The following is a 53,391-nucleotide window of genomic DNA, read 5'->3' on the forward strand; positions in this document are numbered from 1 at the left end:
CGATTGGGCGGAGATGAGTTCGGGCGCGACCCAAGTTTCCGGTTTGGGGGCGGTCCGCTATTCCGTGGGATACAGCAACATCGGTTATGACCACTTTCGTTCGGAGATCGTGGTTGAGTGGCGTGACGGCGGCAAGCGGACGCAGACGATCTACGAAGGCATCTATGACAATCCCCCTGCGAAGGTCTGGGGTGCTAACGACCATCTCTGCGTTTCGATGGAGGCTTGCGCGCGATCGACGGACGCCTGCACAGTGGAGGTCATTGCCTATCGATATGACGTCGGCGCCAAGTCTTTTGCCGAGCTTGCGGACGGCGGCGAGTTTTGCCGCCGATGAGATGCGGAGCCTTGGTCGGAGTAAGCGGTCAACGCTCGATCGATCACCGGCTCCCGCATCGCTTGGTCCGGCGCTCTCCGTGCGTCTCGAGATCGTGACGCCGGTGCAGTCCGGGCAATGGTTCACGATCCGCGATCCCGGCGGCAACGTGCTGATGATCTGCCGCTGCTGATCGGAAAAGCCGCAGCGCGGCGGCATCAGATGTCGAAGGACGGTCCCATGCGCACCGGAACCTCGCGGCATTTCTGCAGGGCGTTGAGCAGGTTCTCGGCGAGATAGTCGATCAGCGCCCGGGTCGCCGGCAACATGCCCTGGCGGGACGGGAAGACGAGGTGCACGACGACGTCGTTCGACGTCCATTCCGGCAGCACCGGCGCAAGGACGCCGGCGCGGAAAGCGCGCTCGCAGATATGGTCAGGCAAGAGGGCGACCCCCATCCCTTCGATCGCGGCGCGTTCGAGAATCAGGAAATCGCTGCAGCCGACGATCGGACGATGGGTGATTTCCGTCGTGTTGCCATCGATCGAAACCAGCCGCCATACATCGGTCGGGTGCTGTTCGTTCATCGACAGCGTCGCCTGCTGGCTGAGGTTCTCGATCGTGATCTCGCCGGCGCGGGCGAGGAAGGTGGGGCTGGCTGCAAGCCGCTCGCGAACCTCGCCGAACTTGCGGATGATGAGTTGGTTGTCCGTATCGAGCTGCCCGCGGGCGCGCAGCGCCACGTCGACCCGCTCTTCTATCAGATCGATGCGACGGTTGGTGGCGGTGATCAGCAGCCGGACGCCGGGGTAGCGGCGGTGAAACGCCGGCAGGATGTCGGCAAGCATAGGGGTGAAACCGAGCGGGCAGGCGAGCCGCACCGTGCCCGAGGGCTCCGCGCGCACGGCGGCGATCTCGGCTTCGGCGGCAGCCACCCCGTCGAGAAGGCTCTGGCAATGCTCATAGAAGACCCGGCCGATATCGGTGACACGCAGCTTGCGGGTCGAGCGCTCCAGCAACCGCACACCGAGCTGCTCCTCGAGGCGGGCCACATGTTTGCTGAGCTTGGATTTGGGTATATTGAGGTCCCGTGCCGCAGCACTGAAGCCGTTGTTTCGCACGACGGCGGCAAAAAGCCCGAGGTCGTTCAGATCCTGCATTGTCCTGTCTCCGAGGTGCGGATGATGGGTATGATTGTTTCCGTCTGGAAACAGTATGTCAAATATCCGCTGGCTTATCGGGCCATTGTTTTCCCCTCATATGTGGATCACCGCAACGTAAACACAAAGGTGTTCCCATGAACGTTCTTCATATCGACTCCGGTATCCTTGGCGACCACTCGGTTTCCCGCCGTCTGACGGCTGCCCTTGCCGCGCAGGTCAAGGCTGACCGCCCGGATGAGCAGGTGACCTATCGCGACCTCGCTGCCAGCTCGCTGCCCCATCTGACCGGCGCCCAGATCATGGCCCCGGCCGACCTCGAAGGCGTCGACGCGGGTCTCGCTGCCGACGTCAAGCTTGGCCGCGACATGCTGGAAGAATTCCTCGCCGCCGACACCGTCATCATCGGCGCTCCGATGTACAACTTCGGCATTCCGAGCCAGCTGAAGGCCTGGATCGATCGCATCGCCGTCTCCGGCAAGACTTTCCGCTACACCGAGAATGGTCCGGAAGGCCTCGCCAAGGGCAAGAAGATCATCGTCGCCTCGACCCGCGGCGGCCACTACTCCGCCGGCCCGGCAGCCGTCATGGATCACCAGGAATCTTACCTGAAGACGGTCTTCGGTTTCCTTGGCATCACCGATGTCGAATTCGTGCGCGCCGAAGGCCTGAACCTCAGCGCCGACAGCAAGCAGTTTGCGATCGCCGAGGCCGAAAAGACCATCTCCGAAGGCAGCGTGCTTCGCCTGGCGAGCTAAGACCAAATTCAGCGGATCACCGAGGTGATCCGGTGGGAGGGGCGTATGCCCCACGTGCGGACGGTGCCGGTTGCGCAAGCAGCCGGCATTGTCCGTTTTCGAACATCGATATCTGCTTTATAATGCCCTCATGATGGACGGGCGGACGATCCTTTGGGGCATGACCGCTGCGGTGGCCTTTTTGCTCGCCGCCGAAGCGCCCCTTGCTGCGCCGCCGGATCATGGCTGCACCTGCCGCAATCGAGACGGTTCCAAATACGAACTTGGGCAGGTCGCTTGTCTGCGTGTCGACGGCAACGCCTACCTCGCGCGCTGCGAGATGAACCTCAACGTCACGACCTGGAAGAAACTGCGTGAAGGCTGCCCTACGGCCGGCATGAGCACACCGGGTAGCCTTGCGGGGCAATCGATCCGTTTCTGACGCGGAAGAGCGGCTTGCCGTCCTCATTCCGATCTTTTTCGAAACTGCACGGCGCAGCGCTCCGCGATCCCACCGGAGCGGAAATTTTCACAGGCGCTGTTTCGCGTTACCGCCTCGGCTTTGGCGCCGTTGTCTGTGAGCTGCGGAGGATGCGGCCGCCGTGTTTTTGCGGTGAGGCCGCCCGGAACACCTGGTGATGTCAGCGCTTCAGATGCTGGCGCGCCGCATACATCGCGATCGCCGCTGCGTTCGATACGTTCAGCGACTTTATTGCGCCGGGCATGTCGAGCCGGGCAAGATCGTTGACGATCGAGCGGGTCTTCTGCCTAAGCCCCTTGCCCTCTGAGCCGAGAACGAGGGCGATCTTTTCGCCGCTGAATGTCCCTTCCAGCGGCTGCGGCCCTTCCGAATCAAGTCCGATCGTCTGGAAGCCCAGCCGATGCAGTTCCTCGATGGCATCGCCAAGGTTGGTGATCTGGATATAGGGGATCATCTCAAGCGCGCCGGAGGCCGATTTGGCGAGCACGCCCGATTCGGTCGGGCTGTGGCGCATGGTGGTGATCAGCGCGCCGGCATCGAAGGCGACGGCCGAGCGCATGATGGCGCCGACATTGTGCGGATCGGTCACCTGGTCGAGCACGAGAATCAGCGGGCAGTCGCGCAGAGCCTCGAGCCGGCGATGCGGCAGCGGGCGGGTCTCGAGCATCACGCCCTGGTGGATCGCGTCGGGACCGAGAATCTTGTCGAGATCCTGCGGCGTCACCGTTTCGACCGGGAAGGGCAGCGCCGAAAGCTCGCCGAGTTCCAGGCGGGCGGCCGCGTTCGGCGTAACGCTGAGGCGGATGACCGCGCGCGCCGGATTGTCCAGCGCCGCGCGAACCGTGTGCAGGCCATAGAGCAGAACCTGCTCGGGCGAGAGCGGCTGCGGCTTCCAGTCGGCCGGCGCCTTGCGGCGCTTGTCCTCTCTTGGCGTGGGGATTTCGCCACGTTCCCGCTTGGCGTCGCGATGCGCGCGCCGAAGGTTGGCGTAATGGGTGTCCTTGGCGCTCTTGTCGCCGGTGCGATCTTTGCTCATTGGCGTCTTATAGAGAGGTTGCGCGTGGGGCGAAACGGTTTTCAGCGCCGGGTCCATTTTTACGGCTGTGGAGAAAATCGGAAATTTTCCACTGACCCGTGTTGACAGGACGAAACGGGGCAGTCATATACCCGGCCACAGATCGAGAGCGGCACGGCCAAGTCGCTGGTTGTCTCACGATCTCAAATGCTTGGTCGAAAGATCCCGACAGAATAATGGAGGGATGCCCGAGTGGTTAAAGGGGACGGACTGTAAATCCGTTGGCTCAGCCTACGTTGGTTCAAATCCAACTCCCTCCACCATTCTGCTTCTGGATCGAAGGCCCGCGGGTATAGCTCAATGGTAGAGCAGCAGCCTTCCAAGCTGAATACGCGGGTTCGATTCCCGCTACCCGCTCCAATAGCGGCTTCCTCCTTCTTTTCGAATTAATGTAGCAAGTCAACGTTCATCGCTAAGCGTTTGAATGTTTTGCTGCGGCTACGATTCGTAGCTCGATAGCACCGAATCTTGTAGCGGCGTCGCGCGCTTCTTATATATCGGCAGGAAAAGGCCAGCGGCGGCCGGTCCGGGCGCGCGCAATTAAGTCTTGCGCAAATCCCCTGAAACCCTTAAACGGCTCCACAAACCGGCCCTGCCGGCTGATCATTATTCATACTTGACCACAGGAAACGTACCCATGGCAAAGAGCAAATTTGAGCGCAACAAGCCGCACGTTAACATTGGCACGATTGGCCACGTTGACCATGGCAAGACGTCGCTGACCGCAGCGATCACGAAGTACTTCGGCGAGTTCAAGGCGTACGACCAGATCGACGCTGCTCCGGAAGAAAAGGCCCGTGGTATCACGATTTCGACGGCGCACGTTGAGTATGAGACGCCGAACCGTCACTACGCTCACGTTGACTGCCCCGGCCACGCCGACTACGTCAAGAACATGATCACCGGTGCAGCGCAGATGGACGGCGCGATCCTGGTTTGCTCGGCTGCTGACGGCCCGATGCCGCAGACCCGCGAGCACATCCTGCTCGCTCGCCAGGTTGGCGTTCCGGCAATCGTCGTGTTCCTCAACAAGGTCGACCAGGTTGACGACGCCGAGCTTCTCGAGCTCGTCGAACTGGAAGTTCGCGAACTTCTGTCGTCCTACGAATTCCCGGGCGACGACATTCCGATCATCAAGGGCTCGGCTCTTGCTGCTCTGGAAGATTCGGACAAGAAGATCGGCGAAGACGCGATCCGCGAGCTGATGGCAGCTGTTGACGCTTACATCCCGACGCCTGAGCGTCCGATCGACCAGCCGTTCCTGATGCCGATCGAAGACGTGTTCTCGATCTCGGGCCGTGGTACGGTTGTGACCGGTCGCGTTGAGCGCGGCATCGTCAAGGTTGGCGAAGAAGTCGAAATCGTCGGCATCCGCGACACGTCGAAGACGACGGTTACGGGCGTTGAAATGTTCCGCAAGCTGCTCGACCAGGGCCAGGCCGGCGACAACATCGGCGCGCTGATCCGTGGTGTTAACCGTGACGGCGTCGAGCGTGGCCAGATCCTGTGCAAGCCGGGTTCGGTCAAGCCGCACAAGAAGTTCATGGCTGAAGCCTACATCCTGACGAAGGAAGAAGGCGGCCGTCATACGCCGTTCTTCACCAACTACCGTCCGCAGTTCTACTTCCGCACGACGGACGTGACGGGCATCGTGACGCTGCCGGAAGGCACGGAAATGGTTATGCCGGGCGACAACGTCACCGTTGCCGTTGAGCTGATCGTTCCGATCGCGATGGAAGAAAAGCTGCGCTTCGCAATCCGCGAAGGCGGCCGTACCGTCGGCGCAGGCATCGTTGCCTCGATCGTCGAGTAATCGACTGATTTCAGATCAGTAGAGAGGCCCCGCCGGCAACGGCGGGGCCTTTTTCGTTTCGGTTGTCGCCAGGACTTCGTCGATGAAGGCGCGCTTGCCGTGGGTGTAGATATCCCAATCGCCATTGGCCTGCTCTGCGAGTTGCCGCTTCAGGGCTTCGTAGCGGCTGGCGAGTTCGGGAGCGTCACGTAGCCGATCCCTGAGCACTAGACGTGCCGCATGGGCGGCGTTGTCGTCTCCACAGAGATAGAGCCGCGTGCCATAGGCAAGCGTTGCCATAGTAAACGTCCACAGGCCGCTTGCGTGCGGGTCGCCGTGAAAGGTGTAGCCTGCGTTGCAGAGGCGAGCGCTGAGCTCCGGCAGCTCCGCTACGTCCGCTACCACCGCATCGATATCGATCTTCGGCTTCGCGGCCAGTCCGGGTATCGCTGTGCTTCCGATGTGGTGGATCTCGCGGACGAAAGGCGAGAGCAGGGCGGTGATGGAAAGCGCCCGCGCCTCAAAGAGCGACGGCCAGAGAGGATCATATTCGACCAGCGTGATGCGCGACATGCGAATCGATTCCGGTAGGAGAGCTTCTGGCAGGATAGCGAATGCCCGCAGCGCCGCGACCATTTCTGAGTGACGAGGCAATGACTTGCCTTTTTTTTGGGGGCACTCCGGCCGGCAGGGCAGGGGATAGATGCGATTGAATGCGGATTTTTTCGGATCGGCGTTGAAAGGTGCTTGTCATCCTCCGGCAAACTGAATATGAAGCCGCTGACTTGAGGCGGCGAGACGTTGTTGAACGGGCACGCAGCCGAATAGGGGTATAGCTCAGTTGGTAGAGCGGCGGTCTCCAAAACCGCAGGTCGGGGGTTCGAGCCCCTCTGCCCCTGCCATTCCCTCCAGGCTTGCATAAGAGCTGAGGGTTCGGCAGAGTAAGTTTAAGGATCGGTTAGCCGGTCGACGAAATTCACAGAAAAGACTGATTGGCTCTTGTGGTTTTTAGAATCGGTCTTTATGTAGGGTCCAAACAGACACGCGGTGCGTGGGGCTGAATCATCGGCTTTACGCGCCGTAATGGCGTGAGCATTACATGGCATCCAAAACGAATCCGGTAACGTTTCTGCAGCAGGTTCGCTCTGAAACGTCGAAAGTGACCTGGCCCTCTCGGCGCGAGACGATGATCTCGACGCTGATGGTTTTTGTCATGGTCTTTTTTGCCGCTGCCTTCTTCTTTGCTGCGGACCAGTTGATGGGTTGGGCGATCGGCCTCATCCTCAACGTTGGCGCTTGATTGGGTGGAGGCTAGTATGGCTGCGCGCTGGTACATTGTTCACGCCTATTCGAACTTCGAAAAGAAGGTCGCTGAATCGATCGAGGAAAAGGCCAAACAGAAGGGTCTCGAGCACCTGTTCGAGAAGATTCTCGTGCCGACCGAGAAGGTTGTCGAAGTGCGTCGCGGCCGCAAGGTCGACGCCGAGCGCAAGTTCTTCCCGGGCTACGTTCTGGTTCGCGCCAACCTGACGGATGAGGCTTTCCATCTCATCAAGAACACGCCGAAGGTGACCGGTTTCCTCGGTACCGACAGCAAGCCGGTTCCGATTCCGGACCATGAAGCCGAGCGCATTCTCGGTCAGGTCCAGGATGGCGTCGAGCGTCCGAAGCCTTCGGTCTCGTTCGAGATCGGCGAGCAGGTTCGCGTCTCCGACGGTCCGTTCGCGTCGTTCAACGGCGTCGTTCAGGATGTCGACGAAGAGCGTTCGCGCCTCAAGGTCGAAGTTTCGATCTTCGGCCGCGCGACCCCGGTCGAGCTGGAATACGGTCAGGTCGAGAAGGTCTGATAAGGCCTTAAAAGGATAGGGTGGGTTTAGGCCCATTCTGGCGGAGAAATCCGCATGCGCGTGGAAGGATGCCGGCCTTAGCCGGGTCGGATGTTCCGTACCACGCAACCGCAGCCGCCGGCCATTGAGGTCGGCAAGAGCCGGGTAACTGGCATAACAGGTCCCTGGAGCGATCCGTCGCGAGGGGATTTCAGAAAGGCAGAGAGAAATGGCTAAGAAAGTTGCAGGCCAGCTCAAGCTGCAGGTGAAGGCTGGGGCGGCCAATCCGTCTCCGCCGATCGGTCCTGCGCTCGGTCAGCGTGGCATTAACATCATGGAATTCTGCAAGGCGTTCAATGCCGCCACGCAGGAAATGGAAAAGGGTATGCCGATCCCGGTCGTCATCACCTATTACCAGGACAAGTCCTTCACCTTCGTCATGAAGCAGCCGCCGGTCAGCTACTTCCTGAAGAAGGAAGCAAAGATCCAGTCCGGCTCGAAGACCCCCGGCAAGGGCGGTTCGGCTGGCAAGCTCACCAAGGCTCAGATCAAGTCGATCGCCGAAGCCAAGATGAAGGATCTCAATGCCGCCGATATCGAAGGCGCAATGGCCATGATCGAGGGCTCTGCCCGCGCTATGGGCCTGGAAGTGGTAGGCTAAGACCATGGCGAAGATTGCAAAGCGAGTACAGAAGTCCCGCGAGGGCGTTGACCCGACGAAGATCTACGGTCTCACCGAAGCCGTCTCGATGGTCAAGGAACGCGCAACTGCCAAGTTCGACGAAACCGTCGAAGTTGCGATGAACCTCGGCGTTGACCCGCGCCACGCTGACCAGATGGTCCGCGGCGTTGTCAACCTGCCGAACGGCACCGGCCGCTCGGTTCGCGTCGCCGTTTTCGCACGTGGCGCCAAGGCTGACGAAGCCAAGGCTGCTGGTGCTGACGTCGTTGGCGCAGAAGAGCTCGTCGAAATCGTCCAGGGCGGCAAGATCGATTTCGATCGCTGCATCGCCACCCCGGACATGATGCCGCTCGTCGGTCGCCTCGGTAAGGTTCTCGGCCCGCGTGGCATGATGCCGAACCCGAAGGTTGGCACGGTTACGATGGATGTCGCTGGTGCCGTCAAGGCTTCCAAGGGCGGCGCCGTTGAGTTCCGCGTCGAGAAGGCCGGTATCGTTCACGCTGGCATCGGCAAGGCGTCCTTCGACGCCAAGGCACTGGAAGAAAACATCCGTGCTTTCGCTGACGCCGTGATCAAGGCAAAGCCGACCGGCGCCAAGGGCAACTACGTCAAGCGCGTCGCGATTTCGTCGACCATGGGCCCGGGTCTCAAGATCGACCCGGCCACGCTCAGCGTCGCCTAAAGAATTTTCGGGCTTCGGCCCGGAAAAGAGTTTCCGGCCCTTCGGGGCCGGAAATCCGGATTTCGATCCGGAACTCCTGTCCGAGATTGCGGGTGGTTATACCTTAATCACTTCGGCCTGCATGAGACGGGTAAGATCTGAATTTCGCCATGACGCCGGAGGCGTCGAAATTCGGTTCGAACCTCGCTTGCCTTGTGTCAGACCCGGCTCTTCCGGGAACGCCAAGGGACAGGATCCTTAAGCGTTATCAGGGATCGAGCTCGATCTCGGGTGACAAAGGCAAACCCGATGGGGCTGCATTATTGCAACCCTGTCTACTGGAGACAGACAGTGGAAAGAGCGGAAAAACGCGAATTCGTCACGGAGCTGAACGAAGTCTTCAAGGCTTCCGGTTCGGTTGTCGTGGCCCACTATGCTGGTGTCACAGTTGCGCAGATGAACGACTTCCGTTCGAAGATGCGCGCTGCTGGCGGCACCGTCAAAGTCGCGAAAAACCGCCTGGCCAAGATCGCTCTTCAGGGCACCGAGTCGGAAGGGATGACCAATCTCTTCAAGGGTCAGACGCTGATCGCATACAGCGAAGACCCGATCACGGCTCCTAAGGTTGTCATGGATTTCGCCAAGACCAACGACAAGCTCGTTGTTCTCGGTGGCGCCATGGGCACGACCACGCTCAACGCCGAAGCAGTCAAGTCGCTTGCGACCCTGCCTTCGCTCGACGAGCTGCGCGCAAAGCTGCTGGGCCTTCTCAATGCCCCGGCAACCCGCGTCGCAACGGTTGTTCAGGCACCGGCAAGCCAGCTTGCTCGCGTGTTCTCGGCCTATGCCAAGAAGGACGAAGCCGCCTAAGGCGGATTTTCGCTGTTGTATTTAAAACCAGTTCGAACCGAACAAAAGGAAAAGTAAAATGGCTGATCTCGCAAAGATCGTTGAAGACCTCTCCTCGCTGACCGTTCTGGAAGCTGCTGAGCTTTCCAAGCTGCTCGAAGAGAAGTGGGGCGTTTCGGCTGCTGCTCCGGTAGCTGTCGCTGCTGCTGGCGGCGCTGCTGCTCCGGCTGCTGCTGAAGAAGAAAAGACCGAGTTTGACGTTATCCTCGTTGACGCTGGCGCCAACAAGATCAACGTCATCAAGGAAGTTCGCGGCATCACCGGCCTCGGCCTCAAGGAAGCCAAGGACCTGGTCGAAGGCGCTCCGAAGCCGGTTAAGGAAGCAGTTTCCAAGGCTGAAGCTGCTGACCTCAAGAAGAAGCTCGAAGACGCTGGCGCCAAGGTTGACGTCAAGTAATTCGGCTACATGCAAGGGGAGGTGGCCTTTTCAGGCCGCCTCTCTTTGACCGTTTTTAGAACATATTACCCAAAAGCCTGTCGAAAAACGGCTTTTGGGTAATGGGTTCTTCAAGAGGATGGTCTCGAACGGAAGGCAGCACAGCAATCCGCGCTGAGCGTTTTTCGTTGGTTGGACGAGATTGAACTACTCATTGATTGACGGGGTCGACTGGCCATCGGTTCCCGTCCGTTGCAGGCCCGGATGCAAGATTGACAAGGAGCGACGATGGCTCAGACCCTTTCGTTTAACGGTCGCAGGCGCGTACGCAAGTTTTTTGGTAAAATTCCAGAAGTCGCAGAAATGCCGAACCTCATCGAGGTTCAAAAGGCATCCTACGACCAGTTTCTGATGGTTGAAGAGCCCAAGGGCGGTCGCCCTGATGAAGGGCTCCAAGCTGTTTTCAAGTCCGTTTTCCCGATCAAGGACTTCTCGGGCGCATCGATGCTTGAATTCGTTTCGTACGAATTCGAGCCGCCGAAGTTCGACGTCGAAGAATGCCGTCAGCGCGATCTGACCTACGCAGCGCCGCTCAAGGTGACGCTGCGCCTCATCGTGTTCGATATCGACGAGGATACCGGCGCGAAGTCGATCAAGGACATCAAGGAACAGAACGTCTACATGGGCGACATGCCGCTCATGACCGACAACGGTACCTTCATCGTCAACGGCACCGAGCGCGTCATCGTTTCGCAGATGCACCGTTCGCCGGGCGTGTTCTTCGACCACGACAAGGGCAAGAGCCACTCGTCGGGCAAGCTGCTGTTTGCGGCCCGTGTCATTCCTTACCGCGGTTCCTGGCTCGACATCGAGTTCGATGCCAAGGATATCGTTCATGCCCGTATCGACCGTCGCCGCAAGATTCCGGTGACGTCGCTGCTGATGGCGCTCGGAATGGACGGCGAGGAAATCCTCGACACCTTCTACACGAAGTCGCTCTACCAGCGCGACGGCGAAGGCTGGCGCGTGCCGTTCCAGCCGGACGCCCTTAAGGGCCAGAAGGCCATCACCGAGATGGTCGACGCCGACACCGGCGAAGTCGTTGTCGAAGCCGGCAAGAAGCTGACCCCGCGTCTGCTGCGCCAGCTGCAGGAAAAGGGCCTGAAAGCGCTCAAGGCAACCAATGATGACCTCTACGGCAACTACCTTGCCGAAGACGTCGTCAACTACAGCACCGGCGAGATCTATCTCGAAGCCGGCGACGAAATCGACGAGAAGACCCTTCCGGTCATCCTCTCGGCTGGTTTCGACGAGATCCCGGTTCTCGACATCGACCACATCAATGTCGGCGCCTACATCCGCAACACGCTGACCGTAGACAAGAACGAGAACCGTCAGGACGCCCTGTTCGACATCTACCGCGTCATGCGTCCGGGTGAACCGCCGACCATGGATTCCGCGGAAGCCATGTTCAACACGCTGTTCTTCGATGCCGAGCGCTACGACCTTTCGGCCGTCGGTCGCGTCAAGATGAACATGCGTCTCGACCTCGAAGTTGCCGACACCGTGCGCATCCTGCGCAAGGAAGACATCCTGGCTGTCGTCAAGATGCTCGTCGAGCTGCGTGACGGCAAGGGCGAGATCGACGACATCGACAACCTCGGCAACCGCCGTGTTCGTTCGGTCGGCGAGCTCATGGAGAACCAGTACCGTCTCGGCCTGCTCCGCATGGAGCGCGCGATCAAGGAACGTATGTCCTCGATCGAAATCGACACGGTCATGCCGCAGGACCTGATCAACGCGAAGCCGGCTGCGGCCGCCGTTCGCGAGTTCTTCGGCTCCTCGCAGCTGTCGCAGTTCATGGACCAGGTGAACCCGCTTTCGGAAATCACCCACAAGCGCCGTCTTTCGGCTCTTGGCCCGGGTGGTCTGACCCGCGAGCGCGCCGGCTTCGAAGTCCGCGACGTTCACCCGACCCACTACGGCCGCATTTGCCCGATCGAAACGCCGGAAGGCCCGAACATCGGTCTGATCAACTCGCTTGCAACCTTTGCCCGCGTCAACAAGTACGGCTTCATCGAAAGCCCGTACCGCAAGATCGTTGACGGCAAGGTGACGAACGACGTCGTCTATCTCTCCGCAATGGAAGAGGCGAAGTACCACGTTGCCCAGGCAAACTCGGTTCTCGAGAACGATGGCTCGTTCGCTGAAGAGTTCGTTGTTTGCCGTCACGCCGGCGAAGTTATGCTGGCGCCGCGCGACAACATCAACCTGATGGACGTTTCGCCGAAGCAGCTCGTTTCGGTCGCAGCGGCGCTCATCCCGTTCCTCGAGAACGACGACGCCAACCGCGCACTGATGGGCTCGAACATGCAGCGTCAGGCCGTGCCGCTGCTGCGCGCCGAAGCACCGTTCGTCGGTACCGGCATGGAGCCGGTCGTTGCCCGTGACTCCGGCGCTGCTATTGCAGCCCGTCGTGGCGGTGTCGTCGACCAGGTTGACGCGACCCGTATCGTTATCCGCGCCACCGAAGACCTCGATCCGTCGAAGTCGGGCGTCGATATCTACCGTCTGCAGAAGTTCCAGCGCTCGAACCAGAACACCTGCGTCAACCAGCGCCCGCTGGTCACCGTCGGTGACATCCTGAACAAGGGCGACATCATCGCTGACGGTCCGTCGACCGACCTCGGTGACCTGGCTCTCGGCCGCAACGCGCTCGTCGCGTTCATGCCGTGGAACGGCTACAACTACGAAGACTCGATCCTGCTCTCCGAGCGGATCGTGCGCGACGACGTGTTCACCTCCATCCACATCGAAGAATTCGAAGTGATGGCGCGTGACACCAAGCTGGGTCCGGAAGAAATCACCCGCGACATTCCGAACGTTTCGGAAGAAGCGCTGCGCAACCTTGACGAAGCCGGTATCGTTTATATCGGTGCAGAGGTTCAGCCGGGTGACATCCTCGTCGGCAAGATCACGCCGAAGGGCGAAAGCCCGATGACGCCGGAAGAAAAGCTTCTGCGCGCCATCTTCGGTGAAAAGGCCTCCGACGTTCGCGACACCTCGATGCGCATGCCCCCGGGCACCTTCGGTACCGTCGTCGAAGTTCGCGTCTTCAACCGCCACGGCGTTGAGAAGGACGAGCGCGCGATGGCGATCGAGCGCGAGGAAATCGAACGCCTCGCCAAGGACCGCGACGACGAACAGGCGATCCTGGACCGCAACGTCTACGCCCGTCTCGTCGACATGCTGCGTGGCCACACGGCCGTTGCCGGCCCGAAGGGCTTCAAGAAGGGCACCGAGCTTTCGAACCTCGTCGTCAGCGAATACCCCCGCTCGCAGTGGTGGATGTTCGCCGTCGAAGACGAAAAGGCTCAGGGCGAGATCGAAGCTCTGCGCGCCCAGTACGACGAATCCAAGTCGCGCCTCGAACAGCGCTTCATGGACAAGGTCGAGAAGGTCCAGCGCGGCGACGAAATGCCTCCGGGCGTCATGAAGATGGTCAAGGTCTTCGTCGCTGTGAAGCGCAAGATCCAGCCGGGTGACAAGATGGCCGGCCGTCACGGCAACAAGGGCGTCGTGTCGCGTATCGTACCGATCGAAGACATGCCGTTCCTGGAAGACGGCACACATGTCGACGTCGTTCTGAACCCGCTCGGCGTGCCTTCGCGCATGAACGTCGGCCAGATCCTCGAAACCCACCTTGGCTGGGCTTGCGCCGGCATGGGTCAGAAGATCGGCGCGATGCTCGACGCCTACAAGGCAGGTGCCGATATCCAGCCGTTGCGCGATACCATCGACAGCGTCATCGGGTCGGGCCCGAAGGGTGAGCCGATCAAGCAGTACGACGACGAGTCGATCGTGCGCCTGGCCGAGCAGACCCGTCGCGGCGTTTCGATCGCAACGCCGGTCTTCGACGGTGCTGTCGAAGCCGACGTCAACGAGATGCTGGAGCAGGCAGGTCTGAAGGTGACCGGTCAGTCGACGCTCTATGACGGCCGTACCGGCGATCAGTTCGACCGCCAGGTGACCGTGGGCTACATCTACATGTTGAAGCTCAACCACTTGGTCGACGACAAGATCCACGCCCGTTCGATCGGTCCGTACTCGCTCGTCACCCAGCAGCCGCTCGGTGGTAAGGCGCAGTTCGGCGGTCAGCGCTTCGGGGAAATGGAGGTCTGGGCGCTCGAAGCGTACGGCGCCGCCTACACCCTGCAGGAAATGCTGACGGTCAAGTCGGACGACGTTGCCGGTCGTACCAAGGTCTACGAAGCGATCGTCCGTGGCGACGATACCTTCGAAGCGGGCATTCCGGAGAGCTTCAACGTTCTCGTCAAGGAAATGCGCTCGCTGGGCCTTTCGGTCGAGCTCGAAAACTCGAAGGTCGACGAGGCTGGCGCGGCGCAGTTGCCCGACGCAGCCGAGTAAAGAGACCCAAGGTGCGTGCCGCTCATGCGGCGCGCACCGTTTCCGCCGGGAGACGCTGACGTCTCCGGCAGGAACGAAGCCGCAGCCAATGCGGTTTTAGCTGTTTATGGGGCAGGGGCCGGCGCCCGGGATTTGTCGGCACCCTCGCCAAGCTCAGGGCGTAAAGCCCGTAAAGGAGACAGGCATGAACCAAGAGGTCATGAATCTTTTCAATCCGCAGGTGCCTGCACAGACCTTCGATTCCATTCGGATTTCGATCGCCTCGCCGGAGAAGATTCTTTCCTGGTCTTACGGTGAGATCAAGAAGCCGGAGACGATCAACTACCGCACGTTCAAGCCGGAACGCGACGGTCTGTTCTGCGCGCGCATCTTTGGACCGATCAAGGACTACGAGTGCCTGTGCGGCAAGTACAAGCGCATGAAGTACAAGGGCATCATCTGCGAAAAGTGCGGCGTCGAAGTGACGTTGTCGCGCGTTCGCCGTGAGCGCATGGGCCACATCGAGCTCGCCGCTCCCGTTGCCCACATCTGGTTCCTGAAGTCGCTGCCGAGCCGCATTTCGACGCTGCTCGACATGACGCTGAAGGATGTCGAGCGCGTTCTGTACTTCGAAAACTACATCGTCACCGAGCCGGGTCTGACGTCGCTGAAGGAAAACCAGCTTCTCAGCGAAGAAGACTACATGCTCGCCGTCGACGAGTTCGGCGAAGACCAGTTCACCGCCATGATCGGCGCCGAAGCGATCTACGAGATGCTCGCTTCGATGAACCTGGAAAAGATCGCCGGCGACCTGCGCGCCGAGCTCGCTGAGACGACCTCGGATCTGAAGCAGAAGAAGCTGATGAAGCGGCTGAAGATCGTCGAGAACTTCATGGATTCCGGCAACCGTCCGGAATGGATGATCATGAAGGTCGTTCCGGTGATCCCCCCGGACCTGCGTCCGCTCGTGCCGCTCGACGGCGGCCGTTTCGCGACCTCGGATCTGAACGATCTCTATCGCCGCGTCATCAACCGTAACAACCGTCTGAAGCGCCTGATCGAACTGCGCGCCCCGGGCATCATCATCCGCAACGAAAAGCGCATGCTGCAGGAATCCGTCGATGCGCTGTTCGACAACGGCCGTCGTGGCCGCGTCATCACCGGCGCCAACAAGCGTCCGCTGAAGTCGCTGTCCGACATGCTCAAGGGCAAGCAGGGCCGCTTCCGTCAGAACCTGCTTGGCAAGCGCGTCGACTATTCCGGCCGTTCGGTCATCGTGACCGGTCCGGAACTGAAGCTGCACCAGTGCGGCCTGCCGAAGAAGATGGCGCTCGAGCTGTTCAAGCCGTTCATCTACGCGCGTCTTGACGCCAAGGGCTTCTCGTCCACCGTCAAGCAGGCAAAGAAGCTCGTCGAAAAGGAAAAGCCGGAAGTCTGGGATATCCTCGACGAGGTCATCCGCGAGCACCCGGTTCTCCTGAACCGTGCGCCGACGTTGCACCGCCTGGGCATCCAGGCCTTCGAACCGACCCTGGTCGAAGGCAAGGCGATCCAGCTGCACCCGCTCGTCTGCACGGCCTTCAACGCCGACTTCGACGGTGACCAGATGGCCGTTCACGTGCCGCTGTCGCTCGAAGCTCAGCTCGAAGCCCGCGTGCTGATGATGTCGACCAACAACATTCTGCACCCGGCAAACGGCGCGCCGATCATCGTTCCGTCGCAGGACATGGTTCTCGGTCTCTATTACTTGTCGATCCTGAACCAGAACGAGCCGGGCGAAGGCATGGCGTTCTCGGACATGGGCGAGTTGCACCACGCGCTCGAAACCAAGGCCGTGACGCTGCACGCCAAGATCCGTGGCCGCTTCAAGACCGTCGACGCCGAGGGCAACCCGGTTTCGAAGATCTATGAAACCACGCCTGGCCGCATGATCATCGGCGAGCTGCTGCCGCGCAACGTCAACGTGCCGTTCGACACCTGCAACCAGGAAATGACCAAGAAGAACATCTCCAAGATGATCGACACGGTCTACCGTCATTGCGGCCAGAAGGACACGGTCATCTTCTGCGACCGCATCATGCAGCTCGGCTTCGCCCATGCCTGCCGCGCCGGCATTTCGTTCGGCAAGGACGACATGGTCATTCCGGACACCAAGGTGAAGATCGTCGGCGACACTGAAGCGCTCGTGAAGGAATACGAGCAGCAGTACAACGACGGCCTCATCACCCAGGGCGAAAAGTACAACAAGGTTGTCGACGCCTGGGGCAAGGCTACGGAAAAGGTCGCCGAAGAAATGATGGCCCGCATCAAGGCGGTCGAGTTCGACGACAATGGTCGCCAGAAGCCGATGAACTCGATCTACATGATGTCGCACTCGGGTGCTCGTGGTTCTCCGAACCAGATGCGCCAGCTGGGCGGCATGCGTGGCCTCATGGCCAAGCCGTCGGGCGAAATCATCGAGACGCCGATCATCTCGAACTTCAAGGAAGGCCTGACCGTTAACGAGTACTTCAACTCGACCCACGGTGCCCGTAAGGGTCTGGCAGACACCGCCTTGAAGACAGCGAACTCCGGTTACCTGACCCGCCGTCTCGTCGACGTCGCGCAGGATTGCATCGTCAACTCCGTCGATTGCGGCACCGACAAGGGCCTCACCATGACGGCGATCGTCGATGCCGGTCAGGTCGTGGCTTCGCTTGGCGCTCGTATTCTCGGTCGTACGGCTTTGGACGACATCGATCACCCGGTCACGGGCGCTCGCATCGTCGACGCCGGCCGGATGATCCTTGAACCGGATGTCATCGAGATCGAGAAGGCTGGTATTCAGTCGATCCGCATCCGCTCGGCGCTGACCTGCGAAATCCAGACGGGCGTTTGCGGCGTCTGCTACGGCCGCGACCTGGCTCGTGGTACGCCGGTCAACATGGGCGAAGCGGTTGGCGTTATCGCCGCACAGTCGATCGGTGAACCGGGCACCCAGCTCACCATGCGTACCTTCCACTTGGGTGGTACGGCGACCGTGGTTGACCAGTCGTTCCTGGAAGCGTCCTACGAAGGTACGGTTCAGATCAAGAACCGCAACATGCTGCGCAACTCTGACGGCGTTCTCGTCGCTATGGGTCGTAACATGGCCGTCCAGATCCTGGATGAACGTGGCGTCGAGCGGTCCTCGCAGCGCGTTGCCTACGGTTCGAAGATCCTCGTCGACGACGGCGACAAGGTGAAGCGCGGTCAGCGTCTCGCCGAATGGGACCCCTACACCCGTCCGATGATGACGGAAGTGGAAGGTACCGTTCACTTCGAAGACGTCGTCGACGGCATCTCGGTTCTGGAAGCGACCGACGAGTCCACCGGCATCACCAAGCGTCAGGTTATCGATTGGCGTTCGACGCCGCGCGGTACGGACCTGAAGCCGGCGATCGTCATCAAGGACAAGAACGGCGCAGTCATGAAGCTGTCGCGTGGTGGCGACGCCCGCTTCATGCTTTCGGTTGACGCCATTCTGTCGGTCGAACCGGGCACGAAGGTTTCGCAGGGTGACGTGCTTGCACGTTCGCCGCTCGAAAGCGCCAAGACCAAGGACATCACCGGTGGTCTGCCTCGCGTTGCCGAACTGTTCGAAGCACGTCGTCCGAAGGATCACGCCATCATCGCTGAGATCGATGGTACGATCCGCTTCGGCCGCGACTACAAGAACAAGCGTCGCGTTCTGATCGAGCCGGCGGAAGACGGTGTCGAGCCGGTCGAATACCTGATCCCGAAGGGCAAGCCCTTCCATCTTCAGGATGGCGACTACATCGAAAAGGGCGACTACATCCTCGACGGCAACCCGGCGCCACACGACATCCTGGCGATCAAGGGCGTGGAAGCACTTGCTTCCTACCTGGTCAACGAAATCCAGGAAGTCTACCGACTGCAGGGCGTTGTCATCAACGACAAGCACATCGAGGTGATCGTCCGTCAGATGCTGCAGAAGGTTGAAATCACCGACGCCGGTGACTCGACCTACATCGTCGGCGACAACGTCGACCGCATCGAGCTCGAAGACGTCAACGACGGCCTGATCGAACAGGGCAAGAAGCCGGCTTACGGCGATCCGGTCCTGCTCGGCATCACCAAGGCCTCGCTGCAGACGCCGTCGTTCATCTCGGCAGCGTCGTTCCAGGAGACCACGAAGGTCCTGACGGAAGCCGCAATCGCCGGCAAGACCGACGGCCTGCAGGGTCTGAAGGAAAACGTCATCGTCGGCCGTCTGATCCCGGCCGGTACCGGCGGCACGATGACCCAGATCCGTCGCATCGCAACCGCGCGCGACGAAATGATCCTGGAAGAGCGTCGTCGCGGCACCGGTGCAGACGTGGCAACGCCGATGCTCGCCGATCTCGCAAGCGAGAACGCGGCAGCCGAATAATGGGGGAGGGCGTGTTCGCCCTCCAACCTCACAAAAGAAGAAGCCGCCGAGAGCGATCTCGGCGGCTTCTTCTTTTGCAAATACGGTCTTGGGAGCTGGTGCGATGGGCTGTCTTGCAGCGTCTCAGCTGAAGCGGATGATCGCGACTTCGCCTTCGAGCGCACCCTGATAGGCGGACGCGTGCGGCTCTTCGCTCGGAACGTCGGTCAATGTGCCGATCTGGTCCAGGTCGGCCTCGAGAAAACCTTCTTCTGCAAGCGCGTTGAGCGCTTCGCGTACCGCGGTATCGTCGTCGGGCGCCTTCAGCATTACGTGAATGTCCACGCCGTCCTCGTCGCCGTCGGTCTCGTAGGCCTTGCCGATGATGATGAACACCATCGGCTCGTCCGGGGCATTGTCGTTGTCTGGGGTGACGGCCATTTTGTTTCCTTTCGAATGGGTTTGGTGCGACCTTAGCTTCCTTTTTGAATCAGCGCGATGGAAATGCAATGCCGCGCGGACGCTTCCGTTGAGAGCGAGTCGATCATCGTGGAAAACCCCCACAAAGTGGTTGCCGATTCCTTAATCCCGTCAGACACTCCGGGCACAGAAGGGCAGATGAGGCGGGCGCCAGGCGCCAAACCATGTGCAAAAGCCTTGTTTTTCAGGCATGCCGGGCGCACGCGTCCGGGAATATTTCTTAATTGCCCTTGACTGTTCGCCTTGAAATCAGTACACCCCGCCGCATCGGAGCCCATGTGAGGCTGGCTGGTTCGGAACGTCGCGTTCTGAAGTTCGCCTCAAACAAGGTTCGAAACGCACGCTGACGACTACAATGCTGCACGCACGACGCACGAAATAGTGCGTCCTCTGCTTTATTTGGGGCCATCTGCGGAAAAGGCGGATCGGCCCTTGTTTTGCGCATTTCATGAGGCGTTCGAAACTGCCGGCGACGGCAACGATCCGCCCGCAAGGGTAATGTGACAAGATTTTGCAAGGGATGGGTATATGCCTACCGTAAACCAGCTGATCCGTAAGCCTCGTCAGGCACAGGTAAAGCGCAACAAGGTTCCTGCTCTGCAGGAAAACCCGCAGAAGCGTGGCGTTTGCACCCGCGTTTACACGACGACCCCGAAGAAGCCGAACTCGGCTCTGCGTAAGGTTGCCAAGATTCGCCTGACGAACGGCTTCGAAGTCATCGGCTACATTCCGGGTGAAGGCCACAACCTTCAGGAACACTCGGTCGTGATGATCCGTGGCGGCCGCGTTAAGGACCTTCCGGGTGTTCGTTATCACATCATCCGCGGTGTTCTCGATACCCAGGGCGTCAAGAACCGCAAGCAGCGCCGTTCGAAGTACGGTGCGAAGCGTCCGAAGTAATTCGGTTTTGAAAATCCCGGCGCTGCGCGAGGTCCTCCGCGTGGTAGAGCGCTAAATAGTTTGAAGAGACGAGAAGTATGTCCAGACGTCATAGAGCAGAAAAGCGTGAGATCAACCCGGATCCGAAGTTCGGTGATCTGGTTGTTACGAAGTTCATGAATGCGATCATGCTGCACGGCAAGAAGTCGGTCGCTGAAACCATCGTTTACGGTGCGTTCGATGCGGTTCAGGCCAAGCTGAAGCAGGAGCCGATCGCTGTATTCCATTCCGCGCTCGACAACATCGCGCCGCACGTTGAAGTGCGTTCGCGTCGCGTTGGTGGTGCAACCTACCAGGTTCCGGTCGACGTTCGTCCGGAGCGTCGCCAGGCTCTCGCCATCCGTTGGCTGATCACGGCTGCACGCAAGCGCAACGAAACGACCATGGTTGATCGCCTCTGCGGCGAACTCATGGACGCAGCGAACAACCGTGGTAGCGCCGTGAAGAAGCGCGAAGACACGCACAAGATGGCTGATGCCAACCGTGCGTTCTCGCACTATCGCTGGTAATTCTGGCGCGAACGTCTCAAGAGGCAGTCCACTATGGCACGCGAATACAAAATCGAAGACTACCGTAACTTCGGTATCATGGCGCACATCGACGCCGGCAAGACCACGACGACCGAGCGCATTCTCTACTACACCGGCAAGTCCCACAAGATCGGCGAAGTCCACGACGGCGCCGCTACCATGGACTGGATGGAGCAGGAACAGGAACGCGGCATCACGATCACGTCTGCTGCGACGACCACCTTCTGGAAGGGTCGTGACGGCAAGGCTCGCCGCTTCAACATCATCGACACCCCCGGCCACGTTGACTTCACCATCGAAGTCGAGCGTTCGCTGCGCGTTCTCGACGGCGCCATCGCGCTGCTCGACGCCAACGCCGGTGTTGAGCCGCAGACGGAAACCGTCTGGCGTCAGGCGGAAAAGTACAACGTTCCGCGCATGATCTTCTGCAACAAGATGGACAAGACCGGCGCGGACTTCTACCGCTCGGTCGAGATGATCAAGACCCGTCTGGGCGCGATCGCCGTCGTCATGCAGCTGCCGATCGGCGCTGAAACCGAGTTCAAGGGTGTTATCGACCTGGTCGAGATGAACGCTCTCGTCTGGCGCGACGAATCGCTCGGCGCCCAGTGGGACGTCGTCGAGATTCCGGACGACATGAAGGACAAGGCCGAAGAATATCGCGAGAAGCTGATCGAGACCGTTGTCGAGATCGACGAAGCCGCGATGGAAGCCTACCTCGAAGGCAACATGCCCTCGAACGACAAGATCCGCGAACTCGTTCGCCGCGGCACCATCGACGTGAAGTTCCACCCGATGTTCTGCGGTACCGCGTTCAAGAACAAGGGCGTTCAGCCGCTTCTCGACGCGGTTGTCGACTACCTGCCGTCGCCGCTCGACATTCCGGCGATCAAGGGCATCGACGCCAAGACCGAAGCCGAGATCGAGCGTCACGCTGACGACGCCGAGCCGCTTTCGATGCTCGCGTTCAAGATCATGAACGACCCCTTCGTCGGTTCGCTGACCTTCGCACGCATCTATTCGGGCAAGCTCGAAAAGGGCTCGTCTGTCATGAACACGGTCAAGGACAAGCGCGAGCGCGTCGGCCGTATGCTGCAGATGCACTCGAACTCGCGTGAAGACATCGAAGAAGCCTTCGCAGGCGACATCGTTGCTCTTGCCGGTCTCAAGGAAACCACCACGGGTGACACGCTTTGCGATCCGCTGAAGCCGGTTATCCTCGAGCGCATGGAATTCCCGGAGCCGGTCATCCAGATCGCGATCGAGCCGAAGTCCAAGGGCGACCAGGAAAAGATGGGCCTCGCGCTCAACCGCCTGGCAGCTGAAGACCCGTCGTTCCGCGTCAAGACCGACCAGGAATCCGGCCAGACGATCATCGCTGGCATGGGCGAACTTCACCTCGACATCATCGTCGACCGTATGCGTCGCGAGTTCAAGGTTGAAGCCAACGTCGGTGCTCCGCAGGTTGCCTACCGCGAAACCATCACGCGTCAGCACGAAGAAGACTACACGCACAAGAAGCAGTCCGGTGGTACCGGTCAGTTCGCGCGCGTCAAGATCGTGTTCGAACCGAACCCGGATGGCGAAGATTTCGTCTTCGAATCCAAGATCGTCGGTGGTGCTGTTCCGAAGGAATACATCCCGGGCGTTCAGAAGGGTATCGAAAGCGTTCTGTCTTCGGGTCCGCTCGCTGGCTTCCCGATGCTCGGCGTCAAGGCGACGCTCATCGACGGTGCATTCCACGACGTCGACTCGTCGGTTCTCGCCTTCGAAATCGCATCGCGTGCTTGCTTCCGTGAAGCGGCCAAGAAGGCTGGTGCACAGCTTCTCGAGCCGATGATGAAGGTCGAAGTCGTAACGCCGGAAGACTACGTCGGCGACGTTATCGGCGACCTGAACTCCCGCCGTGGCCAGATCCAGGGCCAGGAATCGCGTGGCGTTGCCGTTGTGATCAACGCAAACGTTCCGCTGGCGAACATGTTCAAGTACGTCGACAACCTGCGCTCCATGTCTCAGGGCCGCGCGCAGTACACGATGACCTTCGATCACTACGCGCCGGTTCCGTCGAACGTCGCGCAGGAAATCCAGGCGAAGTATTCCGGTCAGAAGTGACCGGAATACCAAGACGCTGACAGAAGTTAAAAGTTTTCCCCGGTAGGGGATAGAAAACGGAGAGCCGGAAATGGCAAAGAGCAAATTTGAGCGCAACAAGCCGCACGTTAACATTGGCACGATTGGCCACGTTGACCATGGCAAGACGTCGCTGACCGCAGCGATCACGAAGTACTTCGGCGAGTTCAAGGCGTACGACCAGATCGACGCTGCTCCGGAAGAAAAGGCCCGTGGTATCACGATTTCGACGGCGCACGTTGAGTATGAGACGCCGAACCGTCACTACGCTCACGTTGACTGCCCCGGCCACGCCGACTACGTCAAGAACATGATCACGGGTGCAGCGCAGATGGACGGCGCGATCCTGGTTTGCTCGGCTGCTGACGGCCCGATGCCGCAGACCCGCGAGCACATCCTGCTCGCTCGTCAGGTTGGCGTTCCGGCAATCGTCGTGTTCCTCAACAAGGTCGACCAGGTTGACGACGCCGAGCTTCTCGAGCTCGTCGAACTGGAAGTTCGCGAACTTCTGTCGTCCTACGAATTCCCGGGCGACGACATTCCGATCATCAAGGGCTCGGCTCTTGCTGCTCTGGAAGATTCGGACAAGAAGATCGGCGAAGACGCGATCCGCGAGCTGATGGCAGCTGTTGACGCCTACATCCCGACGCCTGAGCGTCCGATCGACCAGCCGTTCCTGATGCCGATCGAAGACGTGTTCTCGATCTCGGGCCGTGGTACGGTTGTGACCGGTCGCGTTGAGCGCGGCATCGTCAAGGTCGGCGAAGAAGTCGAAATCGTCGGCATCCGCGACACGTCGAAGACGACGGTTACGGGCGTTGAAATGTTCCGCAAGCTGCTCGACCAGGGCCAGGCCGGCGACAACATCGGCGCGCTGATCCGTGGTGTTAACCGTGACGGCGTCGAGCGTGGCCAGATCCTGTGCAAGCCGGGTTCGGTCAAGCCGCACAAGAAGTTCATGGCTGAAGCCTACATCCTGACGAAGGAAGAAGGCGGCCGTCATACGCCGTTCTTCACCAACTACCGTCCGCAGTTCTACTTCCGCACGACGGACGTGACGGGCATCGTGACGCTGCCGGAAGGCACGGAAATGGTTATGCCGGGCGACAACGTCACCGTTGCCGTTGAGCTGATCGTTCCGATCGCGATGGAAGAAAAGCTGCGCTTCGCAATCCGCGAAGGCGGCCGTACCGTCGGCGCAGGCATCGTTGCCTCGATCGTCGAGTAATCGACGAGACTGAGGGCGGGAAGACACAAGGCGCATGTGCTATGCGCCTTGGACATACCCGCCCCGAAAGATTTAGTTGGTCGCACGGCTTGCCGAAGACGACGAAATAGTGCAAATGGCGCCCACGCGTGATTTGCACGGTGCTTCGACGTTGTGCGCTCACAGAAAGACAGGCCGGCCACGGCCGCTCAAATAGGAAGGGGCAGGGGAAACCCTGTCCCTCCGATCTTTGAAAAGTTAGCGGACTGGCCGAAATTAAACGAAGTTCACTGCGTGTTTTTCCACGGAAACCGCAAGTAACCTGAACAAGGATAAGTCGTATGAACGGCCAGAACATCCGCATCCGCCTCAAGGCGTTTGATCACCGGATCCTCGACGCCTCGACGCGCGAAATCGTGTCGACTGCAAAGCGTACCGGTGCAAGCGTGCGCGGTCCCGTACCGCTGCCGACGCGCATTGAAAAGTTTACGGTCAACCGCTCGCCGCACGTCGACAAGAAGAGCCGTGAACAGTTCGAAATGCGCACCCACAAGCGCCTTCTCGATATCGTAGACCCGACCCCGCAGACCGTTGACGCGCTGATGAAGCTCGACCTGGCTGCCGGCGTCGACGTGGAAATCAAGCTTTAATAAACAAGGAAGGTACGTGGGCCTCGGTCCAACGGCTTCCAAAAACGGGCGACCTCAAGATCGGATGATCTCAAGGAAACCTTAAACCAGAGATGTGAGGGGGCTCGCTCCGTCACTAACTCTCAAGAGGAATGAACCAATGCGTTCAGGTGTGATTGCACAGAAAGTGGGAATGACCCGCGTCTATAACGACGCCGGTGAGCATATCCCGGTTACAGTTTTGAAGCTGGAAAGCTGCCAGGTGGTAGCCCAGCGTACGGAAGAAAAGAATGGCTACGTTGCTGTCCAGCTCGGTGCTGGCCGCTCCAAGGTCAAGAACACGCCGAAGGCGATGCGCGGCCACTTTGCTGCTGCCAACGTCGAGCCGAAGGCGAAGCTCGTCGAGTTCCGCGTTTCCGCGGACAACCTGATCGACATCGGTGCAGAACTGACGGCGAACCATTTCGTCACCGGTCAGCTCGTCGACGTCACCGGTACCACGATCGGTAAGGGCTTTGCCGGCGCCATCAAGCGCCACAACTTCGGCGGTCTGCGTGCAACGCACGGCGTTTCCGTATCGCACCGTTCGCATGGTTCTACCGGTTCCAACCAGGACCCGGGCCGCGTTTGGAAGGGCAAGCGCATGGCTGGTCACATGGGCCAGACGCGCGTCACCACTCAGAACCTCGAAGTCGTATCGACCGATGAAGACCGCGGTCTGATCCTGGTCAAGGGCGCTGTCCCCGGCTCCAAGGGTGCCTGGATCGTCGTTCGTGACGCCATCAAGTCGGGCACCCCGGAAGGCGCTCCGCGTCCGGCCGCTGTGCGCGCCGAAGCATCGAAGTAAGGGAGCCGAATAATGGATCTCAACGTCAAAACCCTCGAGGGCAAGGACGCAGGAAAGGTTTCACTTTCTGACGCCATTTTCGGCCTCGAACCCCGTGAAGACATCATTGCCCGCGTCGTTCGCTGGCAGCTCGCCAAGAAGCAGCAGGGCACGCACAAGGCCAAGGGCCGCGCTGAAGTGTCCCGCACCGGCGCCAAGATGTACAAGCAGAAGGGTACGGGCCGCGCCCGCCACCACTCCGCTCGTGCTCCGCAGTTCCGCGGCGGTGGCAAGGCTCATGGCCCGGTTGTTCGCAGCCACGCCCATGACCTGCCGAAGAAGGTTCGCGCTCTCGGCCTGCGCCATGCACTCTCGGCCAAGCTGAAGGCTGAAGAGATCATCGTCATCGACGATCTCGTTGCCAAGGAAGCCAAGACGAAGGCTCTCGCCGGCGTATTCGCGTCGCTCGGCCTCACCAACGCTCTCATCATCGGCGGCGCCGAGATCGAGAACAACTTCAAGCTCGCAGCCCAGAACATCCCGAACGTGGACGTTCTGCCGGTTCAGGGCATCAACGTTTACGACATTCTGCGCCGTGGCAAGCTCGTGCTTTCCAAGGCTGCCGTGGAAGCTCTGGAGGAGCGGTTCAAATGACGGATCTTCGCCACTACGACGTGATCGTGTCCCCCTCGATCACTGAAAAGTCGACGCTGGTTTCCGAACAGAACCAGGTCGTCTTCAACGTCGCCAAGGACGCTTCGAAGCCTGAAATCAAGGCTGCAGTCGAAGCTCTGTTCGGCGTCAAGGTTACGGCCGTGAACACGCTGGTCCGCAAGGGCAAGACGAAGCGTTTCCGCGGCTTTGCCGGAAAGCAGAAGGACGTGAAGAAGGCGGTCATTACGCTCGCCGACGGTCAGTCCATCGACGTCTCCACCGGTCTCTAACGGATAGGCCCATTAGGGTAAAAACCCAAAAGGGAACAAGAAAATGGCATTGAAAAGTTTCAATCCGACGACCCCGAGCCAGCGCCAGCTGGTCATCGTTGACCGGTCCGGCCTCTACAAGGGCAAGCCGGTAAAGGCGCTGACCGAGGGCCTGTCCTCCAAGGGCGGTCGCAACAACCTCGGTCGCATCACCGTTCGCTTCCAGGGCGGCGGTCACAAGCGCACCTATCGTCTGGTGGACTTCAAGCGTCGCAAGTTCGACGTTGAAGGCACGGTCGAGCGTCTGGAATACGACCCGAACCGCACCGCGTTCATCGCGCTCGTCAACTACGCCGACGGCGAAAAGGCCTACATCCTCGCTCCGCAGCGCCTTGCTGCTGGCGACAAGGTCATCGCTTCGGAAAAGGCCGTTGACGTGAAGCCCGGCAACACGATGCCGCTGCAGTACATCCCGGTCGGCTCCATCATCCACAACGTGGAAATGAAGCCGGGCAAGGGCGGCCAGATGGCCCGCTCCGCCGGTACCTACGCACAGCTCGTTGGCCGCGACCAGGGCATGGCGATCCTTCGCCTGAACTCTGGTGAACAGCGCCTGGTGCATGGTTCCTGCCTCGCCTCGATCGGCGCCGTGTCGAACCCCGACCACGGCAACATCAATGACGGTAAGGCTGGTCGTTCGCGTTGGCGTGGCAAGAAGCCGCACGTTCGCGGTGTCGTCATGAACCCGGTTGACCACCCGCACGGCGGTGGTGAAGGCCGTACCTCGGGTGGTCGTCACCCGGTTACCCCGTGGGGCAAGCCCACGAAGGGTAAGCGTACGCGCTCGAACAAGTCGACCGACAAGTTCATCATGCGCTCGCGCCACCAGAAGAAGAAGTAAGAGAGGAAGTCTCGAATGACTCGTTCAGTATGGAAAGGTCCGTTCGTTGACGGTTATCTTCTCAAGAAGGCTGAGAAGGTCCGCGAAGGCGGTCGCAACGAAGTGATCAAGATCTGGAGCCGTCGCTCCACGATCCTTCCGCAGTTTGTCGGTCTCACCTTCGGCGTCTACAACGGCAGCAAGCACGTTCCGGTCAGCGTCAACGAAGACATGGTCGGCCACAAGTTTGGTGAATTCTCTCCGACCCGGACCTACTACGGTCACGGTGCGGACAAGAAGGCAAAGAGGAAGTAACAATGGGCAAGGCAAAAGCCGAACGCCGGCTGAAGGATAATGAGGCGCAGGCAGTTGCGCGCACGATCCGCGTCAGCCCCCAGAAGCTCAACCTGGTTGCCGCGATGATCCGCGGCAAGAAGGTCGATCGCGCTCTGGCCGAACTGGAATTCTCCCGCAAGCGCATTGCAGAGACGGTCAAGAAGACCCTTGAATCTGCCATCGCAAACGCGGAGAACAACCACGATCTCGACGTCGATTCGCTCGTCGTTGCAGAAGCTTACGTTGGCAAGTCGATTGTCATGAAGCGCTTCCACGCTCGTGGTCGCGGCCGTGCATCGCGTGTCGAAAAGCCGTTCTCGCACTTGACGATCGTCGTCCGTGAAGTGGAAGCCAAAGGGGAGGCCGCATAATGGGTCAGAAGATTAATCCGATCGGCTTCCGTCTCGGTATCAACCGGACCTGGGACAGCCGCTGGTTCGCGGACAACGCCGAATACGGCCAGCTTCTTCACGAAGACCTGAAGATCCGCGCTTACCTGATGGAAGAACTGAAGGCTGCCGGCATCGCCAAGGTGGTAATCGAGCGTCCGCACAAGAAGTGCCGCGTCACGATCCACTCCGCTCGTCCGGGCCTGATCATCGGCAAGAAGGGCGCTGACATCGAGAAGCTCCGCAAGAAGCTTTCCGAGATGACCAGCTCCGAAACGCACCTCAACATCGTTGAAGTGCGCAAGCCGGAAGTCGACGCGACCCTCGTCGCTCAGTCGATTGCCCAGCAGCTCGAGCGCCGCGTGGCTTTCCGCCGTGCGATGAAGCGCGCTGTTCAGTCGGCCATGCGTCTTGGCGCCGAAGGCATCAAGATCACCTGCGCCGGCCGCCTCGGTGGCGCCGAAATCGCTCGTACCGAATGGTACCGCGAAGGTCGCGTTCCGCTGCACACGCTGCGTGCGGACATCGACTACGGCACGGCTGAAGCGGAAACCGCTTTCGGTATCTGCGGCATCAAGGTCTGGATCTTCAAGGGCGAAATCCTTGAGCACGATCCGATGGCTTCGGAGCGTCGCGCGATCGAAAGTGACAACCAGGGCCCGGCAGGCCGTGATCGCGACCGTGGCGATCGTGACCGCCGTCGTGAAAACGCGTAACATTCGCGTTTGGCAGCCAATATCGGAGAAGTAAAAAAATGTTGCAGCCAAAGCGTACGAAGTATCGCAAGCAGTTCAAGGGCCGCATCAAGGGCGTAGCCAAGGGCGGATCTGATCTCGCTTTCGGCGAATTCGGCCTTAAGGCTCAGGAACCCAACCGCGTGAATGCACGCGAGATCGAAGCGGCCCGCCGCGCGATCACGCGTCACATGAAGCGCGCCGGCCGCGTCTGGATCCGTGTGTTCCCTGACGTTCCGGTCACCGCCAAGCCGACGGAAGTCCGCATGGGTAAGGGTAAGGGTTCGGTCGAATACTGGGCATGCAAGGTCAAGCCCGGCCGAATGATGTTTGAGATCGATGGTGTCAGCGAAGAACTTGCCCGTGAGGCACTTCGTCTTGGCGCTGCCAAGCTCTCTGTCAAGACGCGCTTCGTGCAGCGTATCGCAGAGTAAGGAGTGAACTCATGAAAGCCGTAGATGTTCGCGCCCTGAGCGCCGATCAACTCAACGAAGAGCTCGCCAAGCTGAAGAAGGAGCAGTTCAACCTGCGCTTCCAGAAGGCAACCGGCCAGCTCGAGAAGTCTTCGCGTATCAACGAAGTCCGCAAGGACATCGCACGCGTCAAAACCATTGCCCGCCAGAAGGCGGCAGAAGCCAAGGCCTAAGGACCAGAAAATATGCCGAAACGCATTCTGCAGGGCACTGTTGTCAGCGACAAGAACGACAAGACCGTCGTCGTACGGGTCGAGCGCCGCTTTGCGCATCCGATCCTCCAGAAGACCGTCCGTCGCTCCAAGAAGTACAAGGCGCATGACGAAAACAACCAGTACAAGGTTGGTGACGTCGTTTCCATCGAGGAATGTGCGCCGATCTCGAAGGATAAGCGCTGGACGGTAGTCGCCGCCCACGCTTGATTTCAGCAGGTTTTGACGCCAAGACCCTTGCGTCTTGGGAAAATACCTGTATGAAGCACGCAATTGAAGCAGGGGAACGCTCGATTCCGGGCGTTCTTTTGCTTTGAGATGAGCACTATAAGCCGGGCGAGGGGGTTTCGACCCAACCGGCCTGGTAACAACAAGAAGGCGACCTGACATGATTCAGATGCAAACAAACCTCGACGTGGCGGATAATTCCGGCGCACGTCGTGTCATGTGCATCAAGGTGCTGGGCGGCTCCAAGCGCAAGTATGCGTCGGTCGGCGACATCATTGTCGTTTCGATCAAGGAAGCCATTCCGCGCGGCCGCGTAAAGAAGGGTGATGTCATGAAGGCTGTTGTCGTTCGCACTGCGAAGGACATCCGCCGTCCGGATGGCTCTGTCATCCGCTTTGACACCAACGCAGCCGTTCTTATCGATAACAAGAAAGAGCCGATCGGCACCCGTATCTTCGGACCGGTTCCGCGCGAACTTCGCGCCAAGAACCACATGAAGATCATCTCGCTGGCTCCAGAAGTACTCTAAGGGAGCGTTGAGAGATGCAAAAGATTCGCAAAGGCGACAAAGTCGTCGTTCTCACCGGTAAGGACAAGGGTCGTACCGGCGAAGTCGTACAGGTAATGCCGAAGGAAGACCGGGCTGTCGTGCGTGGCGTAAACATGGTGAAGCGTCACCAGCGCCAGACCCAGAGCCAGGAAGCCGGCATCATCAACAAGGAAGCCTCGATCCATCTTTCGAACATCGCGATTGCCGATCCGAAGGACGGCAAGCCGACCCGCGTCGGTTTCAAGATCGATGGCGACAAGAAGGTCCGCGTGGCCAAGCGTTCGGGAGTAGTGATCGATGGCTAAGTCCGCTTACGAGCCGCGGCTCAAGAAGGAATATGTCGAGCGTATTCGTGCGGCTATGCAGGAGAAGTTCTCCTACGCCAACGAAATGCAGATCCCGCGCCTCGACAAGATCGTCATCAATATGGGCGTTGGCGAATCGACGGGCGACTCCAAGAAGCCGACCGTTGCTGCAGCCGACCTCGCAGCGATTGCTGGTCAGAAGCCGGTAATCACCCGCGCTCGCAACTCCATCGCAGGCTTCAAGCTTCGCGAAGGTATGCCGATCGGTGCCAAGGTTACCCTGCGCGGCGTTCGGATGTTTGAGTTCCTGGATCGCCTCGTGAACATCGCGCTTCCGCGCGTTCGCGACTTCCGTGGCCTCAATCCGAAGTCCTTTGACGGACGTGGCAACTTCGCCATGGGCGTCAAGGAACACATTGTGTTCCCTGAGATCAACTACGACAAGGTTGATCAGATGTGGGGCATGGACATCATCGTTTGCACGACGGCTACTAACGACGACGAAGCTCGCGCTCTGCTCACAGAGTTCAACTTCCCGTTCCGTCAGTAATCCGTAACGACAAGCGTAAAGAAGGATAACTGTAATGGCGAAAACGAGCGCAGTTGAAAAGAACAAGCGCCGCCGCAAACTGGTTGCCTCGCAGGCTGCAAAGCGTGCCGCTCTGAAGGCGACCATCATGAACCAGTCTCTGCCGATTGAAGAGCGGTTCAAGGCAACCATCAAGCTGGCAGGCCTGCCGCGCGATGGATCCAAGACCCGCATCCGCAACCGTTGCGAAGTTACCGGCCGTCCGCGCGCCTTCTATCGTAAACTTCGTATGTCGCGTATTGCGCTTCGCGAACTGGGCAACCTCGGCAAGGTGCCGGGTATTGTCAAGTCGAGCTGGTAAGGAGACGGGCACATGGCAATGACTGATCCGCTGGGCGATATGCTCACCCGTATCCGTAACGGCGCGGCTCGCCGCAAGTCGAGCGTTTCCACGCCGGCTTCGAAGCTCCGTGCACGTGTTCTGGATGTTCTTCAGGCTGAAGGCTACATCCGTGGTTACTCCGAAGTCGTATTCGGCAACGGCAAGGCCGAGCTGAACATCGAACTGAAGTACTACGAAGGCGCTTCCGTGATCCGTGAGATCGGACGCGTCTCCAAGCCGGGCCGCCGAGTTTATGTCTCGGTTAAGTCCATTCCGCAGGTCGCGAACGGCCTCGGCATCACCATCCTTTCGACCCCGAAGGGCGTGATGGCCGATCATCAGGCACGCGAACAGAATGTTGGTGGCGAGATCCTTTGCTCCGTCTTCTAATCGAAGACGGTAGCAAGTTCTCCATAGCGAACAGACAGGTATAAAAATGTCTCGTATCGGTAAGAAGCCCGTTCAGGTTCCGGCAGGCGTCACGGCAAGCGTTGATGGCCAGAAGGTAACGGCGAAGGGCCCGAAGGGCGAACTGTTCTTTGTTGCAAACGACGAAGTATCGGTAAAGCTCGAAGAAAATGCGGTTGTTGTACAGCCGCTCAGCCAGAGCAAGGATGCTCGTTCGAAGTGGGGCATGTCCCGCACGATGATCGAGAACATCTTCAAGGGCGTCAAGGACGGTTACGAGCGCAAGCTCGAAATCAACGGCGTTGGTTATCGTGCGTCGCTGCAGGGCAAGAACCTGCAGCTGGCGCTCGGCTTCAGCCACGACGTCGTCTACCAGACCCCGGAAGGCATCACGATTGCTGTTCCGAAGCCGACCGAAATCATCGTGTCCGGCATCAACAAGCAGCAGGTCGGCCAGGTTGCCGCGGAAATCCGCGAATACCGCGGCCCCGAGCCCTACAAGGGCAAGGGCGTCAAGTATGCCGAAGAGCGGATTGTCCGCAAAGAAGGCAAGAAGAAGTAAGGATCACGCGAAATGGCTAGCAGGAAAGATACTCTTGTGCGTCGCGCCAACCGCGTGCGCCGTCAAATCAAGGCGGTCGCCAATGGCCGTCCGCGCCTGTCGGTTCATCGCTCGTCGAAGAACATCTACGTACAGGTTATCGACGACGTGGCCGGCAAGACGCTTGCGTCTGCCTCCACGCTCGATACCGATCTGCGTTCGTCGTTGAAGACGGGCGCTGACACGGCAGCTGCTGCTGCCGTCGGCAAGCTCATCGCTGAGCGTGCCGCTAAGGCTGGCGTCAAGGACGTTGTCTTTGATCGTGGCGCCTTCATCTATCACGGCCGCATCAAGGCTTTGGCCGATGCTGCCCGTGAAGGTGGTCTGAACTTCTGATCGGTCGCCAGGCGGGCGTTGCGCCTGCCTGGCACTCTCATAGGTTTCCGGTCGCATCCGATCCATCGGACGGGGGCGACTTTTGTCAATCTGCCGATTGCACCCGGAAAAGAAAAAGGAAAAGGACAATGGCACAGGAAAGAAAGGGTTCTCGCGAAGATCGCCAGAACCGCGAAGAGCGCGACAGCGAATTTGTCGATAAGCTCGTAGCAATTAACCGCGTCGCCAAGGTGGTGAAGGGCGGTCGTCGTTTCGGTTTCGCCGCTCTCGTCGTCGTTGGCGACCAGAAGGGCCGCGTTGGCTTCGGTCATGGCAAGGCACGCGAAGTGCCGGAAGCCATCCGCAAGGCAACCGAAGCCGCAAAGCGCGACCTGATTTTCGTCCCGCTGCGTGGTGGTCGTACCCTGCATCACGACGTTCACGGTCGTCATGGCGCCGGCAAGGTGCTGCTGCGTTCGGCCAAGGCCGGTACCGGTATCATCGCTGGTGGCCCGATGCGCGCCGTCTTCGAAACGCTCGGCGTTCATGACGTCGTTGCCAAGTCGACCGGTTCGTCGAACCCCTACAACATGGTTCGCGCAACGTTCGACGCCCTCAAGAACCAGATGCACCCGAAGGACATCGCAGCTCAGCGCGGCATGAAGTACGCCACGCTCCAGGCTCGTCGTGTTTCCTCCGGCGCTGCTTCCGAAGAATAAGGGAGCTGACAGATGGCTAAGAAAGAAGTCGCAGCGAAGACCGTTACCGTCGAGCAGATCGGTAGCCCCATTCGCCGTCCGGCCGTACAGCGTCAGACGCTGATCGGCCTGGGCCTCAACAAGATGCACCGGGTTCGCACGCTGGAAGACACTCCGTCTGTCCGTGGCATGATCCGGACCGTCCAGCACCTCGTTCGCGTCGTCGACGAGAAGTGAGGGGGATAAGCTCATGAAACTGAATGAAATCAAGGACAACGAAGGCTCGACCCACAGCCGTAAGCGTCTTGGCCGTGGTATCGGCTCGGGCTCCGGCAAGACCGCCGGTCGCGGTGTGAAGGGTCAGAAGGCTCGTTCGGGCGTCGCCATCAACGGCTTCGAAGGCGGCCAGATGCCGATCTACCGTCGTCTGCCGAAGCGCGGCTTCAACAACATCTTCGCTTCGGAGTTTGTTGTCGTGTCGCTCGGCCGTATCCAGACGGCAATCGACGCCAAGAAGCTCGATGCTTCCAAGACCGTTGACGCAGCTGCCCTCAAGGCTGCCGGCGTCATCCGTCGCGAAAAGGACGGCGTCCGCGTTCTGGCCGACGGCGAACTGAAGGCGAAGGTTTCGCTCGAAGTTGCCGGTGCTTCCAAGTCGGCGATCGAGAAGATCGAAAAGGCTGGCGGCTCGATCAAGCTGCTCGCTGCGGCTGCTGAATAATATTATTGATGAACCGCCCGGGGTGCTTCACTCCGGGCGGTTTTGCTCCCATATGTGAGCCTCACGTCCGCAAGCGCGAATCGCTCGCCGCGGCGGACATAGCGGAAACCACGGTGAGGCATCCGATTGCAGACACAATCGCCTCGCGTCCGGTTTTCAAGACGAAAAGTTAGTCCTTCCGGAACGGACCGGGTGTTCCCGCTGATTCCGAGATTTGGTACGCGGAGAATTGCATGGCTTCTGCAGCGGAACAGCTCGCCTCGAACCTGAATTTCTCGACTTTCGCCAAGGCGGAAGATCTGAAGAAACGGCTCTGGTTCACGCTTGGTGCGCTTCTGGTTTACCGTCTTGGCACCTATATCCCGCTGCCCGGTCTTAACCCGGAAGCGTTTGCCCAGGCATTCCGCGGCCAGAGCGGCGGTATCCTCGGCCTCTTCAACATGTTTTCGGGCGGTGCAGTTGAGCGCATGGCGATCTTCGCGCTCGGCATCATGCCCTATATCTCTGCTTCGATTATCGTTCAGCTGATGACCTCTGTCGTTCCGGCACTGGAACAGCTGAAAAAGGAAGGCGAGCAGGGCCGCAAGATCATCAACCAGTACACCCGTTACGGCACGGTGCTTCTCGGCACGGCGCAGGCTTACGCCATCGCCGTCGGTCTCGAGAGCGGCAACGGCCTCGTCAACGATCCGGGTTGGTTCTTCCGTGTTTCGACCGTCATTTCTCTGCTTGGCGGCACCATGTTCCTGATGTGGCTCGGTGAACAGATCACCTCGCGCGGCATCGGCAACGGCATCTCGCTGATCATTTTCGCCGGTATCGTCGCACATCTGCCGACGGCTCTCGCTGGCACGCTCGAACTCGGCCGCACCGGCGCTCTGTCCACCCCGCTGATCCTCGCGATCATCGTCATGGTCGTCGGCGTCATCGCGCTCATCGTGTTCGTCGAACGTGCGCAGCGGCGGCTTCTGATCCAGTATCCGAAGCGCCAGGTCGGCAACCGCATGTTCCAGGGCGACACCTCGCACCTGCCGCTGAAGCTCAACACCGCGGGCGTCATCCCGGCGATCTTCGCCTCGTCGCTGCTGCTTCTGCCGGCAACGCTCGCAGGCTTTGCCAATACGGCGACGCTGCCGGGTTGGGCGACCACCGTGGTTGGCGCACTTGCGCACGGCAAGCCGCTCTACATGGTGCTTTACGGTGCGATGATCGCGTTCTTCGCCTTCTTCTACACCGCGATCGTGTTCAATCCGAAGGATACGGCTGACAATCTGAAGAAGCACGGCGGCTTCATTCCGGGCATTCGTCCGGGCGAGCGTACCGCGGAATATATCGATTATGTCCTGACGCGCATCACCGTGATCGGTGCGGCCTATCTGATCTTCGTCTGCATTCTGCCGGAAGTTCTGATCGCTCAGACCGGCGTGCCGTTCTACCTTGGTGGTACGTCGCTTTTGATTGTTGTCAGCGTCACCCTTGATACGGTAGCACAGATCCAGGGCCACCTCATCGCACAGCAATATGAGGGGCTGATCAAGAAGTCGAAGCTGCGCGGAGGAAAGAGGGGACGATGAGACTGATTTTTTTGGGACCGCCGGGCGCTGGCAAGGGGACACAGGCCAAGCTTCTGACGGAGAGATACGGCATTCCGCAGCTTTCCACAGGAGATATGCTGCGGGCGGCCGTCGCCCAGGCGACCGAGGTCGGCAAGCGTGCGAAGGCGGTCATGGATGCCGGTCAGCTGGTATCCGATGAGATCGTCAACGAAATCGTGTCGGATCGCATCGACCAGCCGGACTGCGCGAAGGGGTTCATCCTTGACGGTTACCCGCGCACGGTTCCGCAGGCGATTGCGCTCGGCAAGATGCTCGAGGGCAAGGGTCTGAAGCTCGATGCCGTAATCGAGCTCAAGGTCGACGAGGCAGCCCTTGTAAAGCGGATGGAGAATCGCGTAGCGGAAACCATCGCAGCCGGCGGAACCGTCCGTTCGGACGACAATCCGGAAGCCTTCAAGCGCCGGCTGACCGAGTACCGTGAAAAGACGGCGCCGCTCTCGGAGCACTACGCCGGAACGGGGCAGCTCAGAACGGTTGATGGCATGGCGGAAGTGAACACCGTCACCGCCGAGATCGAGAAGATTCTGGCTTAGACACTGGTCTTTGCCGAAAAGGAACTGCCGGGGAGTTGACTTTTCCGGCCGATTCCGCCAAAGACAGCGCCAACTCGCGACATGAGAGCGGTCGGCGCGGTCTTCAAAGAAAATGAAGTCCGGGTACGGTCGTTTTTGACGTGTCTCGAACCTCAATCAACGTGCGGCTCTTCGAGGTCGCGTAACGAAGCACCTATTGCCGGATGGCAACTGGAACGCAAGGAGAATAGACGTGGCACGTATCGCTGGCGTCAACATCCCGACGGCAAAGCGCGTAGTTATTGCGCTGACCTACATTCACGGGATCGGCCCGAAATTCGCACAGGAAATCATCGAGAAGGTCGGTATTCCGGCTGATCGTCGCGTGCATCAGCTGACGGACGCTGAAGTCCTGCAGATCCGCGAAACGATCGACCGCGACTACCAGGTCGAAGGTGACCTGCGTCGCGAGACCTCGATGAACATCAAGCGCCTGATGGACCTCGGCTGCTACCGCGGCCTGCGTCACCGTCGTGGCCTGCCGGTTCGCGGTCAACGCACCCACACCAACGCCCGCACCCGCAAGGGTCCGGCGAAGGCGATTGCCGGTAAGAAGAAGTAATTTCCCGAAAAGGGAGATTGGGAGGCTGGTGTCAAGCGCCGGCCTCCTTTTGCAGTTTGGAAGGGCGTTTGCCTGACCTTTGTTCGGCCGATCCGGCCGGGCGATATGTTCGCCGGACGATATCTCGTCCTGCGGGAAATGAAGATGCAGGGCAGGGGACGTCAAATCCTTTTCCCGGTGGAGCCGCTGGAATTACGGCGGTGCAGAGATCTAAGAAAGGGATCCTATGGCCAAGGAAGCCACCCGCGTTCGCCGTCGCGAACGCAAGAACATCACGTCTGGCGTCGCGCACGTCAATTCGTCGTTCAACAACACCATGATCACCATCACCGACGCACAGGGCAACGCGATTGCCTGGTCGTCTGCCGGTGCCAAGGGTTTCAAGGGTTCGCGTAAGTCGACCCCGTTTGCCGCACAGATCGCCGCTGAAGACTGCGCCAAGAAGGCTCAGGAACACGGCATGAAGTCGCTGGAAGTCGAAGTTTGCGGTCCGGGTTCCGGCCGTGAATCCGCACTTCGCGCGCTGCAGGCTGCGGGCTTCATGATCACCTCGATCCGCGATGTGACCCCGATCCCGCACAACGGCTGCCGCCCGCGCAAGAAGCGCCGCGTCTGATCATATGCATTCAACATGCCGGTGAGGGCGCAGACGCGCGCTCCCGGTCTTCGGGGCTCGGTTGCCACGATTGGATGGTGGCAACGAACGGAAGGCAGAAAACATGATCCAGAAGAATTGGCAGGAACTGATCAAGCCGAACAAGGTGGAGTTCGTCTCCTCCGGCCGCACCAAGGCAACGTTGGTTGCGGAACCGCTTGAACGCGGCTTCGGTCTGACGCTCGGCAACGCGCTTCGCCGCGTGCTGCTGTCGTCGCTGCGCGGTGCTGCTGTCACCGCAGTGCAGATCGACGGCGTCCTGCACGAGTTCTCCTCTATCCCGGGCGTCCGGGAAGATGTGACGGACATCGTGCTCAACATCAAGGAAATCGCCATCAAGATGGATGGCGACGACGCAAAGCGCATGGTCGTGCGCAAGCAGGGTCCGGGCGTTGTAACCGCCGGTGACATCCAGACGGTTGGCGATATCGAAATCCTCAACCCGAACCATGTGATCTGCACCCTCGACGAGGGCGCTGAGATCCGCATGGAGTTCACCGTCAACAACGGCAAGGGTTACGTGCCGGCTGATCGCAACCGTTCGGAAGATGCTCCGATCGGCCTGATCCCGGTCGACAGCCTGTACTCGCCGGTCAAGAAAGTGTCCTACAAGGTGGAAAACACCCGCGAAGGCCAGGTTCTTGACTATGACAAGCTGACGATGTCGATCGAGACGGACGGTTCCGTCACCGGTGAAGATGCGATCGCATTTGCGGCCCGCATCCTTCAGGACCAGCTGTCGGTGTTCGTCAACTTCGACGAGCCGCAGAAGGAAGCAGAGGAAGAGGCAGTTACCGAACTCGCCTTCAACCCGGCGCTTCTCAAGAAGGTCGACGAACTGGAACTTTCGGTCCGTTCGGCCAACTGCCTGAAGAACGACAACATCGTCTACATCGGCGACCTCATTCAGAAGACCGAAGCAGAAATGCTCCGCACGCCGAATTTTGGTCGCAAGTCGCTGAACGAAATCAAGGAAGTTCTCGCTTCCATGGGCCTGCACCTCGGCATGGAAGTGCCGTCCTGGCCGCCCGAGAACATCGAAGATCTCGCCAAGCGTTACGAAGACCAATACTAACCATTAGACTGCGGGCGAATGCCTGCAAGTGAAGGAGAATAGCCATGCGCCACGGTAAAGCCGGCCGCAAGCTGAATAGAACCGCCAGCCACCGCAAGGCGATGTTTGCCAACATGGCAGCTTCGCTGATCGAACACGAGCAGATCGTTACGACCCTGCCGAAGGCCAAGGAAATCCGCCCGATCGTCGAGAAGCTCGTCACGCTCGGCAAGCGCGGTGACCTGCACGCTCGCCGCCAGGCGATCTCGCAGATCCGCGACGCCGCTGTCGTTGCCAAGCTGTTCGACACGATCGCATCGCGCTACGCCACCCGCAACGGCGGCTACCTGCGCATCATGAAGGCTGGCTTCCGTCACGGCGACAACGCCGCGCTCGCCGTCATCGAATTCGTTGACCGCGACGTCTCGGCAAAGGGCGCGAAGGATCTCGCCCGCGTTGCTGCAGAAGCCGAAGCTGCTGAAGCAGCCTAAGCCGATCGAAGGCAGAAAATTGAAGCGGCCGGGTGTTCGTCACCCGGCCGCTTTTTCTTTTGGGGCTGTTGCTTAGCGTGCGTTTGACGGTGTGCTCGTTCTGTCACCGTTTCGTCGAAATGCGATCGAGGGTCGATGTCCTGGCGAGGCGAAGATGGCCTCAGGCGCTTCCGGCGGCGGTTCTGACCGGCGCATTGGCCGCCTGTCGCTTGCGCCGCAGATACGGCTTGCGCACCAGCCGCCAGACAAGCAGTACGGCGACGAGCCCGAGATAAAGCAGCTGTTCGGCGCCGATGACCTTCACCGACATCGAAAAATGCACGGCGCCGGCGGCGGCGATCACATAGGCCAGGCGGTGAAGCGTGTTCCACCGCGTACCAAGCCTGCGGATCGACCAGTTGTTGGAGGTGAGCGCCAGCGGGATCAGCATGACGAGTGCGGCCATGCCGATGGTGATGAAGGGGCGGCGGGCGATGTCGGCCAGTATGCTCGGAAAGTTTAGCCGCTGATCGAGCAGCATGTAGGCGAGGAAGTGCATCAGCACATAGTAGAACGCCAGCAAACCCAGGGCCCGCCGATAGCGCAGCCAGTTGATGCCGAATAGGTCGCGAATCGGCGAGATCGCCAATGTCGCGACGAGGAAACGCAGCGCCCAGAGGCCGAGCAGGTGTTCGAATTCCTTGACCGGGTTTCCGGGCAGTTGGCCCGTAGCGCCGAGATAGAATGCATAGGCGGCGGGCAGTAGGCCAAAGCCGTAGAGCCCCCAGAGCGAGGCCGAATGGTAGCGTTTCGGGAGCGAGGGCAGGCGGGCCATGATCAATAGTTCGCTCTGAGATCCATGCCGGCATAAAGTCCGGCCACCTCGTCGGCATAGCCATTGAAGGGCAGGGTATCGCGCCGGTTGGAGCCGAAGAAGCCGCCACCGCCGATGCGGTTTTCCGTTGCCTGGCTCCAGCGTGGATGATCGACCGCCGGATTGACGTTGGCAAAGAAGCCGTACTCGTTCGGCGCCGAGAGGTTCCAGGTGGACGGTGGCTGGGTTTCCGTGAGCGAAATGCGCACAATCGACTTGATCCCCTTGAAACCGTATTTCCAGGGGGTAACCAGCCGGATCGGCGCGCCGTTCTGGTTGGGAAGCGTCTTGCCGTAGACGCCGACGGACAGCAGCGTCAGCGGGTGACGGGCCTCGTCGAGCCTCAGCCCTTCGCGATAGGGCCAGGCAAGCGGCTGGAAGAAACCGGATTGTCCCGGCATTTCCGACGGGCGCACCACGGTTTCGAACGAGACATATTTCGCGCTGCCAAGCGGCTCTACCTTGTCGAGCAGGGCCGAGAGCTGAAACCCGGTCCAGGGGATCACCATCGACCAGGCCTCGACACAGCGCATGCGGTAGACGCGTTCCTCGATCGGGAGCGCGAGCAGTTCCTCGAGCCCGAATTCCTTCGGCTTGCCGACGAGGCCATCGACTTTCACCGTCCAGGGCGTTGCCTTGAAGCTGTTCGAATTGGCAGCCGGGTCGCCCTTGCCGGTCCCGAACTCATAGAAATTGTTGTAGCTGGTGACGTCGGCCTCCGGCGTCAGGTCTTCGTCGACAGTATATTTGCTCTTGGGCGCGCCGAGTGCGGCCGCCAGCCCCGTGCCGCTGCCCGCAAGCAGCATGCCGCCGCCAGCAGCAGCCCCGAGGAAGGTGCGGCGGTTGAAAAAGAGGGCCTCCGGGGTGATCTCGGAGGAAACGATTTGCGGCGGGCGGTAAGATGGCATGGTCTTTTCCGAAGTGATTTATGAGCCTTGTCTTCTATGAACTCACCAGACTTTCGATCACCGTGAAAGGGGTTGCGAACCACGTTTTCGTGCGTAGCGCGTGAAGCTGGCAACTTTGCATATCCTGCGCCAACATTTGCCTTTTTTCCCGCGAAATCCTATCTGAACGTAGCCGCGACGAATAGGAGAATGCTTTACATGATCGTAGGTCGAAGAGCGCTTGTTTCGCTCGTCATCGCTGTTTCTCTCGCCTGTCCGGCATTGGCCCAGGAGGCCAAGAGCGTTCCGCAGTCGCGGACCGAAATGCAGCTTTCCTTTGCGCCTCTCGTCAAGCAGACGGCAAATGCCGTCGTCAACGTCTATGCCGAGCGGGTGGTCGAGCGTCGGTCGATTTTCTCCGGCGATCCCTTCTTCGAGGAGTTCTTCGGCCAGCGCATGCCGAACCGCTCGGAGAAGCAGTCTTCGCTCGGTTCCGGGGTGATCGTCGGCAAGAACGGCATCGTCGTGACCAATAACCACGTCATCGAGGGCGCCGACGATATCAAGGTGGCGCTGGCCGATGGCCGCGAGTTTCCCTGCAAGATCGTGCTCAAGGACGACCGGCTCGACCTCGCTGTTTTGAAGATCCAGTCGGACGGTCCCTTCGACATCGTGCCGCTTGGTGATTCCGATGCGGTCGAGGTCGGCGACCTCGTGCTTGCGATCGGCAACCCCTTCGGCGTCGGCCAGACGGTGACGAGCGGCATCGTCTCGGCGCTCGCGCGCAATCAGGTCTCCTCGGGCGATTTCGGCTTCTTCATCCAGACGGATGCGGCGATCAACCCGGGTAATTCCGGCGGTGGCCTTATCGACATGAACGGCCAGCTCATTGGCATCAACACGGCCATCTTCTCCAAGGGCGGCGGTTCTAACGGCGTTGGCTTTGCCATCCCCGCCAATCTGGTGAAGGTTTTCGTTGCGTCGGCCGAAGGCGGCAACGGCGCTTTCGTGCGTCCTTTCATCGGCGCCAGCTTCGAGCCGGTCACTTCGGAAGTGGCCGAAGCCCTTGGCCTCAGCCGCGCCCGTGGTGCGCTGGTGACCGCCGTCGTGGCCGGTGGCCCGGCCGAACAGGCCGGTATCAAGCCCGGCCAGGTGATCACCGCCGTCAACGGCATCGAGGTCGAACATCCCGACGCACTCGGTTATCGCCTGACGACGGTCGGCATCGGTCATGAGGCGCGCGTCTCCGTATCGGAAAACGGCAAGCCGCGGGAAGTGACGATCAAGCTCGACCGGGCTCCAGAAACGTCGCCACGGGATGAGCGGCTGATTGAAGGTCGTAACCCCTTCGCCGGTGCAGTCGTCGCCAACCTGTCGCCGCGCCTTGCCGACGAGCTGCGCATGTCGACCTCGCTGCAGGGCGTCGTCGTCATGCAGGTCAATCGCGGTTCGCCCGCCGCCCGCATCGGCCTCGAGCCGAAGGACATCGTGCGGTCGGTCAACGGCACGGCGATCGACACGTCGAAGACGCTGGAACAGGTAATGGCCGACGATGCCTCCTTCTGGCGCGTCGAGATCGAGCGCGACGGCCAGCTCATCCGTCAGTTCTTCCGATGAGCGACCTGTTCACCGCCCACGAGCCACCGGAAATGGCGTCGGCAAGACCGCTTGCCGACCGGCTTCGCCCGCGAACGCTTGCCGAAGTCACCGGTCAGGATCACCTGACCGGTGAGGACGGCGTGCTGTCGCGCATGATTGCTTCCGGTTCGCTCGGGTCGATGATCTTCTGGGGGCCGCCCGGAACCGGCAAGACGACCGTGGCGCGGCTGCTTTCGGGGGAGGCGGGTCTCGCCTTCGAGCAGATCTCGGCGATCTTCTCCGGCGTCGCTGATCTCAAGAAGGTGTTCGAGGCGGCGCGGGCAAGGCGCATGTCCGGCCGTCAGACGCTGCTCTTCGTCGACGAGATTCATCGCTTCAACCGGGCACAGCAGGACAGCTTCCTGCCGGTGATGGAAGACGGCACCGTGATCCTTGTCGGCGCGACGACGGAAAACCCATCCTTCGAACTCAACGCCGCTCTCTTGTCCCGAGCTCGGGTGCTGACCTTCAAGCCGCACGGCGAAGACAGTATCGAGGAACTGCTGTCGCGCGCCGAAGAGTCCGAGGCCAAGAAACTGCCGCTCGATGCGGATGCGCGCGCCAGCCTCATCCGCATGGCCGACGGCGACGGTCGCGCTGCGCTGACACTGGCGGAAGAAGTCTGGCGCGCCGCGCGCCGCGACGAGATCTTCGATGCGGCAGCACTCCAGAACATCGTACAGCGCCGGGCGCCCGTCTATGACAAGGGCCAGGACGGCCACTACAATCTGATCTCGGCCCTGCACAAGTCGGTGCGTGGCTCTGATCCGGATGCCGCACTCTACTATCTCTGCCGCATGTTCGATGCCGGCGAGGATCCGCTTTATCTCGGGCGGCGCCTGGTGCGCATGGCGGTCGAGGACATCGGCCTTGCCGACCCGCAGGCCCTGGTGATCTGCAACGCCGCCAAGGACGCCTATGACTATCTCGGCTCGCCCGAGGGCGAACTGGCGCTTGCCGAAGCCTGCGTCTATCTCGCGACCGCGCCGAAATCGAACGGCGTCTATACCGCCTACAAGGCAGCGATGCGGGCGGCGAAGGAAAACGGCTCGCTGCTGCCGCCGAAACATATCCTCAACGCCCCGACGAAACTGATGAAGGGTGAGGGCTACGGCGACGGCTACCGCTACGACCATGACGAGCCGGATGCTTTTTCCGGTCAGGACTATTTCCCCGAGAAGATGGGGCGCAGAACCTTCTATGATCCGCCGGAGCGCGGTTTCGAGCGCGAGATCCGCAAGCGGCTGGAATGGTGGGCGAAACTCCGTCGGGAGCGCAACGCACCGTAGGGGCAGACTTACAGACCCTCAGCGCCTCGCACGTTTCCATGGTTTCAACGACAGCGTGAAATGGTTTAGCTTTGCCGCGGACGCAGGGCTGATTTGCCCTTGACCGCCTTGCCGGCGAAACTGGAGTGTGAGATAGAACCCGCGTTGCAGACGGCTGCACGGTTCGCAAAGGCGATACCGAACATCCGCGGGGACGGCCTCGCTCCAAACTTTGGGAGTTTGACATGGCCTGGTTCCTTCTTCTGCTTGCCGGTATTCTTGAAATCGGCTGGGCAATTGGTCTCAAATACACGGATGGTTTTACGCGGGTGACACCGACGATCCTGACCGTCGGTTCGATGATCCTCAGCATCGCGTTGCTCGGTCTCGCCGTGCGGACCCTGCCGCTCGGTACGGCTTACGCTGTTTGGACCGGCATCGGCACCGTCGGCACCGTGATCCTCGGCATTTTCCTCTTCGCAGAGCCGGCAACCTTCGTTCGCCTTGGCTGCATCGCGCTCATCGTCAGCGGTATCGCCGGCCTGAAGCTGGCCGCTTAACGCTGCGGCTATTGGCTTCCGTTACGTTAGCGCGAACAGAGCCGCTCTGACGCCGACATATTGAACAAAAAAGAAAGCGGGCTGCGCGTCGGAAGACACGCAGCCCGCTTCGCATTCCGTGGTATCCGGTGTCGTCAGCGCAGGGCGTCAAGAACCGTGGCGACCGCCTGCATTTCCTGCCAGCGGTTCTCGCGGCGGCGGAAGGCCTCCTCGTCGGTTCCCCAATGTTCGATCTGCCAGTCCTCGTCGACATGGGCGGCCGTCCAGGCTTCTTCGGCGGATATCCGGCCGGAAGCGAAGGCGAGCGCCAGCAACGCAGAGCCGGTCAGGCTCGTCACCGTGTGGACGCAGGTGAGGCCGAGCGGGGTTGCGAAGGCGCGCAGGCCTTCGGCATAGGCGGAAAGTGCTTCCTCCGGCTGCTCCTGGTGGATCACGCCTTCGGCGAGGATGAAACGGGCGCCGAGTGCCTGCTGGGCCCACTCGATCACCGGGTTCCAGATTTCGTTCTGGCGGGCGACGAGGCCTTCCGGGCTATCGGCGCGATAGCAGAGCATGTCCGTTCCGGCGAAACGCAGGATATCGTCGAAGACCGAGCGCTGGTCCTTGGCGACGCCGTCAAGTGCGGTATTGACGATACGCGTGATCGGCATCTTGCCGGGATCGATGACCTCTGCCTGCGCATCCCATTCGGCGGCGAGCATGTCGGCGAGCTTGCGCGTCGGCACGGCAAGCGGCTGCTTGGCCGGCGTGCGCACGGTGCGGCCGTCGAGCAGCACCGCGTGCGTATCGCCATCGGCCGCGGCCACGCTGACGTCCTTGTAGAAGCGCTTCGGCAGCGGCTTCAGCATCTGGATTTGCGCGCGGCGGACCGGATCCTCGTGGCTCATCGCACCGCTGAGTTCGTCGCGAATATCAGACATGATTGTGTTCCATCCATTCAATGATGTCGGCCGGCGTCCGGGCAACGAAATCCGCGCCCGCCTCGATGAGGTCGGGAACGGAAGCATAGCCCCAGGCAACGCCAATGGCGGATGCTCCAGCGGCTTTGGCCATCTGCATGTCGTAGATCGCGTCGCCGATGACGACCGTATCCTTCGCATCTATGCCGGCTTCAAAGCAGCATTCCGTCACCATGGCCGGATGCGGCTTGGAGGGACAGTCGTCGGCGGTGCGGGACACGAAGAAGATCCGGTCGAAGCCGTGAGTCTCGGAAATATGCGTCAGGCCGCGACGCGACTTGCCGGTTACGGCGCCGATCAACAGTGCGTCGCGTGACGACAGCGTCTGCATCATGTCGGCGATACCCGGAAACAGAAGCTCCTGGAAGCCTGCCTCTGCGCGAACGCCGGCGAAGATCGACTTGTAGTGCGCCGTCATCGCCAGCGCCTGATCGTCGACATGTTCGCGGCCGAGCAGGCGCGCGATGGCAATGTCGAGGGTCAAGCCGATAATGCTCTTGGTTGCCGAGAGGGGCGGGCGCTCGAGATCGAAGGCATCGAAGGTGCGCGCCATCACTTCATGGATCAGGCCTCCGCTATCGACCAGCGTACCGTCACAATCAAAAAGCGCCAGTTTCATCAGTCGTCCTCGCCAGGCTCGTTCTCTTCGAAGCCCAGCAGATTCCAGCTCTGGACCATGTGCGGTGGCAGCGGCGCGGTCACGCGCAGGCGACCACCGTCCGGGTGAGGAATATCGATATGGCGCGCGTGCAGATGCAGACGGTTCTGCATGCCGCCGGGCAGGCTCCAGTTGATATCGGCGTCGAAATATTTGGGGTCGCCGAGGATCGGGTGTCCAATGTGCAGTGCATGGACGCGAAGCTGATGGGTGCGGCCGGTATAGGGCTCCATCTCCAGCCAGGCGAGGTTCTGTGCGGCCTGTTCGCGAATACGGTAGTAGGAGATGGCGTGGTCGGCACCGTCTTCGCCGTGTTTGGCGATGCGCATACGGTCGCCATCCGGCGTCTGCTCCTTGACGAGCCAGGTGGAGATGCGGTCTTCGCGCTTGCGCGGCACGCCCTTGACCAGCGCCCAGTAGGTCTTTTTGGTGTCGCGCTCGCGGAAGGCGGCGGTCAGCTTCTGCGCTGCACCCCGGGTGCGGGCGATCACCAACACGCCTGACGTGTCGCGGTCGAGCCGGTGGACGAGACGCGGCTTTTCGCCCTTCTGGTTGGTCCAGGCTTCAAGCATCTTGTCGATATGTCGGTTGACGCCCGAGCCGCCCTGAACGGCAAGGCCGGCAGGCTTGTTGAGCACGATAACCTTGGCGTCCTCGTGCAGCACCATGCGCGACAGCAGTTCGCCGTCAGGTGAGTTCCTGAGGTCGCGTCCGGCGATCGGCCCGGTCTTGGTTTCCTTGGGATCCACTCCGAGCGGCGGAATGCGGATCGTCTGGCCGGGCTGGATCCGCGTGTCGGATTTGGCGCGGGCACCGTCGACGCGGATCTGGCCGGAGCGCAAAAGCTTCTGCAGCGGGCCGAAGCCCAGTCCCGGAAAGTGCACCTTGAACCAGCGATCCAGGCGCATGCCCGCCTCGTCACCGTCCACTTGCCTGTGTTCTATGCCTGCCATTTGAGCGAACCTGCCTTCTGTTTGGTCGCAGCGTCGCGCGTCGGTCCGAAGCCCCTGCGTTGGGATGACGCAAAGAGGAAGCTTCAGGCGCGCAAAGGCTGCCGCAATATTTTCGTTGCTGCATGACAATGCCCTCGAAGCGACAACGGTTGAAGGACAATGCAGCAATGCGCCGCGTGTCCCCTGGATACGCAGCGCCTGTAAGACGAGCCTTTAGACTATTGCGCGCATCAGAGCCAGCCCGCTGAAGACCGCGAGGATCGAAAGCGCGACACTGGCGATGACATAGACGGCCGATAGCATGACATCGCCGCGCTCGAAGAGCGTGATTGCGTCCAGCGAGAAGGCGGAAAAGGTGGTGTAACCGCCGAGAATGCCGGTGATGAGGAAGACACGCATGTCCGGCGAGGCGCCGAACTTGCGCATGATCACTTCGGCGAGCACGCCGATCAGGAACGACCCCGTTATGTTGACGCCAAACGTGCCCCAGGGAAAGCCGGACCCGAAGCGGTGAACGGCCCAGAGACCGACGAGATAACGCAGCATCGAGCCGATCGCACCGCCGGTGCCAACAAGGAGAAGGTGGGTCATCAGTCGCTCCGGGTAGGTTGACGGCGCAATTCCGCGAAAGCGGCTTTCATACGGAATTGCGCCATTCGGTGGCTAGATCAGCCGCTCGGCATGCCAGCGCAGATGATCGTCCATGAAAGTCGAGATGAAGTAGTAGGAATGGTCGTAGCGTTCATGCATGCGCAGCGTCAAATCGATGCCGGTGCCCTTGACCGCTTCCTCGAACAGCCAGGGACGCAGGCCGTTTTCAAGGAAGCTGTCGGCCTTGCCCTGATCGATCAGGAACTCGGGGAAGCGCGCACCATCCTTGACGAGCGCGCAGGCATCATATTGGCGCCATGCGGCGCGGTCCGCGCCCAGATATTTCTCGAAGGCGCCGATCGACCAGTCGGCGGTCGAAGGCTCGACGATCGGGGCGAAGGCCGAGCAGCTCTTGAAGCGGCCCGGGTTCTTGAGCGCGATGGTCATGGCGCCGTGACCGCCCATCGAATGGCCGAAGATGCCCTGGCGGCTCATGTCCATGCGGAAGTGCTGGCTGACGAAGGCGGGCAGCTCCTCGGTGATGTAGCTATACATCTGGTAGTGCTCGGCCCAGGGCGTTTCGGTGGCATCGAGATAGAAGCTTGCGCCCTTGCCCATCTGCCAGTTCGTCAGTTCGTCGGGAACATCAGTGCCGCGCGGACTCGTATCCGGGCAGACGACGATCAAGCCGAGCTCGGCGGCCATGCGCCGGTACTCGCCTTTCTCCATGACGTTCGCATGTGTGCAGGTGAGGCCGGAGAGATACCAGAGCACCGGCCGCGGCTCGTTGATTGCCTGTGGCGGTACGAAGACGGCGAAGGTCATCTCGCCCTTGCAGGCCCTGGAATCGTGCGAAAAGACGCCCTGCATGCCGCCGAAGGCGGTGTTTTGCGAAAGGACTTTCATGGGATGCTCCTTGGATAAAGATGCTCAGCCGGCAAGCTGCACGGCCGCATTGACGGCGGCGGCGACGAGCACGGTGTTGAAGAAAAACGATACGATGGCGTGTATCAGGTTGATGCGCCGCATGGCCGTCTTGGTGATGGCGACATCGGAGGTTTGCGCCGTCATGCCGATGACGAAGGAAAAATAGAGGAAGTCAAAGCCGCCGGGCTCGGGCGTTTCGGGAAAATCGAGTCCGCGTGCCGGTTCGGTGGTCGGACCATCGGGCGCTGGGACCCAATAGACATGGGCATAGTGCATGGCCGCCATCATGTGGATCGTTGCCCAGCCGAGCACGACGGAGGCAAAGGCGAGGCCGAGCGCCAGCGCCGAGCCGGACTTCTCGCCGTTGAGCGCGAAAAACAAGGATACGAGCGAACTTGCGGCTGCCCCGAACGTCACGAGCAGGATCACGACCTCGGGCTCGTCGGTGTTCCTGGCATGGGTCTTCAGATGCCGGCCAGTCATCATCCGCAAGCGCCGCCAGCATAGGACGAGATAGACGCAGAAGAAGGTGATCGCTGCCCCTTCAAGGGCGAAACGCTGCGCCACGAACCAGAGGACAGGCACGCTTGCGAGCGCGCACAGAATGGCAGTGTAAAACGGCCAGTGCCTGAGCTTAGTCGTCGCTGCCATGCTAGTGCCCCTGCGATTGCGGGCCCCATGGTCCCGCCCGTTGTGCGATCATTTTCTCGACTGACGCGCGAGTCGGTCAAGGGTTTCGAGGAAGGCGGATCGATCGCGCGGTGTGAAGGCGGCGTTGTAGCCCTTGCTCTCGCCGGTCTCGCGCAGGTGCTGTCCGAGATCGCGCATCGCAGACGCCATGCCGATATTGCCCTTGTCGAAGATCCGGCCGGAGGGGCCGGTGACAAGTGCGCCGGCGGCAACGCAGCGAACGGCAAGCGGCACGTCGGCGGTAACGACGATATCGCCCTCGTGCGCCCGTTCGGCGATCCAGTTGTCGGCCGCGTCGAAGCCTGCCGAGACGATGACATTGTGCACCATCGGGTCGCGCGAAGGGCGCAGGCCCGAATTGGCGACCAAGGTCACCTCGATCCCGTGGCGCTCGGCCACTCTCAGGATTTCGGCTTTCACCGGGCAGGCGTCTGCGTCGACATAGATCATTTTGAATCAACTTCTCAACGGGACTGAAAAAGGCGCCGGAAATCAATCGTCTCCGGCGCCTCCTTGAATCAAAATAGCAGCTTAGTAGAGAACGACCGAGCGGATGCTCTCGCCAGAATGCATCAGTTCGAAGCCCTTGTTGATGTCTTCGAGCGGCATCGTGTGGGTGATCATCGGGTCGATCTCGATCTTGCCCTCCATGTACCAGTCGACGATCTTCGGCACGTCGGTGCGGCCGCGCGCGCCGCCAAAGGCGGTACCCATCCAGGTGCGACCGGTGACGAGCTGGAACGGCCGCGTGGAGATCTCCTGGCCGGCGCCGGCAACGCCGATGACGACCGACTTGCCCCAGCCGCGATGCGAAGCCTCGAGCGCCTGGCGCATCACCTTGGTGTTGCCGGTGCAGTCGAAGGTGTAGTCGGCGCCGCCGATCTGGTCGGCTCCGCGCTTGGTCATGTTGACGAGGTAAGGCACGATGTCGTCGCCGACCTCCTTCGGGTTGACGAAGTGGGTCATGCCGAAGCGTTCGCCCCAGGCCTTCTTGTCGTTGTTGAGGTCGACACCGATGATCATGTCGGCGCCGGCAAGGCGCAGGCCCTGAATGACGTTGAGGCCGATGCCGCCGAGACCGAAGACGATCGCAGTCGCACCCATTTCCACCTGTGCCGTGTTGATGACGGCGCCGATGCCGGTCGTCACGCCGCAGCCGATGTAGCAGATCTTGTCGAAGGGGGCGTCCGGGTTGACCTTGGCAACCGCGATCTCCGGCAGCACCGTGTAGTTGGCGAAGGTCGAGCAGCCCATGTAGTGGTGGATCTTGTCCTTGCCGATCGAGAAGCGCGAGGTGCCGTCGGGCATCAGGCCTTGGCCTTGTGTCGAGCGGATCGCGGTGCACAGATTGGTCTTGCGCGACAGACACGATGGGCAGGAGCGGCACTCGGGCGTGTAGAGCGGGATGACGTGGTCGCCCTTCTTCACCGAGGTCACGCCCGGGCCGACGTCGACGACGATGCCGGCGCCTTCATGGCCGAGGATCGCCGGGAACAGGCCTTCCGGATCGGCGCCGGACAGGGTGAAATCGTCGGTGTGGCAGATGCCTGTGGCCTTGACCTCGATCAGCACTTCGCCGGCCCGCGGGCCTTCGAGCTGAACCGTCATGACCTCGAGCGGCTTGCCTGCCTGAACGGCAACGGCGGCGCGTACATCCATCTATTTTCTCCTTGGACTGAAATGACGTCGGGCCGCCAGAACGGCGGCCCTAAGTGGAATCGCAATAGGTTATCGAATGTTCTGTTGAACGCGATTGAGTTCCATCTCAAGAGCGGCAATCGCCTTGCCGGTCTGTTCGTGCAGCTTCTTGACGAGGGCGAGCTGCTCGCGCAGGCCGTCCTTCTCGTCGATTGCGTCGGCATCCGGCGCGCGGCCGAGCCCGGCGATCAGCCAGGCCGGGGTGACGCCGAGTACGCCTGCAAGCATGAACAGCCGGTTTGTGCGGGGTTCGGCCCGATCCCGTTCCCAGGCCGCGATGGTCTCCGTGCGCACGCCGAGTTGATCGGCCAGTTCCTTGGCGCTGAGATTTGCGGCGTCGCGCGCCCTCCAGATGCGTCCTCCCAGCGTATCACCGTCGCTGGTGTCGCGCAGGCGGGCAATCATCGTTTCGGTGGACAAGCGCATGGACATCTCCTTTGCCACGGTCACGTTCAAAGGTCCCGAACCATGGGGGCCGACGGCCGACCTTTAGATCCGGGGCGGAAGATTGTCCTGAGCTTATAGGCATTTGGGCGGCGAGGGACCACCCCGAAGCGCCAAAAACACCGTCAATTGCGGCTAGGGCGCGGATAGTTCCTTGCCCGTCGCATCTTCGGCCGTTGAAAACCAACGCGTAGGCTCTAATGTGCGGCGGCCACAGGAGCTTGCCCCATGACAGACGCCCGAACTGCGACCACCGACCACACCGACACGGTGATGCAGGGCGTCGCCATCATGCTCTTTGCCATGGTCATCCTGCCGGGCATGGACGTGATTGCGAAATACATGGCCGTCTATGAGGGCATGTCGCCGGGGCAGGTGACCTTTTACCGCTTCTTCTTCCAACTGGTGGCGACGCTACCGATGCTGCTTGGCGCCGGTGGCCTGCGGGCGCTGAGGCCAAAGCGGCCCTGGGCCAATCTGCTGCGCGGTGTACTGCTGGCGACCGCGGCCTTGTTCTTCTTCATATCGGTGAAGTACATGCCGCTTGCCGACACCTTCGCCATCTATTTCGTCGAGCCCTTCATCCTGACCTGTCTTTCGGCGGTGTTCCTCAAGGAAAGAGTGGGCTGGCGGCGCTGGCTCGCCATTGTCGTCGGTTTCGGTGGAGCGATGATCGTCATCCAGCCGAGCTTTGCCGCTTTCGGCCTAACCGCGCTGTTGCCGGTTGCCTGCGCCTTCGTCTTTGCCTGCTACCTGCTCCTCAACCGTGCTGTCGGTACCGGCGACTCGCCGCTAACGATGCAGACAATTGCCGGCATCGGCGGCACATTGACGATGGCGCTGGTGATCCTGATCGGCAACGGCATGGGCAGCGCCGATTTCGTGCCGTCGCTGCCGAAGTCGCCGCTTGGCTGGATGCTCGTGATCGTGCTTGGCGCGCTGTCCGGCTACGGCCATCTGCTGGTGGTCAAGGCGTTCCGGGCGGCACCCGTCTCGCTGCTCGCACCGTTTCATTATTTCGAGATCGTCACGGCGACGGCGCTCGGTTATCTCATCTTCGGAGACTTTCCGTCGCTCTCCAAATGGCTTGGTATCGCCATCATCGTTGGCTCGGGCCTCTTCATCATCTGGCGTGAGCGGCAGGCTGGACGTCGAACGGCAAGTTGAACGGGCTTACGGCGCGTCGTTCCGCGTCGGACCGAACACGGTCTCGAAGGCCTCGCGCAAGCGGATGTCCACGTCCGGCATCATTACGGGCAGGCCGAGATCGACGAGGCTGGTGACGCCATAACCGCGAATGCCGCAGGGCACGATGCCGCCGAAATGGTCGAGATCCGGGTCGACGTTGAGCGCAAAGCCATGGAAACTCACCCATTTGCGCAGGCGGATGCCGATCGCGGCGATCTTGTCTTCCGACATGGAGCCGTCGGGCAGGGCAGGCTTTTCCGGGCGCCGCACCCAGACACCGACCCGGTCTTCACGCCGCTCGCCCCGAACGTTCATCGAATCGAGCGTGGAGATGACGACGCTTTCGAGTGCCGCGACGAAAGCGCGTACGTCCTGCTTCCTGCGCTTGAGGTCGAGCATGACGTAAACGACGCGCTGGCCCGGGCCGTGATAGGTGTATTCGCCGCCGCGGCCGGTGGCAAAGACCGGAAAACGGTCGGGCATGACGAGATCGGCGGCGTCGGCACTGGTGCCGGCCGTATAGAGCGGCGGATGCTCAACGAGCCAGACCAGTTCATCTGCGGTGCCGGCGGCAATCGCCGCGGCTTCCTGCTCCATCAGCTCGACGGCCTGCGGATAATCGACCAGTTCGGAGGCAATCCGCCAGCGAACCGGGGGTGATTCCGGAGGGGAAAACATGTCCTGGCTCAGATTTTCACGCTGCATTCGCTCGGCATTCCTGTTTTTTGGAGCCTGTACATGGGATGGCGCGAGGCAAGAGTCCAGCGTTTCCGGGGCTCCTTGGGCGGGCTGTTGAAATAGTTTCATTTCCCGTCAAAATTCTGTCGTGATCCCCTTGTGCCCCCCAGGGGCTTTTGCTACATGCAGCCCCGTCGACGCAAGTCGGCCCT

The 53,391-nt window shown here is 60.6% G+C and carries 63 protein-coding genes and 3 tRNA genes (1 of these 66 running past the window's edge); 50 read left to right on the forward strand and 16 right to left on the reverse strand.

From position 1 onward, the window contains the following. Positions 1–337, forward strand: the 3' portion of a protein-coding gene (locus AC3WVQ_RS05365) for a hypothetical protein (protein ID WP_210187431.1). The gene continues 137 nt to the left of window position 1, outside the view; only the last 337 of its 474 coding nucleotides appear in the window; its start codon lies beyond the left edge, outside the window; the stop codon is at positions 335–337. A 197-nt stretch (positions 338–534) separates the two neighbouring features. On the opposite strand, the gene AC3WVQ_RS05370 is transcribed toward AC3WVQ_RS05365, so the two are convergent. After that, positions 535–1,476, reverse strand: a complete 942-nt coding sequence (locus AC3WVQ_RS05370) for a LysR family transcriptional regulator (protein WP_034795460.1) — start codon at positions 1,474–1,476, stop codon at positions 535–537. A 137-nt stretch (positions 1,477–1,613) separates the two neighbouring features. Here AC3WVQ_RS05370 and AC3WVQ_RS05375 point away from each other — a divergent pair, with 137 nt between their 5' ends. After that, positions 1,614–2,234, forward strand: coding sequence for an FMN-dependent NADH-azoreductase (locus AC3WVQ_RS05375; protein ID WP_110818440.1), 621 nt, complete (start codon positions 1,614–1,616; stop codon positions 2,232–2,234). Positions 2,235–2,394: 160 nt separating this feature from the next. Then, the gene (locus tag AC3WVQ_RS05380) at positions 2,395–2,655 is read left to right on the forward strand and encodes a hypothetical protein (protein ID WP_226020708.1); all 261 of its coding nucleotides are present in this window, start codon (positions 2,395–2,397) and stop codon (positions 2,653–2,655) included. A gap of 199 nt (positions 2,656–2,854) precedes the next feature. Here the strand turns inward: AC3WVQ_RS05380 and AC3WVQ_RS05385 are convergent, their stop codons facing one another. Then, complete coding sequence (locus AC3WVQ_RS05385; protein ID WP_090294791.1) at positions 2,855–3,730, reverse strand: TrmH family RNA methyltransferase; 876 nt, start codon at positions 3,728–3,730, stop codon at positions 2,855–2,857. A gap of 217 nt (positions 3,731–3,947) precedes the next feature. Between AC3WVQ_RS05385 and AC3WVQ_RS05390 the strand changes: the two genes are divergently transcribed. From AC3WVQ_RS05390 to tuf (AC3WVQ_RS05400), 3 genes are all read left to right on the forward strand, one after another. Further along, positions 3,948–4,032, forward strand: a tRNA-Tyr gene (locus AC3WVQ_RS05390). 23 nt (positions 4,033–4,055) lie between these two features. After that, a tRNA-Gly gene (locus tag AC3WVQ_RS05395) sits at positions 4,056–4,129 on the forward strand. Positions 4,130–4,406: 277 nt separating this feature from the next. Then, on the forward strand, positions 4,407–5,582 hold the full coding sequence (gene tuf / locus AC3WVQ_RS05400; RefSeq protein WP_034795467.1) for an elongation factor Tu: 1,176 nt from the start codon (positions 4,407–4,409) through the stop codon (positions 5,580–5,582). Between the two features lie 15 nt (positions 5,583–5,597). Here tuf (AC3WVQ_RS05400) and AC3WVQ_RS05405 read toward each other — a convergent pair whose 3' ends face one another. Continuing rightward, positions 5,598–6,134 carry a GrpB family protein gene (locus AC3WVQ_RS05405; RefSeq protein WP_110819909.1) on the reverse strand — a complete coding sequence of 179 codons (537 nt, stop codon included), beginning with the start codon at positions 6,132–6,134 and terminating at the stop codon, positions 5,598–5,600. Positions 6,135–6,387: 253 nt separating this feature from the next. Here AC3WVQ_RS05405 and AC3WVQ_RS05410 point away from each other — a divergent pair. From AC3WVQ_RS05410 to rpoC, 9 genes are all read left to right on the forward strand, one after another. Then, positions 6,388–6,463 (forward strand) — tRNA-Trp (locus AC3WVQ_RS05410). A gap of 197 nt (positions 6,464–6,660) precedes the next feature. Next, complete coding sequence (secE, locus tag AC3WVQ_RS05415; RefSeq protein WP_034795473.1) at positions 6,661–6,861, forward strand: preprotein translocase subunit SecE; 201 nt, start codon at positions 6,661–6,663, stop codon at positions 6,859–6,861. A gap of 16 nt (positions 6,862–6,877) precedes the next feature. Further along, entirely contained in the window at positions 6,878–7,408 is a 531-nt protein-coding gene (gene nusG, locus AC3WVQ_RS05420) for a transcription termination/antitermination protein NusG (RefSeq protein ID WP_034795476.1), read from the forward strand. A gap of 208 nt (positions 7,409–7,616) precedes the next feature. Further along, positions 7,617–8,048, forward strand: a complete 432-nt coding sequence (gene rplK / locus AC3WVQ_RS05425) for a 50S ribosomal protein L11 (RefSeq protein WP_034795479.1) — start codon at positions 7,617–7,619, stop codon at positions 8,046–8,048. A gap of 4 nt (positions 8,049–8,052) precedes the next feature. Next, positions 8,053–8,751: a 50S ribosomal protein L1 gene (gene rplA / locus AC3WVQ_RS05430; protein ID WP_034795482.1), complete on the forward strand. Its 699-nt coding sequence runs from the start codon at positions 8,053–8,055 to the stop codon at positions 8,749–8,751. Between the two features lie 330 nt (positions 8,752–9,081). Beyond that, a complete protein-coding gene (rplJ, locus tag AC3WVQ_RS05435) occupies positions 9,082–9,600 on the forward strand; it encodes a 50S ribosomal protein L10 (protein WP_034795485.1) in 519 nt (172 codons plus the stop codon). A 58-nt stretch (positions 9,601–9,658) separates the two neighbouring features. After that, the gene (gene rplL / locus AC3WVQ_RS05440) at positions 9,659–10,036 is read left to right on the forward strand and encodes a 50S ribosomal protein L7/L12 (RefSeq protein WP_034795489.1); all 378 of its coding nucleotides are present in this window, start codon (positions 9,659–9,661) and stop codon (positions 10,034–10,036) included. 267 nt (positions 10,037–10,303) lie between these two features. Further along, positions 10,304–14,443, forward strand: a complete 4,140-nt coding sequence (gene rpoB, locus AC3WVQ_RS05445; protein WP_034795492.1) for a DNA-directed RNA polymerase subunit beta — start codon at positions 10,304–10,306, stop codon at positions 14,441–14,443. A gap of 184 nt (positions 14,444–14,627) precedes the next feature. Beyond that, entirely contained in the window at positions 14,628–18,833 is a 4,206-nt protein-coding gene (rpoC, locus tag AC3WVQ_RS05450) for a DNA-directed RNA polymerase subunit beta' (RefSeq protein ID WP_034795495.1), read from the forward strand. 123 nt (positions 18,834–18,956) lie between these two features. Here rpoC and AC3WVQ_RS05455 read toward each other — a convergent pair whose 3' ends face one another. Beyond that, positions 18,957–19,253 carry a hypothetical protein gene (locus AC3WVQ_RS05455; RefSeq protein WP_034795498.1) on the reverse strand — a complete coding sequence of 99 codons (297 nt, stop codon included), beginning with the start codon at positions 19,251–19,253 and terminating at the stop codon, positions 18,957–18,959. A gap of 567 nt (positions 19,254–19,820) precedes the next feature. On the opposite strand from AC3WVQ_RS05455, the gene rpsL reads away from it, so the two are divergent. From rpsL to rplQ, 31 genes are all read left to right on the forward strand, one after another. Beyond that, positions 19,821–20,192, forward strand: coding sequence for a 30S ribosomal protein S12 (gene rpsL / locus AC3WVQ_RS05460; RefSeq protein ID WP_003507760.1), 372 nt, complete (start codon positions 19,821–19,823; stop codon positions 20,190–20,192). A 77-nt stretch (positions 20,193–20,269) separates the two neighbouring features. Continuing rightward, a complete protein-coding gene (gene rpsG / locus AC3WVQ_RS05465) occupies positions 20,270–20,740 on the forward strand; it encodes a 30S ribosomal protein S7 (protein WP_034795512.1) in 471 nt (156 codons plus the stop codon). A gap of 33 nt (positions 20,741–20,773) precedes the next feature. Continuing rightward, positions 20,774–22,873 carry an elongation factor G gene (gene fusA, locus AC3WVQ_RS05470; RefSeq protein WP_034795515.1) on the forward strand — a complete coding sequence of 700 codons (2,100 nt, stop codon included), beginning with the start codon at positions 20,774–20,776 and terminating at the stop codon, positions 22,871–22,873. 70 nt (positions 22,874–22,943) lie between these two features. After that, the gene (gene tuf, locus AC3WVQ_RS05475; RefSeq protein WP_034795467.1) at positions 22,944–24,119 is read left to right on the forward strand and encodes an elongation factor Tu; all 1,176 of its coding nucleotides are present in this window, start codon (positions 22,944–22,946) and stop codon (positions 24,117–24,119) included. 320 nt (positions 24,120–24,439) lie between these two features. Next, the gene (gene rpsJ, locus AC3WVQ_RS05480) at positions 24,440–24,748 is read left to right on the forward strand and encodes a 30S ribosomal protein S10 (RefSeq protein ID WP_003507767.1); all 309 of its coding nucleotides are present in this window, start codon (positions 24,440–24,442) and stop codon (positions 24,746–24,748) included. Positions 24,749–24,887: 139 nt separating this feature from the next. Continuing rightward, positions 24,888–25,574, forward strand: coding sequence for a 50S ribosomal protein L3 (gene rplC, locus AC3WVQ_RS05485; RefSeq protein WP_090302246.1), 687 nt, complete (start codon positions 24,888–24,890; stop codon positions 25,572–25,574). 12 nt (positions 25,575–25,586) lie between these two features. Further along, positions 25,587–26,207, forward strand: a complete 621-nt coding sequence (gene rplD, locus AC3WVQ_RS05490) for a 50S ribosomal protein L4 (protein WP_034795521.1) — start codon at positions 25,587–25,589, stop codon at positions 26,205–26,207. Next, on the forward strand, positions 26,204–26,497 hold the full coding sequence (locus AC3WVQ_RS05495; protein WP_034795524.1) for a 50S ribosomal protein L23: 294 nt from the start codon (positions 26,204–26,206) through the stop codon (positions 26,495–26,497). The genes rplD and AC3WVQ_RS05495 overlap by 4 nt, the downstream gene beginning before the upstream one ends. A 43-nt stretch (positions 26,498–26,540) precedes the next feature. Then, the gene (gene rplB / locus AC3WVQ_RS05500; protein WP_034795526.1) at positions 26,541–27,377 is read left to right on the forward strand and encodes a 50S ribosomal protein L2; all 837 of its coding nucleotides are present in this window, start codon (positions 26,541–26,543) and stop codon (positions 27,375–27,377) included. A gap of 15 nt (positions 27,378–27,392) precedes the next feature. After that, positions 27,393–27,671 carry a 30S ribosomal protein S19 gene (gene rpsS / locus AC3WVQ_RS05505; RefSeq protein ID WP_018239488.1) on the forward strand — a complete coding sequence of 93 codons (279 nt, stop codon included), beginning with the start codon at positions 27,393–27,395 and terminating at the stop codon, positions 27,669–27,671. 2 nt (positions 27,672–27,673) lie between these two features. Further along, a complete protein-coding gene (rplV, locus tag AC3WVQ_RS05510; protein ID WP_034795534.1) occupies positions 27,674–28,063 on the forward strand; it encodes a 50S ribosomal protein L22 in 390 nt (129 codons plus the stop codon). Next, positions 28,063–28,797, forward strand: a complete 735-nt coding sequence (rpsC, locus tag AC3WVQ_RS05515; RefSeq protein ID WP_034795537.1) for a 30S ribosomal protein S3 — start codon at positions 28,063–28,065, stop codon at positions 28,795–28,797. The genes rplV and rpsC overlap by 1 nt, the downstream gene beginning before the upstream one ends. A 38-nt stretch (positions 28,798–28,835) precedes the next feature. Next, positions 28,836–29,249 (forward strand): 50S ribosomal protein L16, encoded by a 414-nt coding sequence (rplP, locus tag AC3WVQ_RS05520; protein WP_011975175.1) that lies wholly within the window; start codon positions 28,836–28,838, stop codon positions 29,247–29,249. An 11-nt stretch (positions 29,250–29,260) separates the two neighbouring features. Continuing rightward, on the forward strand, positions 29,261–29,461 hold the full coding sequence (gene rpmC / locus AC3WVQ_RS05525; protein WP_034795543.1) for a 50S ribosomal protein L29: 201 nt from the start codon (positions 29,261–29,263) through the stop codon (positions 29,459–29,461). Positions 29,462–29,473: 12 nt separating this feature from the next. Next, complete coding sequence (gene rpsQ, locus AC3WVQ_RS05530; RefSeq protein WP_034795546.1) at positions 29,474–29,710, forward strand: 30S ribosomal protein S17; 237 nt, start codon at positions 29,474–29,476, stop codon at positions 29,708–29,710. Between the two features lie 178 nt (positions 29,711–29,888). Further along, positions 29,889–30,257 (forward strand): 50S ribosomal protein L14, encoded by a 369-nt coding sequence (gene rplN / locus AC3WVQ_RS05535; protein WP_034795548.1) that lies wholly within the window; start codon positions 29,889–29,891, stop codon positions 30,255–30,257. Positions 30,258–30,271: 14 nt separating this feature from the next. Beyond that, on the forward strand, positions 30,272–30,583 hold the full coding sequence (rplX, locus tag AC3WVQ_RS05540; RefSeq protein WP_025426674.1) for a 50S ribosomal protein L24: 312 nt from the start codon (positions 30,272–30,274) through the stop codon (positions 30,581–30,583). Further along, a complete protein-coding gene (gene rplE / locus AC3WVQ_RS05545) occupies positions 30,576–31,133 on the forward strand; it encodes a 50S ribosomal protein L5 (protein WP_034795552.1) in 558 nt (185 codons plus the stop codon). Before rplX ends, rplE begins: the two co-directional genes overlap by 8 nt. Positions 31,134–31,167: 34 nt before the next feature. Next, complete coding sequence (gene rpsN / locus AC3WVQ_RS05550) at positions 31,168–31,473, forward strand: 30S ribosomal protein S14 (RefSeq protein ID WP_034795562.1); 306 nt, start codon at positions 31,168–31,170, stop codon at positions 31,471–31,473. 12 nt (positions 31,474–31,485) lie between these two features. Next, positions 31,486–31,884 carry a 30S ribosomal protein S8 gene (gene rpsH / locus AC3WVQ_RS05555; protein WP_025426677.1) on the forward strand — a complete coding sequence of 133 codons (399 nt, stop codon included), beginning with the start codon at positions 31,486–31,488 and terminating at the stop codon, positions 31,882–31,884. A gap of 46 nt (positions 31,885–31,930) precedes the next feature. Then, positions 31,931–32,464, forward strand: coding sequence for a 50S ribosomal protein L6 (gene rplF / locus AC3WVQ_RS05560; protein WP_034795564.1), 534 nt, complete (start codon positions 31,931–31,933; stop codon positions 32,462–32,464). Positions 32,465–32,476: 12 nt separating this feature from the next. After that, positions 32,477–32,839, forward strand: coding sequence for a 50S ribosomal protein L18 (rplR, locus tag AC3WVQ_RS05565; RefSeq protein ID WP_034795567.1), 363 nt, complete (start codon positions 32,477–32,479; stop codon positions 32,837–32,839). A 128-nt stretch (positions 32,840–32,967) separates the two neighbouring features. Continuing rightward, a complete protein-coding gene (gene rpsE, locus AC3WVQ_RS05570; RefSeq protein WP_034795569.1) occupies positions 32,968–33,537 on the forward strand; it encodes a 30S ribosomal protein S5 in 570 nt (189 codons plus the stop codon). A gap of 12 nt (positions 33,538–33,549) precedes the next feature. Beyond that, positions 33,550–33,753 (forward strand): 50S ribosomal protein L30, encoded by a 204-nt coding sequence (rpmD, locus tag AC3WVQ_RS05575; protein ID WP_043623384.1) that lies wholly within the window; start codon positions 33,550–33,552, stop codon positions 33,751–33,753. A 13-nt stretch (positions 33,754–33,766) separates the two neighbouring features. Further along, complete coding sequence (gene rplO / locus AC3WVQ_RS05580) at positions 33,767–34,237, forward strand: 50S ribosomal protein L15 (protein ID WP_034795576.1); 471 nt, start codon at positions 33,767–33,769, stop codon at positions 34,235–34,237. 233 nt (positions 34,238–34,470) lie between these two features. Further along, positions 34,471–35,811: a preprotein translocase subunit SecY gene (secY, locus tag AC3WVQ_RS05585; protein ID WP_034795578.1), complete on the forward strand. Its 1,341-nt coding sequence runs from the start codon at positions 34,471–34,473 to the stop codon at positions 35,809–35,811. Continuing rightward, positions 35,808–36,386, forward strand: coding sequence for an adenylate kinase (locus AC3WVQ_RS05590; RefSeq protein WP_034795582.1), 579 nt, complete (start codon positions 35,808–35,810; stop codon positions 36,384–36,386). Before secY ends, AC3WVQ_RS05590 begins: the two co-directional genes overlap by 4 nt. A gap of 232 nt (positions 36,387–36,618) precedes the next feature. Next, complete coding sequence (rpsM, locus tag AC3WVQ_RS05595; protein WP_034795586.1) at positions 36,619–36,987, forward strand: 30S ribosomal protein S13; 369 nt, start codon at positions 36,619–36,621, stop codon at positions 36,985–36,987. 226 nt (positions 36,988–37,213) lie between these two features. Continuing rightward, the gene (gene rpsK, locus AC3WVQ_RS05600; protein ID WP_003536496.1) at positions 37,214–37,603 is read left to right on the forward strand and encodes a 30S ribosomal protein S11; all 390 of its coding nucleotides are present in this window, start codon (positions 37,214–37,216) and stop codon (positions 37,601–37,603) included. Between the two features lie 103 nt (positions 37,604–37,706). Further along, positions 37,707–38,717, forward strand: a complete 1,011-nt coding sequence (locus AC3WVQ_RS05605) for a DNA-directed RNA polymerase subunit alpha (protein ID WP_034795592.1) — start codon at positions 37,707–37,709, stop codon at positions 38,715–38,717. Positions 38,718–38,761: 44 nt separating this feature from the next. Then, the gene (gene rplQ / locus AC3WVQ_RS05610; RefSeq protein ID WP_034795595.1) at positions 38,762–39,187 is read left to right on the forward strand and encodes a 50S ribosomal protein L17; all 426 of its coding nucleotides are present in this window, start codon (positions 38,762–38,764) and stop codon (positions 39,185–39,187) included. A gap of 160 nt (positions 39,188–39,347) precedes the next feature. Here the strand turns inward: rplQ and msrQ are convergent, their stop codons facing one another. Both msrQ and msrP read right to left on the reverse strand, forming a co-directional pair. After that, the gene (msrQ, locus tag AC3WVQ_RS05615) at positions 39,348–40,001 is read right to left on the reverse strand and encodes a protein-methionine-sulfoxide reductase heme-binding subunit MsrQ (protein WP_110819888.1); all 654 of its coding nucleotides are present in this window, start codon (positions 39,999–40,001) and stop codon (positions 39,348–39,350) included. Between the two features lie 2 nt (positions 40,002–40,003). Beyond that, a complete protein-coding gene (gene msrP, locus AC3WVQ_RS05620; protein ID WP_090302250.1) occupies positions 40,004–40,948 on the reverse strand; it encodes a protein-methionine-sulfoxide reductase catalytic subunit MsrP in 945 nt (314 codons plus the stop codon). Positions 40,949–41,146: 198 nt separating this feature from the next. On the opposite strand from msrP, the gene AC3WVQ_RS05625 reads away from it, so the two are divergent. The 3 genes from AC3WVQ_RS05625 (at position 41,147) to sugE (ending at position 44,393) form a co-directional block, all read left to right on the forward strand. Further along, entirely contained in the window at positions 41,147–42,544 is a 1,398-nt protein-coding gene (locus tag AC3WVQ_RS05625; protein WP_060610178.1) for a DegQ family serine endoprotease, read from the forward strand. Then, positions 42,541–43,854 (forward strand): replication-associated recombination protein A, encoded by a 1,314-nt coding sequence (locus AC3WVQ_RS05630; RefSeq protein ID WP_060610175.1) that lies wholly within the window; start codon positions 42,541–42,543, stop codon positions 43,852–43,854. Before AC3WVQ_RS05625 ends, AC3WVQ_RS05630 begins: the two co-directional genes overlap by 4 nt. 224 nt (positions 43,855–44,078) lie before the next feature. Next, positions 44,079–44,393 (forward strand): quaternary ammonium compound efflux SMR transporter SugE, encoded by a 315-nt coding sequence (gene sugE, locus AC3WVQ_RS05635; protein WP_034795623.1) that lies wholly within the window; start codon positions 44,079–44,081, stop codon positions 44,391–44,393. Positions 44,394–44,527: 134 nt separating this feature from the next. Here sugE and AC3WVQ_RS05640 read toward each other — a convergent pair whose 3' ends face one another. The 9 genes from AC3WVQ_RS05640 to AC3WVQ_RS05680 form a co-directional block, all read right to left on the reverse strand. After that, complete coding sequence (locus tag AC3WVQ_RS05640) at positions 44,528–45,313, reverse strand: ATP12 family chaperone protein (protein ID WP_034795626.1); 786 nt, start codon at positions 45,311–45,313, stop codon at positions 44,528–44,530. Next, positions 45,306–45,971 carry an HAD-IA family hydrolase gene (locus AC3WVQ_RS05645; RefSeq protein ID WP_090302252.1) on the reverse strand — a complete coding sequence of 222 codons (666 nt, stop codon included), beginning with the start codon at positions 45,969–45,971 and terminating at the stop codon, positions 45,306–45,308. Before AC3WVQ_RS05645 ends, AC3WVQ_RS05640 begins: the two co-directional genes overlap by 8 nt. Further along, complete coding sequence (locus AC3WVQ_RS05650; RefSeq protein ID WP_034795631.1) at positions 45,971–46,963, reverse strand: RluA family pseudouridine synthase; 993 nt, start codon at positions 46,961–46,963, stop codon at positions 45,971–45,973. Before AC3WVQ_RS05650 ends, AC3WVQ_RS05645 begins: the two co-directional genes overlap by 1 nt. A 213-nt stretch (positions 46,964–47,176) precedes the next feature. Continuing rightward, complete coding sequence (gene crcB / locus AC3WVQ_RS05655) at positions 47,177–47,554, reverse strand: fluoride efflux transporter CrcB (RefSeq protein WP_060585477.1); 378 nt, start codon at positions 47,552–47,554, stop codon at positions 47,177–47,179. 72 nt (positions 47,555–47,626) lie between these two features. After that, positions 47,627–48,460, reverse strand: coding sequence for an S-formylglutathione hydrolase (gene fghA / locus AC3WVQ_RS05660; RefSeq protein WP_090302254.1), 834 nt, complete (start codon positions 48,458–48,460; stop codon positions 47,627–47,629). Positions 48,461–48,484: 24 nt separating this feature from the next. Further along, the gene (locus AC3WVQ_RS05665; RefSeq protein ID WP_034795640.1) at positions 48,485–49,132 is read right to left on the reverse strand and encodes a DUF1345 domain-containing protein; all 648 of its coding nucleotides are present in this window, start codon (positions 49,130–49,132) and stop codon (positions 48,485–48,487) included. Positions 49,133–49,180: 48 nt separating this feature from the next. Continuing rightward, a complete protein-coding gene (locus AC3WVQ_RS05670) occupies positions 49,181–49,621 on the reverse strand; it encodes a YaiI/YqxD family protein (RefSeq protein WP_090302256.1) in 441 nt (146 codons plus the stop codon). 81 nt (positions 49,622–49,702) lie between these two features. Next, positions 49,703–50,830 (reverse strand): S-(hydroxymethyl)glutathione dehydrogenase/class III alcohol dehydrogenase, encoded by a 1,128-nt coding sequence (locus AC3WVQ_RS05675; RefSeq protein WP_077967684.1) that lies wholly within the window; start codon positions 50,828–50,830, stop codon positions 49,703–49,705. A 69-nt stretch (positions 50,831–50,899) separates the two neighbouring features. Next, positions 50,900–51,295: a helix-turn-helix domain-containing protein gene (locus tag AC3WVQ_RS05680; RefSeq protein ID WP_034804375.1), complete on the reverse strand. Its 396-nt coding sequence runs from the start codon at positions 51,293–51,295 to the stop codon at positions 50,900–50,902. 246 nt (positions 51,296–51,541) lie between these two features. On the opposite strand from AC3WVQ_RS05680, the gene AC3WVQ_RS05685 reads away from it, so the two are divergent. Continuing rightward, the gene (locus tag AC3WVQ_RS05685) at positions 51,542–52,480 is read left to right on the forward strand and encodes a DMT family transporter (RefSeq protein ID WP_060516826.1); all 939 of its coding nucleotides are present in this window, start codon (positions 51,542–51,544) and stop codon (positions 52,478–52,480) included. A 6-nt stretch (positions 52,481–52,486) separates the two neighbouring features. Here AC3WVQ_RS05685 and lipB read toward each other — a convergent pair whose 3' ends face one another. Then, the gene (gene lipB, locus AC3WVQ_RS05690; RefSeq protein ID WP_090295775.1) at positions 52,487–53,206 is read right to left on the reverse strand and encodes a lipoyl(octanoyl) transferase LipB; all 720 of its coding nucleotides are present in this window, start codon (positions 53,204–53,206) and stop codon (positions 52,487–52,489) included. Between the last annotated feature and the right edge of the window lie 185 nt (positions 53,207–53,391).

The sequence above is a fragment of the Ensifer sp. EB106-05-01-XG146 genome (genome assembly GCF_058791875.1).

What these genes read in the sequence shown, in the direction of transcription:
- AC3WVQ_RS05370 (WP_034795460.1), bottom strand. Translation starts at nt 1,476, where the DNA reads ATGCAGGATCTGAACGACCTCGGGCTTTTTGCCGCCGTCGTGCGAAAC.
- AC3WVQ_RS05375 (WP_110818440.1), top strand. Translation starts at nt 1,614, where the DNA reads ATGAACGTTCTTCATATCGACTCCGGTATCCTTGGCGACCACTCGGTT.
- AC3WVQ_RS05380 (WP_226020708.1), top strand. Translation starts at nt 2,395, where the DNA reads ATGACCGCTGCGGTGGCCTTTTTGCTCGCCGCCGAAGCGCCCCTTGCT.
- AC3WVQ_RS05385 (WP_090294791.1), bottom strand. Translation starts at nt 3,730, where the DNA reads ATGAGCAAAGATCGCACCGGCGACAAGAGCGCCAAGGACACCCATTAC.
- tuf (WP_034795467.1), top strand. Translation starts at nt 4,407, where the DNA reads ATGGCAAAGAGCAAATTTGAGCGCAACAAGCCGCACGTTAACATTGGC.
- AC3WVQ_RS05405 (WP_110819909.1), bottom strand. Translation starts at nt 6,134, where the DNA reads ATGTCGCGCATCACGCTGGTCGAATATGATCCTCTCTGGCCGTCGCTC.
- secE (WP_034795473.1), top strand. Translation starts at nt 6,661, where the DNA reads ATGGCATCCAAAACGAATCCGGTAACGTTTCTGCAGCAGGTTCGCTCT.
- nusG (WP_034795476.1), top strand. Translation starts at nt 6,878, where the DNA reads ATGGCTGCGCGCTGGTACATTGTTCACGCCTATTCGAACTTCGAAAAG.
- rplK (WP_034795479.1), top strand. Translation starts at nt 7,617, where the DNA reads ATGGCTAAGAAAGTTGCAGGCCAGCTCAAGCTGCAGGTGAAGGCTGGG.
- rplA (WP_034795482.1), top strand. Translation starts at nt 8,053, where the DNA reads ATGGCGAAGATTGCAAAGCGAGTACAGAAGTCCCGCGAGGGCGTTGAC.
- rplL (WP_034795489.1), top strand. Translation starts at nt 9,659, where the DNA reads ATGGCTGATCTCGCAAAGATCGTTGAAGACCTCTCCTCGCTGACCGTT.
- rpoB (WP_034795492.1), top strand. Translation starts at nt 10,304, where the DNA reads ATGGCTCAGACCCTTTCGTTTAACGGTCGCAGGCGCGTACGCAAGTTT.
- rpoC (WP_034795495.1), top strand. Translation starts at nt 14,628, where the DNA reads ATGAACCAAGAGGTCATGAATCTTTTCAATCCGCAGGTGCCTGCACAG.
- AC3WVQ_RS05455 (WP_034795498.1), bottom strand. Translation starts at nt 19,253, where the DNA reads ATGGCCGTCACCCCAGACAACGACAATGCCCCGGACGAGCCGATGGTG.
- rpsL (WP_003507760.1), top strand. Translation starts at nt 19,821, where the DNA reads ATGCCTACCGTAAACCAGCTGATCCGTAAGCCTCGTCAGGCACAGGTA.
- rpsG (WP_034795512.1), top strand. Translation starts at nt 20,270, where the DNA reads ATGTCCAGACGTCATAGAGCAGAAAAGCGTGAGATCAACCCGGATCCG.
- fusA (WP_034795515.1), top strand. Translation starts at nt 20,774, where the DNA reads ATGGCACGCGAATACAAAATCGAAGACTACCGTAACTTCGGTATCATG.
- tuf (WP_034795467.1), top strand. Translation starts at nt 22,944, where the DNA reads ATGGCAAAGAGCAAATTTGAGCGCAACAAGCCGCACGTTAACATTGGC.
- rpsJ (WP_003507767.1), top strand. Translation starts at nt 24,440, where the DNA reads ATGAACGGCCAGAACATCCGCATCCGCCTCAAGGCGTTTGATCACCGG.
- rplC (WP_090302246.1), top strand. Translation starts at nt 24,888, where the DNA reads ATGCGTTCAGGTGTGATTGCACAGAAAGTGGGAATGACCCGCGTCTAT.
- rplD (WP_034795521.1), top strand. Translation starts at nt 25,587, where the DNA reads ATGGATCTCAACGTCAAAACCCTCGAGGGCAAGGACGCAGGAAAGGTT.
- AC3WVQ_RS05495 (WP_034795524.1), top strand. Translation starts at nt 26,204, where the DNA reads ATGACGGATCTTCGCCACTACGACGTGATCGTGTCCCCCTCGATCACT.
- rplB (WP_034795526.1), top strand. Translation starts at nt 26,541, where the DNA reads ATGGCATTGAAAAGTTTCAATCCGACGACCCCGAGCCAGCGCCAGCTG.
- rpsS (WP_018239488.1), top strand. Translation starts at nt 27,393, where the DNA reads ATGACTCGTTCAGTATGGAAAGGTCCGTTCGTTGACGGTTATCTTCTC.
- rplV (WP_034795534.1), top strand. Translation starts at nt 27,674, where the DNA reads ATGGGCAAGGCAAAAGCCGAACGCCGGCTGAAGGATAATGAGGCGCAG.
- rpsC (WP_034795537.1), top strand. Translation starts at nt 28,063, where the DNA reads ATGGGTCAGAAGATTAATCCGATCGGCTTCCGTCTCGGTATCAACCGG.
- rplP (WP_011975175.1), top strand. Translation starts at nt 28,836, where the DNA reads ATGTTGCAGCCAAAGCGTACGAAGTATCGCAAGCAGTTCAAGGGCCGC.
- rpmC (WP_034795543.1), top strand. Translation starts at nt 29,261, where the DNA reads ATGAAAGCCGTAGATGTTCGCGCCCTGAGCGCCGATCAACTCAACGAA.
- rpsQ (WP_034795546.1), top strand. Translation starts at nt 29,474, where the DNA reads ATGCCGAAACGCATTCTGCAGGGCACTGTTGTCAGCGACAAGAACGAC.
- rplN (WP_034795548.1), top strand. Translation starts at nt 29,889, where the DNA reads ATGATTCAGATGCAAACAAACCTCGACGTGGCGGATAATTCCGGCGCA.
- rplX (WP_025426674.1), top strand. Translation starts at nt 30,272, where the DNA reads ATGCAAAAGATTCGCAAAGGCGACAAAGTCGTCGTTCTCACCGGTAAG.
- rplE (WP_034795552.1), top strand. Translation starts at nt 30,576, where the DNA reads ATGGCTAAGTCCGCTTACGAGCCGCGGCTCAAGAAGGAATATGTCGAG.
- rpsN (WP_034795562.1), top strand. Translation starts at nt 31,168, where the DNA reads ATGGCGAAAACGAGCGCAGTTGAAAAGAACAAGCGCCGCCGCAAACTG.
- rpsH (WP_025426677.1), top strand. Translation starts at nt 31,486, where the DNA reads ATGGCAATGACTGATCCGCTGGGCGATATGCTCACCCGTATCCGTAAC.
- rplF (WP_034795564.1), top strand. Translation starts at nt 31,931, where the DNA reads ATGTCTCGTATCGGTAAGAAGCCCGTTCAGGTTCCGGCAGGCGTCACG.
- rplR (WP_034795567.1), top strand. Translation starts at nt 32,477, where the DNA reads ATGGCTAGCAGGAAAGATACTCTTGTGCGTCGCGCCAACCGCGTGCGC.
- rpsE (WP_034795569.1), top strand. Translation starts at nt 32,968, where the DNA reads ATGGCACAGGAAAGAAAGGGTTCTCGCGAAGATCGCCAGAACCGCGAA.
- rpmD (WP_043623384.1), top strand. Translation starts at nt 33,550, where the DNA reads ATGGCTAAGAAAGAAGTCGCAGCGAAGACCGTTACCGTCGAGCAGATC.
- rplO (WP_034795576.1), top strand. Translation starts at nt 33,767, where the DNA reads ATGAAACTGAATGAAATCAAGGACAACGAAGGCTCGACCCACAGCCGT.
- secY (WP_034795578.1), top strand. Translation starts at nt 34,471, where the DNA reads ATGGCTTCTGCAGCGGAACAGCTCGCCTCGAACCTGAATTTCTCGACT.
- AC3WVQ_RS05590 (WP_034795582.1), top strand. Translation starts at nt 35,808, where the DNA reads ATGAGACTGATTTTTTTGGGACCGCCGGGCGCTGGCAAGGGGACACAG.
- rpsK (WP_003536496.1), top strand. Translation starts at nt 37,214, where the DNA reads ATGGCCAAGGAAGCCACCCGCGTTCGCCGTCGCGAACGCAAGAACATC.
- AC3WVQ_RS05605 (WP_034795592.1), top strand. Translation starts at nt 37,707, where the DNA reads ATGATCCAGAAGAATTGGCAGGAACTGATCAAGCCGAACAAGGTGGAG.
- rplQ (WP_034795595.1), top strand. Translation starts at nt 38,762, where the DNA reads ATGCGCCACGGTAAAGCCGGCCGCAAGCTGAATAGAACCGCCAGCCAC.
- msrQ (WP_110819888.1), bottom strand. Translation starts at nt 40,001, where the DNA reads ATGGCCCGCCTGCCCTCGCTCCCGAAACGCTACCATTCGGCCTCGCTC.
- msrP (WP_090302250.1), bottom strand. Translation starts at nt 40,948, where the DNA reads ATGCCATCTTACCGCCCGCCGCAAATCGTTTCCTCCGAGATCACCCCG.
- AC3WVQ_RS05625 (WP_060610178.1), top strand. Translation starts at nt 41,147, where the DNA reads ATGATCGTAGGTCGAAGAGCGCTTGTTTCGCTCGTCATCGCTGTTTCT.
- AC3WVQ_RS05630 (WP_060610175.1), top strand. Translation starts at nt 42,541, where the DNA reads ATGAGCGACCTGTTCACCGCCCACGAGCCACCGGAAATGGCGTCGGCA.
- sugE (WP_034795623.1), top strand. Translation starts at nt 44,079, where the DNA reads ATGGCCTGGTTCCTTCTTCTGCTTGCCGGTATTCTTGAAATCGGCTGG.
- AC3WVQ_RS05640 (WP_034795626.1), bottom strand. Translation starts at nt 45,313, where the DNA reads ATGTCTGATATTCGCGACGAACTCAGCGGTGCGATGAGCCACGAGGAT.
- AC3WVQ_RS05645 (WP_090302252.1), bottom strand. Translation starts at nt 45,971, where the DNA reads ATGAAACTGGCGCTTTTTGATTGTGACGGTACGCTGGTCGATAGCGGA.
- AC3WVQ_RS05650 (WP_034795631.1), bottom strand. Translation starts at nt 46,963, where the DNA reads ATGGCAGGCATAGAACACAGGCAAGTGGACGGTGACGAGGCGGGCATG.
- crcB (WP_060585477.1), bottom strand. Translation starts at nt 47,554, where the DNA reads ATGACCCACCTTCTCCTTGTTGGCACCGGCGGTGCGATCGGCTCGATG.
- fghA (WP_090302254.1), bottom strand. Translation starts at nt 48,460, where the DNA reads ATGAAAGTCCTTTCGCAAAACACCGCCTTCGGCGGCATGCAGGGCGTC.
- AC3WVQ_RS05665 (WP_034795640.1), bottom strand. Translation starts at nt 49,132, where the DNA reads ATGGCAGCGACGACTAAGCTCAGGCACTGGCCGTTTTACACTGCCATT.
- AC3WVQ_RS05670 (WP_090302256.1), bottom strand. Translation starts at nt 49,621, where the DNA reads ATGATCTATGTCGACGCAGACGCCTGCCCGGTGAAAGCCGAAATCCTG.
- AC3WVQ_RS05675 (WP_077967684.1), bottom strand. Translation starts at nt 50,830, where the DNA reads ATGGATGTACGCGCCGCCGTTGCCGTTCAGGCAGGCAAGCCGCTCGAG.
- AC3WVQ_RS05680 (WP_034804375.1), bottom strand. Translation starts at nt 51,295, where the DNA reads ATGCGCTTGTCCACCGAAACGATGATTGCCCGCCTGCGCGACACCAGC.
- AC3WVQ_RS05685 (WP_060516826.1), top strand. Translation starts at nt 51,542, where the DNA reads ATGACAGACGCCCGAACTGCGACCACCGACCACACCGACACGGTGATG.
- lipB (WP_090295775.1), bottom strand. Translation starts at nt 53,206, where the DNA reads ATGCAGCGTGAAAATCTGAGCCAGGACATGTTTTCCCCTCCGGAATCA.